Source organism: Sulfitobacter aestuariivivens (genome assembly GCF_014763045.1).
GTDB lineage: Bacteria > Pseudomonadota > Alphaproteobacteria > Rhodobacterales > Rhodobacteraceae > Sulfitobacter > Sulfitobacter aestuariivivens.
On the sequence record NZ_JACTAG010000002.1, the window covers coordinates 957,996 to 1,015,666 of the forward strand.

The 57,671-nt window shown below is 57.9% G+C and carries 53 protein-coding genes (2 of these 53 cut by a window edge); 20 read left to right on the forward strand and 33 right to left on the reverse strand.

Going from position 1 to position 57,671, the window contains the following annotated elements; translation table 11 throughout:
* The 3 genes from sauS to H9Q16_RS14495 all read left to right on the forward strand — a co-directional run.
* Positions 1-613, forward strand: the 3' portion of a protein-coding gene (sauS, locus tag H9Q16_RS14485) for an acylating sulfoacetaldehyde dehydrogenase (RefSeq protein ID WP_191076133.1). It extends 791 nt beyond the left edge of the window; the window shows 613 of its 1,404 coding nt (coding positions 792-1,404); its start codon lies beyond the left edge, outside the window; its stop codon occupies positions 611-613.
* Entirely contained in the window at positions 610-2,103 is a 1,494-nt protein-coding gene (locus H9Q16_RS14490) for an AMP-binding protein (protein WP_191076134.1), read from the forward strand. Before sauS ends, H9Q16_RS14490 begins: the two co-directional genes overlap by 4 nt.
* Positions 2,104-2,209: 106 nt before the next feature.
* The gene (locus H9Q16_RS14495) at positions 2,210-3,649 is read left to right on the forward strand and encodes a mannose-1-phosphate guanylyltransferase/mannose-6-phosphate isomerase (protein ID WP_191076135.1); all 1,440 of its coding nucleotides are present in this window, start codon (positions 2,210-2,212) and stop codon (positions 3,647-3,649) included.
* A gap of 3 nt (positions 3,650-3,652) precedes the next feature.
* On the opposite strand, the gene rfbA is transcribed toward H9Q16_RS14495, so the two are convergent.
* From rfbA to H9Q16_RS14520, 5 genes are all read right to left on the reverse strand, one after another.
* On the reverse strand, positions 3,653-4,525 hold the full coding sequence (gene rfbA, locus H9Q16_RS14500; protein ID WP_191076136.1) for a glucose-1-phosphate thymidylyltransferase RfbA: 873 nt from the start codon (positions 4,523-4,525) through the stop codon (positions 3,653-3,655).
* On the reverse strand, positions 4,522-5,373 hold the full coding sequence (rfbD, locus tag H9Q16_RS14505) for a dTDP-4-dehydrorhamnose reductase (protein ID WP_191076137.1): 852 nt from the start codon (positions 5,371-5,373) through the stop codon (positions 4,522-4,524). The genes rfbA and rfbD overlap by 4 nt, the downstream gene beginning before the upstream one ends.
* 18 nt (positions 5,374-5,391) lie before the next feature.
* Complete coding sequence (gene rfbB, locus H9Q16_RS14510) at positions 5,392-6,432, reverse strand: dTDP-glucose 4,6-dehydratase (protein ID WP_191076138.1); 1,041 nt, start codon at positions 6,430-6,432, stop codon at positions 5,392-5,394.
* Positions 6,429-6,995 (reverse strand): dTDP-4-dehydrorhamnose 3,5-epimerase, encoded by a 567-nt coding sequence (rfbC, locus tag H9Q16_RS14515; protein ID WP_191076139.1) that lies wholly within the window; start codon positions 6,993-6,995, stop codon positions 6,429-6,431. Before rfbC ends, rfbB begins: the two co-directional genes overlap by 4 nt.
* A 92-nt stretch (positions 6,996-7,087) precedes the next feature.
* Positions 7,088-8,122, reverse strand: a complete 1,035-nt coding sequence (locus tag H9Q16_RS14520; protein ID WP_191076140.1) for a DUF2793 domain-containing protein — start codon at positions 8,120-8,122, stop codon at positions 7,088-7,090.
* Between the two features lie 217 nt (positions 8,123-8,339).
* Between H9Q16_RS14520 and H9Q16_RS14525 the strand changes: the two genes are divergently transcribed.
* Positions 8,340-11,186 carry a calcium-binding protein gene (locus H9Q16_RS14525; protein WP_191076141.1) on the forward strand — a complete coding sequence of 949 codons (2,847 nt, stop codon included), beginning with the start codon at positions 8,340-8,342 and terminating at the stop codon, positions 11,184-11,186.
* Here H9Q16_RS14525 and H9Q16_RS14530 read toward each other — a convergent pair.
* Positions 11,183-12,394, reverse strand: a complete 1,212-nt coding sequence (locus H9Q16_RS14530) for a glycosyltransferase (protein WP_191076142.1) — start codon at positions 12,392-12,394, stop codon at positions 11,183-11,185. The two genes, H9Q16_RS14525 and H9Q16_RS14530, sit on opposite strands and share 4 nt — an antisense overlap.
* Positions 12,391-13,704, reverse strand: coding sequence for a glycosyltransferase (locus H9Q16_RS20870; protein WP_191076143.1), 1,314 nt, complete (start codon positions 13,702-13,704; stop codon positions 12,391-12,393). Before H9Q16_RS20870 ends, H9Q16_RS14530 begins: the two co-directional genes overlap by 4 nt.
* A 106-nt stretch (positions 13,705-13,810) precedes the next feature.
* Here H9Q16_RS20870 and H9Q16_RS14540 point away from each other — a divergent pair, with 106 nt between their 5' ends.
* Together H9Q16_RS14540 and H9Q16_RS14545 are read left to right on the forward strand one after the other, a co-directional pair.
* Positions 13,811-14,737 carry a glycosyltransferase family 2 protein gene (locus H9Q16_RS14540; RefSeq protein ID WP_191076144.1) on the forward strand — a complete coding sequence of 309 codons (927 nt, stop codon included), beginning with the start codon at positions 13,811-13,813 and terminating at the stop codon, positions 14,735-14,737.
* Positions 14,724-15,869, forward strand: coding sequence for a glycosyltransferase family 4 protein (locus H9Q16_RS14545; protein WP_191076145.1), 1,146 nt, complete (start codon positions 14,724-14,726; stop codon positions 15,867-15,869). Before H9Q16_RS14540 ends, H9Q16_RS14545 begins: the two co-directional genes overlap by 14 nt.
* Here the strand turns inward: H9Q16_RS14545 and H9Q16_RS14550 are convergent.
* Positions 15,866-16,534, reverse strand: a complete 669-nt coding sequence (locus H9Q16_RS14550; RefSeq protein ID WP_191076146.1) for an ABC transporter ATP-binding protein — start codon at positions 16,532-16,534, stop codon at positions 15,866-15,868. The two genes, H9Q16_RS14545 and H9Q16_RS14550, sit on opposite strands and share 4 nt — an antisense overlap.
* 9 nt (positions 16,535-16,543) lie before the next feature.
* Positions 16,544-17,926, reverse strand: coding sequence for a capsule biosynthesis protein (locus H9Q16_RS14555; RefSeq protein ID WP_246455757.1), 1,383 nt, complete (start codon positions 17,924-17,926; stop codon positions 16,544-16,546).
* A 92-nt stretch (positions 17,927-18,018) separates the two neighbouring features.
* On the opposite strand from H9Q16_RS14555, the gene H9Q16_RS14560 reads away from it, so the two are divergent.
* Positions 18,019-18,822 carry an ABC transporter permease gene (locus H9Q16_RS14560; protein WP_191076147.1) on the forward strand — a complete coding sequence of 268 codons (804 nt, stop codon included), beginning with the start codon at positions 18,019-18,021 and terminating at the stop codon, positions 18,820-18,822.
* Positions 18,823-18,831: 9 nt separating this feature from the next.
* On the opposite strand, the gene H9Q16_RS14565 is transcribed toward H9Q16_RS14560, so the two are convergent.
* On the reverse strand, positions 18,832-19,710 hold the full coding sequence (locus H9Q16_RS14565; RefSeq protein ID WP_343067860.1) for a sulfotransferase: 879 nt from the start codon (positions 19,708-19,710) through the stop codon (positions 18,832-18,834).
* A 148-nt stretch (positions 19,711-19,858) separates the two neighbouring features.
* Complete coding sequence (locus H9Q16_RS14570) at positions 19,859-22,240, reverse strand: pre-peptidase C-terminal domain-containing protein (protein WP_191076148.1); 2,382 nt, start codon at positions 22,238-22,240, stop codon at positions 19,859-19,861.
* A gap of 404 nt (positions 22,241-22,644) precedes the next feature.
* Between H9Q16_RS14570 and H9Q16_RS14575 the strand changes: the two genes are divergently transcribed.
* Genes H9Q16_RS14575 through H9Q16_RS14590 form a run of 4 tightly spaced genes read left to right on the forward strand, consistent with a single transcriptional unit; the run spans position 22,645 to position 28,011 of the window.
* Entirely contained in the window at positions 22,645-23,805 is a 1,161-nt protein-coding gene (locus H9Q16_RS14575) for an acyl-CoA dehydrogenase family protein (protein WP_191076149.1), read from the forward strand.
* A 51-nt stretch (positions 23,806-23,856) separates the two neighbouring features.
* Positions 23,857-25,911 (forward strand): acetate--CoA ligase family protein, encoded by a 2,055-nt coding sequence (locus tag H9Q16_RS14580; RefSeq protein WP_191076150.1) that lies wholly within the window; start codon positions 23,857-23,859, stop codon positions 25,909-25,911.
* A complete protein-coding gene (locus tag H9Q16_RS14585) occupies positions 25,904-26,689 on the forward strand; it encodes a carnitinyl-CoA dehydratase (protein WP_191076151.1) in 786 nt (261 codons plus the stop codon). The genes H9Q16_RS14580 and H9Q16_RS14585 overlap by 8 nt, the downstream gene beginning before the upstream one ends.
* Positions 26,689-28,011, forward strand: a complete 1,323-nt coding sequence (locus H9Q16_RS14590) for a cytochrome-c peroxidase (RefSeq protein WP_191076152.1) — start codon at positions 26,689-26,691, stop codon at positions 28,009-28,011. Before H9Q16_RS14585 ends, H9Q16_RS14590 begins: the two co-directional genes overlap by 1 nt.
* Here the strand turns inward: H9Q16_RS14590 and H9Q16_RS14595 are convergent.
* A complete protein-coding gene (locus tag H9Q16_RS14595) occupies positions 28,008-29,501 on the reverse strand; it encodes a CRTAC1 family protein (protein ID WP_191076153.1) in 1,494 nt (497 codons plus the stop codon). The two genes, H9Q16_RS14590 and H9Q16_RS14595, sit on opposite strands and share 4 nt — an antisense overlap.
* A complete protein-coding gene (locus H9Q16_RS14600) occupies positions 29,489-30,391 on the reverse strand; it encodes an ROK family protein (protein ID WP_343067888.1) in 903 nt (300 codons plus the stop codon). Before H9Q16_RS14600 ends, H9Q16_RS14595 begins: the two co-directional genes overlap by 13 nt.
* A 33-nt stretch (positions 30,392-30,424) precedes the next feature.
* Here H9Q16_RS14600 and H9Q16_RS20875 point away from each other — a divergent pair, with 33 nt between their 5' ends.
* The 6 genes from H9Q16_RS20875 to xylA all read left to right on the forward strand — a co-directional run bounded on the left by H9Q16_RS20875 (position 30,425) and on the right by xylA (position 36,930).
* Entirely contained in the window at positions 30,425-30,679 is a 255-nt protein-coding gene (locus tag H9Q16_RS20875) for a hypothetical protein (protein WP_343067862.1), read from the forward strand.
* A gap of 300 nt (positions 30,680-30,979) precedes the next feature.
* Positions 30,980-32,014: a D-xylose ABC transporter substrate-binding protein gene (xylF, locus tag H9Q16_RS14605; protein WP_191076155.1), complete on the forward strand. Its 1,035-nt coding sequence runs from the start codon at positions 30,980-30,982 to the stop codon at positions 32,012-32,014.
* Positions 32,015-32,142: 128 nt separating this feature from the next.
* On the forward strand, positions 32,143-33,444 hold the full coding sequence (locus H9Q16_RS14610) for a sugar ABC transporter permease (protein WP_191076156.1): 1,302 nt from the start codon (positions 32,143-32,145) through the stop codon (positions 33,442-33,444).
* Positions 33,445-34,194 (forward strand): ATP-binding cassette domain-containing protein, encoded by a 750-nt coding sequence (locus tag H9Q16_RS14615; protein ID WP_191076157.1) that lies wholly within the window; start codon positions 33,445-33,447, stop codon positions 34,192-34,194. It abuts the gene before it with no gap.
* Positions 34,191-35,627, forward strand: a complete 1,437-nt coding sequence (xylB, locus tag H9Q16_RS14620; protein WP_191076158.1) for a xylulokinase — start codon at positions 34,191-34,193, stop codon at positions 35,625-35,627. Before H9Q16_RS14615 ends, xylB begins: the two co-directional genes overlap by 4 nt.
* Before the next feature lies 1 nt (position 35,628).
* Positions 35,629-36,930 carry a xylose isomerase gene (gene xylA, locus H9Q16_RS14625; protein WP_191076159.1) on the forward strand — a complete coding sequence of 434 codons (1,302 nt, stop codon included), beginning with the start codon at positions 35,629-35,631 and terminating at the stop codon, positions 36,928-36,930.
* Positions 36,931-36,937: 7 nt separating this feature from the next.
* Here xylA and H9Q16_RS14630 read toward each other — a convergent pair whose 3' ends face one another.
* The 15 genes from H9Q16_RS14630 to H9Q16_RS14700 form a co-directional block, all read right to left on the reverse strand.
* Positions 36,938-37,642, reverse strand: a complete 705-nt coding sequence (locus H9Q16_RS14630; RefSeq protein ID WP_191076160.1) for an ABC transporter ATP-binding protein — start codon at positions 37,640-37,642, stop codon at positions 36,938-36,940.
* A complete protein-coding gene (locus H9Q16_RS14635) occupies positions 37,642-38,400 on the reverse strand; it encodes an ABC transporter ATP-binding protein (RefSeq protein ID WP_191076161.1) in 759 nt (252 codons plus the stop codon). Before H9Q16_RS14635 ends, H9Q16_RS14630 begins: the two co-directional genes overlap by 1 nt.
* A complete protein-coding gene (locus H9Q16_RS14640) occupies positions 38,370-39,314 on the reverse strand; it encodes a branched-chain amino acid ABC transporter permease (protein ID WP_191076162.1) in 945 nt (314 codons plus the stop codon). The genes H9Q16_RS14635 and H9Q16_RS14640 overlap by 31 nt, the downstream gene beginning before the upstream one ends.
* 1 nt (position 39,315) lies before the next feature.
* Positions 39,316-40,167, reverse strand: a complete 852-nt coding sequence (locus H9Q16_RS14645; protein ID WP_191076163.1) for a branched-chain amino acid ABC transporter permease — start codon at positions 40,165-40,167, stop codon at positions 39,316-39,318.
* A complete protein-coding gene (locus tag H9Q16_RS14650) occupies positions 40,164-41,429 on the reverse strand; it encodes an alkyl/aryl-sulfatase (RefSeq protein WP_191076164.1) in 1,266 nt (421 codons plus the stop codon). The genes H9Q16_RS14645 and H9Q16_RS14650 overlap by 4 nt, the downstream gene beginning before the upstream one ends.
* Before the next feature lie 87 nt (positions 41,430-41,516).
* Positions 41,517-42,737, reverse strand: coding sequence for an ABC transporter substrate-binding protein (locus H9Q16_RS14655; RefSeq protein ID WP_216859425.1), 1,221 nt, complete (start codon positions 42,735-42,737; stop codon positions 41,517-41,519).
* Positions 42,738-42,914: 177 nt separating this feature from the next.
* Positions 42,915-43,274 (reverse strand): hypothetical protein, encoded by a 360-nt coding sequence (locus H9Q16_RS14660; RefSeq protein ID WP_191076166.1) that lies wholly within the window; start codon positions 43,272-43,274, stop codon positions 42,915-42,917.
* Positions 43,275-43,485: 211 nt separating this feature from the next.
* On the reverse strand, positions 43,486-43,899 hold the full coding sequence (locus H9Q16_RS14665) for a Rid family hydrolase (protein WP_191076167.1): 414 nt from the start codon (positions 43,897-43,899) through the stop codon (positions 43,486-43,488).
* On the reverse strand, positions 43,896-45,077 hold the full coding sequence (locus H9Q16_RS14670) for a malate dehydrogenase (protein ID WP_191076168.1): 1,182 nt from the start codon (positions 45,075-45,077) through the stop codon (positions 43,896-43,898). Before H9Q16_RS14670 ends, H9Q16_RS14665 begins: the two co-directional genes overlap by 4 nt.
* Positions 45,074-45,697, reverse strand: a complete 624-nt coding sequence (locus tag H9Q16_RS14675; protein WP_191076169.1) for a BMC domain-containing protein — start codon at positions 45,695-45,697, stop codon at positions 45,074-45,076. The genes H9Q16_RS14670 and H9Q16_RS14675 overlap by 4 nt, the downstream gene beginning before the upstream one ends.
* Positions 45,698-45,803: 106 nt before the next feature.
* Complete coding sequence (locus H9Q16_RS14680; RefSeq protein WP_191076170.1) at positions 45,804-47,183, reverse strand: aldehyde dehydrogenase family protein; 1,380 nt, start codon at positions 47,181-47,183, stop codon at positions 45,804-45,806.
* Positions 47,183-48,367, reverse strand: a complete 1,185-nt coding sequence (locus tag H9Q16_RS14685) for a hypothetical protein (protein ID WP_191076171.1) — start codon at positions 48,365-48,367, stop codon at positions 47,183-47,185. Before H9Q16_RS14685 ends, H9Q16_RS14680 begins: the two co-directional genes overlap by 1 nt.
* Before the next feature lie 22 nt (positions 48,368-48,389).
* A complete protein-coding gene (locus tag H9Q16_RS14690; protein WP_191076172.1) occupies positions 48,390-48,686 on the reverse strand; it encodes a BMC domain-containing protein in 297 nt (98 codons plus the stop codon).
* Between the two features lie 32 nt (positions 48,687-48,718).
* Positions 48,719-48,988 carry a EutN/CcmL family microcompartment protein gene (locus H9Q16_RS14695; protein ID WP_191076173.1) on the reverse strand — a complete coding sequence of 90 codons (270 nt, stop codon included), beginning with the start codon at positions 48,986-48,988 and terminating at the stop codon, positions 48,719-48,721.
* Position 48,989: 1 nt separating this feature from the next.
* The gene (locus tag H9Q16_RS14700) at positions 48,990-50,282 is read right to left on the reverse strand and encodes a glutamine synthetase family protein (RefSeq protein ID WP_191076174.1); all 1,293 of its coding nucleotides are present in this window, start codon (positions 50,280-50,282) and stop codon (positions 48,990-48,992) included.
* 94 nt (positions 50,283-50,376) lie between these two features.
* Between H9Q16_RS14700 and H9Q16_RS14705 the strand changes: the two genes are divergently transcribed.
* Positions 50,377-51,519, forward strand: coding sequence for an FAD-dependent oxidoreductase (locus H9Q16_RS14705; protein WP_191076175.1), 1,143 nt, complete (start codon positions 50,377-50,379; stop codon positions 51,517-51,519).
* On the opposite strand, the gene H9Q16_RS14710 is transcribed toward H9Q16_RS14705, so the two are convergent.
* The 5 genes from H9Q16_RS14710 to H9Q16_RS14730 form a co-directional block, all read right to left on the reverse strand.
* Positions 51,508-51,843: a hypothetical protein gene (locus H9Q16_RS14710; RefSeq protein WP_191076176.1), complete on the reverse strand. Its 336-nt coding sequence runs from the start codon at positions 51,841-51,843 to the stop codon at positions 51,508-51,510. The genes H9Q16_RS14705 and H9Q16_RS14710 overlap by 12 nt on opposite strands.
* A gap of 72 nt (positions 51,844-51,915) precedes the next feature.
* On the reverse strand, positions 51,916-52,599 hold the full coding sequence (locus tag H9Q16_RS14715; RefSeq protein ID WP_191076177.1) for a glutamine amidotransferase-related protein: 684 nt from the start codon (positions 52,597-52,599) through the stop codon (positions 51,916-51,918).
* On the reverse strand, positions 52,596-54,077 hold the full coding sequence (locus H9Q16_RS14720; protein WP_246455761.1) for an FMN-binding glutamate synthase family protein: 1,482 nt from the start codon (positions 54,075-54,077) through the stop codon (positions 52,596-52,598). Before H9Q16_RS14720 ends, H9Q16_RS14715 begins: the two co-directional genes overlap by 4 nt.
* 85 nt (positions 54,078-54,162) lie before the next feature.
* The gene (locus tag H9Q16_RS14725) at positions 54,163-54,855 is read right to left on the reverse strand and encodes a GltB/FmdC/FwdC-like GXGXG domain-containing protein (protein ID WP_191076178.1); all 693 of its coding nucleotides are present in this window, start codon (positions 54,853-54,855) and stop codon (positions 54,163-54,165) included.
* Positions 54,852-55,796: a class II glutamine amidotransferase domain-containing protein gene (locus H9Q16_RS14730; protein WP_191076179.1), complete on the reverse strand. Its 945-nt coding sequence runs from the start codon at positions 55,794-55,796 to the stop codon at positions 54,852-54,854. Before H9Q16_RS14730 ends, H9Q16_RS14725 begins: the two co-directional genes overlap by 4 nt.
* Before the next feature lie 118 nt (positions 55,797-55,914).
* Between H9Q16_RS14730 and H9Q16_RS14735 the strand changes: the two genes are divergently transcribed.
* Positions 55,915-56,580 (forward strand): GntR family transcriptional regulator, encoded by a 666-nt coding sequence (locus H9Q16_RS14735; protein WP_191076180.1) that lies wholly within the window; start codon positions 55,915-55,917, stop codon positions 56,578-56,580.
* Positions 56,581-56,597: 17 nt separating this feature from the next.
* Positions 56,598-57,671 carry the 5' portion of a sulfatase family protein gene (locus tag H9Q16_RS14740; protein ID WP_191076181.1) on the forward strand. 390 nt of this gene lie beyond the right edge of the window, so 1,074 of the gene's 1,464 nt are visible here — the first part of the coding sequence; the start codon lies at positions 56,598-56,600; its stop codon lies beyond the right edge, outside the window.

The following is a 57,671-nucleotide window of genomic DNA, read 5'->3' on the forward strand; positions in this document are numbered from 1 at the left end:
ATTTCTGTCTGTTTTGGCCGAGGAGGGCGGGCAAATCGCTCCTGACGAGACGGCGATCGTGGCCAAGCTGTGGCCAGACGGACATCTGAACCGGTCGGTCATCGCACAAGACGCGGATAAGATGCTTGAGGCGCTCCACCTTGCCGACCAATTGCCTGCGGACACAAAATTTGTCGCCGTTGAGACCACAGGCATTGGTCCGGATCACCCGCTGTCTGGCGAAAAGCTAAGCCGTGTTGCAGCGCTGTATAGGGCCAAAGACTTTGACGATGCAGTTGCGATCACGGCGCGCATTCTTGATCACCAGGGTGCGGGGCATTCGGTAGGGCTGCACTCGGCCAAGGATGACCGTGCGGTCCAATTGGGTCATGCCCTGCCCACCAGCCGCGTCATCGTAAATCAAGCGCATTGTTTTGCCACGGGGGGGGCCTTTAACAACGGGATGCCGTTTTCCCTGTCGATGGGATGCGGCACCTGGGGCGGCAATTCGATGGATGACAACCTGCATTGGAGGCACTTCATGCAGACCGCCAAGATCGTGCGCGAAATTCCGGCGCGAGAGCCTGCGGTCGAGGACATTTTTGCCGACTACTGGGTTGCTGCCGGGAAATGAAGCTGCACGACGACAGACCGCCTGAAGGCACAGTGCGCGATTGGCTGAACGTCCGTGCAGACGCAGGTGGCACGGCGTTTCGGTTTCCAGTGACAGGCGAAACGCTAAGCTGGGCAGAGCTGCGCGATCATGCGGCGCGGATTGCGGCGCATTTGACCGCACAAGGGATCTCAAAGGGAGAAAGCGTTGCGTTACTGAACCCCAACGGGCGCGATGCGGTCCTGTCGGTTTACGGCGTGCTTTATGGTGGGTTTCGCGCGACGATGATCAATCTTATCGCGGGGAATGACGCGATCGCCTATGCGCTGGAGCATTCAGAGGCACGATTTGCGGTTGTCGACAACGGCGCGCGCGCGCTTTTCATGGACGTGGCGCATGGGATCACGCCGCTGGATCTGGAGGGTTCTGATCCAGCGCCCTTACACGCGATTGGCCCGGATGATGCGGCTCTGCTGATGTACACATCAGGTACCACCGGGAGGCCCAAGGGCGTCGTGCATTCACACGCAAGCCTGCTGGCTGGCGGCTGGACGACAGCCATCGCCCATGCGTTGACACCGCGCGACTGCGGGCTTTGCGTGCTGCCGATCTATCATATCAACGGGCTTTGCGTGTCGGTGATGGGTGGGTTGGTTTCGGGCGGCACGGTCGCGATGGTGCCGAAATTCTCAGCCTCGCAGTTCTGGACACAGGCCCAGGCCGCGCAGGCCACGTGGTTTTCCGTGGTGCCCACGATCATCTCGCATTTGCTGCACAGCACCGAGGACCCGACAGACGCGACCCGACGCCGCCTGCGCTTTGGGCGCTCGGCCTCGTCGCCATTGGCGCCCGACGTGCAAACCGCCTTTGAGGCACGCTTTGACGTGCCCATCGTCGAGACGATGGGCCTGACCGAAACTGCCGCGCAGATCCTGTCAAACCCCCTGCCCCCGGGCACGCGCAAGATCGGCTCTCCGGGTGTGGCATACGGAAATGAGGCCTGCATCATGTCTGCCGATCTGGAACCGCTGCCCGCTGAAAAGGAAGGCGAGATCTGCGTTCGCGGGCCCAATGTTATGCGCGAGTATTTCAAGAACCCCCAAGCAACCCTTGATACCTTCACCCCGGAAGGCTGGTTACGCACAGGCGATCTGGGACGTATCGACGCCGACGGTTATCTGTTCGTCACGGGTCGACTGAAAGAACTGATCATCAAGGGGGGTGAAAACATCGCCCCTCGCGAGATTGACGAGGCGCTTTATTCTCATGCCGATGTGATCGAGGCCGCTGCCTTTGCACGCCCCTGCGACAGCTATGGTGAACGTGTGGAAGCAGCTGTGAAGATCAAGAAGGGATCTGCGCTGACCGCACATGATCTTGTAGAAATCTGTTGCCAGAAGATCGGGGCGTTCAAGGCGCCCGACGTCGTGCATGTACTGGACGATCTGCCAAAGGGACCGTCGGGCAAGATACAACGTCTGAAAATAGCAGAATTGACACGCAACGCCTGAAAAGGGTGTCCCGAACCCACGCAGGATGCATTATGCCTCAATAGAGACGCAATTTTGTGGTTCATTAAGTTTCGTAATGAGCCACCTGCGGTAACGAGGAACACACATGTCGGCACCGGAAATCACCCCCGTTATTCTGTGTGGCGGGTCAGGCACGCGTCTTTGGCCAGTGTCGCGCAAGAGTTTCCCCAAACAGTTCATTCCGCTGATAGGCGACGGCAGCCTGTTTCAGCAGTCATCGGGACGGCTGTGGGGTAGTGGATTTACGCGGCCCCTGATCGTCACCAATTCGGATTTTCGGTTCATCGTGACGCAGCAGCTGGCCGATATGGGATTGGATCCAGGTGCGGTTCTGATCGAACCATCAGCGCGCAATACCGCACCTGCCTTGCTTGCGGCCGCATTGCATCAGGCGCAGAGCGATCCGCATGGCTTGATGCTGGCGGCCCCGTCAGATCAATACATCACCCAGGTCGATACGTTTCGCGCAAGTCTGCAGCGCGGTGTTGCGGCGGCCCAATCGGGGCAGATTGTCACCTTTGGGATACGGCCCGATCGACCTGAAACCGGGTATGGATACCTCGAACTGGATCACGATGATATTGCCGGTGCAGTGCCGCTGAAGCGTTTTGTGGAAAAGCCGGTTCTGGCTGAGGCAGAGCGCATGCTGGCAGCGGGGGGGTACCTGTGGAATGCCGGTATTTTCATGTATACCGCCCAGACCCTGATTGAGGCGTTCAAGACCCACGCACCGGAAATGCTGAGCGATGTCGAGGCTGCTGTCGCGGGTGCGCAATCCGATCTGGGCTTCCTGCGGCTTGAGCCCGAGGCCTGGGCGCGATGCGCAGATATTTCGATCGATTTCGCGATCATGGAAAAGATCAGCAATATCGCGGTGGTGCAGCACGACGGGGACTGGTCCGATCTGGGCGGCTGGATGGCCGTCCACCAGCACGCCGACGTTGACGCCGATGGCGTGGCTTTGCAGGGCGCGGCGCATGCGCTTGATTGCCAGAACACGCTGTTGCGCTCTGAAAGTGACGCGCTGCAGCTCGTGGGTCTGGGCCTGCGGAACATCGTTGCGGTTGCTATGCCAGATGCCGTTCTGGTGGCAGATCGCAGCCGGGTGGCGGAACTGGGCGATGTCGTCAAAGAAATGCGCAAGGCCAACGTGCCGCAGGCGGATACCTTTCCCAAGGATCACCGACCCTGGGGATTTTTCGAAACCCTCATTCTGGGGGGCCGGTTTCAGGTCAAGCGGATCGTTGTGAACCCCGGTGCCGCGCTGAGCCTGCAAAGCCACGTCCACCGTGCCGAACACTGGATCGTTGTTGCCGGCACCGCGAAGGTCACCATTGGCGATACTGAAAAGCTGGTGTGGGAAAACGAGTCTGTCTATGTGCCGCTGGGCGCTGTGCACCGTATGGAAAACCCCGGCAAGCTGCCGATGGAGCTGATCGAAGTGCAGACCGGCAGCTATCTGGGTGAAGATGACATCATTCGCTACGACGACGTCTATGCCCGGGGTCAGGGAGCCAAGGGCTAATCCCTATTTCAGCAAGGCTTTCAGATAGGCGCCATATTCATTCTTGGCGAACATCTCAGCACGCTCTGCCAGGTCATCGTCGCTGATCCAACCCTGATCGTGTGCGATTTCCTCAAGGCATCCGGTTTGCAGCCCTTGCCTTTTGGTCAGGGTGCGCACGAAGTTTCCCGCATCCAGCAAGCTGGCATGGGTCCCGGTGTCAAGCCAAGCATAGCCGCGCCCCATGCGTTTTACCCGCAGATTGCCCGCGGTCAGATACATCTCAAGCAAGGTCGTGATTTCCAGCTCGCCACGCGGGGACGGCGTGACCTCGCGCGCGCGTGCGGGCGCATCGGAGTCCAGAAAATAGAGGCCGGTGACCGCATAGTTCGAGGGCGGTACGTCAGGCTTTTCGATGATTTGCCGCGCCGTGCCATCCGCGTCGAAACCGACCACGCCATAGCGTTCTGGATCAGCGACATGATAGCCAAATACGGTGCCACCGCTGGTCTGCTGATCTGCCTCGGCCAAAAGTTCCGGCAGGCCGTGACCAAAGAAAATATTGTCGCCCAGCACCATTGCCGAAGGCGCGCCGGCAAGGAAGTCTTCGGCCAGCAGGTAGGCTTGGGCCAGCCCGTCAGGGTTTGGTTGGGTGATATAGGTCAGGGACACGCCCCATTGGCTGCCATCGCACAATGTGTGCCGAAACTGATCCTGATCCTGCGGTGTGGTGATCATCGCGATTTCGCGGATGCCCGCCAGCATCAGCACAGAGATCGGGTAGTAGATCATCGGCTTGTCATAGATCGGCAGCAGCTGCTTACTGACACCCATGGTGATCGGATAAAGCCGCGTGCCTGAGCCGCCTGCCAGGATGATGCCTTTGCGCTGGGTCATGAGAGCGCTCCCAAATCAGTGAGGATGTGGTTCAGACTGACCCGCCACTCCGGTCTGTCGATACCAAAGGCTGTTGTTGTGCTCGAGCAATCCATGCGTGAGTTAAGCGGGCGCGTCGCCGGGGTTGGGTAGGCCGCAGAAGCGATATCCGTCACCTGACACTCCAGCGCGGCCTGGGAAAAAATCTCGCGGGCGAAATCAGCCCAGCTGCAATCCGGTGCGCCAGAGAAATGATAGATCCCTGATTTTTCGGGTGCATCCTTCAGGGCGCATGCGATCCGGTGGCATGCCGCTGCAATATCGCGGGCGGCTGTCGGTCCGCCGATCTGATCTGCGACGATTGTAAGGGAATCCCGCTCTGCTCCGAGGCGCAACATGGTTTTGACAAAGTTGTTGCCATGAGGTGAAAAGACCCATGAGGTGCGCAGGATCGCATAAGTCCCGTCCGCCGCCTTCACCGCGCGCTCTCCCGCCAGTTTGGAGCGCCCGTAGGCACCCAACGGTCCGGTTGGATCCGATGGTTTCCAGGGTGCGTCACCGCCGCCTTCGAATACGTAGTCGGTCGAGATGTGGACAAAGGGGATGCCCAACGCGGCACAGACCTTTGCCATAGCGCCCGGTGCATCGCCGTTGATCACTGTTGCAAGAGGTTCTTCCTCTTCGGCCTTGTCCACGGCAGTGTATGCCGCCGCATTGATCACCGCGTCGGGATTGTGGTCTTCGATCAGCGCGGCACATGTATCAGGGTTCGTCAGATCAGCACTATCGCGATCCAGGCACATCGTGCCGTCCAGCGCGTTCAGTTCCTGCGCGACCTGACCATTTTTGCCAAAGACGAGAATATTCATCGGACCACGTCCCCTGCTCTAGCCCTTGACGCCAAGGCGTTCGCCAACGCCGTCACGATCCTGCAACGCGCGCCACCAGTCTTCGTTGTCGAGATACCATTGCACGGTCTTCTCAAGGCCTTCTTCAACCGTGACTGACGGTCGCCAACCAAGTTCATCGCGAATGCGGCCGGGGTCAATGGCGTACCGCAGATCATGGCCCGCGCGATCCGCGACAAAGGTGATCTGGTCTTCGTACTTCGTGTTCTTGGGGCGTTTGTCATCAAGGATCTGACAAATGGTCGTGACAAGGTCGATGTTCCGCGCCTCGTTTTCGCCGCCGATGTTGTAGCTTCGGCCCAGCGCGCCTTTTTCCAGAACCAGCAGCAAGGCATCTGCGTGATCCTCGACATAGAGCCAGTCGCGCACGTTTTCCCCTTTACCGTAAACGGGGATGTCCTTGCCCGCCAAGGCGTTCAGGATCACCACCGGAATCAGCTTTTCCGGAAAATGGTAGGGACCATAATTATTCGAACAATTGGTCAAGACCACCGGCAAGCCGTAGGTTTCGTGCCATGCCCGAACCAGATGATCACTGGCCGCTTTTGAGGCGGAATAGGGTGACCGTGGATCATATGAGGTCTCTTCGGTAAACATCCCCGTTTCACCCAAGGACCCATAAACCTCATCAGTGGAAATATGGTGAAACCGGAAGTCCGCAGGCTTGCCTTTGGCTGTCCAGTAGGCGCGCGCGGCCTCAAGCATGTTGTAGGTGCCTGTTATGTTGGTTTCGATGAAATCACCGGGGCCATCGATGGAGCGGTCGACGTGGCTTTCTGCGGCCAAATGCATGATCGCGTCGGGCTGGTGTGTATCCATCACAGCGTCGAGTGCGGCACGGTCGCGGATATCAACCTGTTCAAATGAATAAAGTGCGTTGTCCGCCACATCTGCCACGTTGGCCAGGCATCCGGCATAGGTCAGCGCATCAACATTGACGACCGCGTGACCGCGGGCCACAGCAAGGCGCACGACAGCAGAGCCGATGAAACCTGCACCGCCCGTTACAAGAATCTTCATGGCGCGCCCTCAAAAATGAAGGGGCTGTCGAAATCAGCCATCAGCGGCGCCTTGCTGTCTTTGTCCGACAGGATCGCATCGCCGCTCAGACCCCAATTGATGTCGAGGTCCGGATCGTCAAACCGCACGGCGCCATCGCAGTCAGGAGCGTAATAATCAGTACATTTGTAGATGATTTCGGTATTCGGAGCGCGCGTGGCAAAGCCGTGCAGGAAACCTGCAGGGATCAACAGTTGCAAGCCGTTCTGCGCTGTCAGCTCGTAGCCGACCCACTTGCCAAAAGTCGGGCTTCCTTTGCGGATGTCGACCGCCACATCAAAAAGCGCGCCCTGACCGCAACGCACAAGCTTGTCCTGTGCGTGGGGCGGTGACTGAAAGTGCAAGCCGCGCACCGTGCCCACCGCAGCAGACATGGAATGGTTGTCCTGAACAAAGTCCAGCTCAATGCCGTGTTCAGCCAGTGTCTTGCGGTTCCAGCTTTCAGAGAAAAACCCGCGATCATCGCCAAATCTGGCGGGTTCCAGCAGCAGGACACCGGGGAGATCGGTTTGTGTAACGCGCACGCCATCGCTCCGTGAGATTCACTTTAGTGGGCCTTACCAAGGCCCCCTCAGAATGTCACGACGCGAGTTTTAGGGGTGCACCCGCAAGCCCGTCAGGACACGATGGCGCGGTCGGTCACACGGCGCCAGCTTGTGCCGTCTGAAAATGCGGGCACGGCGCCGCCGGCCTCGTCTGAGACGTAAAGTTGTGCGCCCGCTCCGGCAGTACCTGCAGCAGGCAGGGTGGCGACGGTAAATGACGGCAGGCCAACCGGCCCAAGAAAGCTGGCGACGTAGGGTGCGTTCGCAATCTGCAACACGTCGGTCGCCGCCGTCTCGTTGCGGAGCTTGAAGGATCCGTCTGCCTTGATCTTGAACTTCCAATCCCCGCCGGACAGATCATCGGTCATCCGGAAAGCGGCGCCACCGGTCCCACCCAGATTACGGACCTGAACCGATGGCTCGACCGCATTTGCGGCGACGGTCAGCGCCTGGTCGGGCGTTGCCTGACCAATCGCGACATGCCCATTCGAGCCATCAACCAGCATCGCATTGACGAATGAACCGCCATCCGAACTCACTTTGATGGCAAAGCCGTCCGAACCTGTCGTGCCCAACTCGGCGCGGCCAGAAAACCCGGTCTGGAAGAGCAGGCTTGCCGTATCCCCGGCACCGGCCTTGTTGAGCTTGAGCTGATGCCCGCCGCCTGCGTGATTGAGCAGTGTCGCATCAGACGAGACAGCCAGACGATTTGTTGTATCTGCAGCGGTCTGGACGCCCACGAAGGGCAGGTTTTGCAAATCCGCTTGGTCCAGTGCAACCCATTCGGTGCCGTCAAAGCGGTATGTTTCGCCAGACCCGGCGATATCGGCACGCCATCCAACGGACGCCTCAAAGAGCTGCCAGGTATTGTCGACCCAGAGGGCCAGCTTGTGATCGTGCCCGGCCCATGCTCCGGTGGCGCCATTCGCGATGATATAGCGATCGCCCAAATCAGGCAGGGCGGGCGGTTCGGTCAGGGAGGCGCTGATCACGGAAAGCTGCGTGACCGCATCAAGGATCCTGAGCGCCTCGTTGTGGGTTACGTGTTTTTGGGCCTGCCCGGGCTGGATGTAAGGCAGCGACAGGGTTGGGGTTTTCTCTGGCATGCGCGGATTCCTTTGCGAGGCGTTTGGATGAACAGGTGGCGCGCAATCTGGGCCAGCAGAGTGAACCAGGGCTTAGGGAACCGCGCGCTGGAATTGGGCCGAACGCAACAGATGTCTCTTAAATTGACCATAGGGGTCATCAAAAAGCCGCATTACCATCATGCGCCGCCCATCTGCGCGCGCCACATTGCCTGCCGGAGTAATGGAGTGAGTGTTCATGGTCACCGCGGTTTTCACTGTGGAAGGATCGCTGTCGTCGAGCCCTAACGACGGATTGGTAGGTCTCGATGATCTGCATCTGGTCCACGGCGCAGGCGGGACAGTGCTGTATGCGGTGTCGCGGGGCGGCGGGTATCTTACCGGCTTTGACGTGGGCGATGCGCCGGGGCAGACCGTGGAAGGCAGCTATTGGTCGCTTGCCGCGCAGTTTCTGCAATTGGAAACGACCGATCTTGTTCTGCGCGACCATGCCACGGGTCCCCAGCTTTACATGGCCGGGCTGAACAGCGGGGGCCTGCGCGGCGTGCGCATTGATGATGATGGCGCAGGTCCGCTGATCGAAGGAAATATCGCGGCAACCTCGGCCAGCCTGAACATGGCGCTCGTGACCGAGATGGAGTTGGTCGAAGGCACCGATACCGGCATTGCAGCGTTGCGCACGGGCGGGTTGGTCAACGTGTCGTTCGGGGCGAACAACGCGCTGAACGTGACCCAAATCAACGAAGGCGCTGCGATGCAGAACGCGCGCGCAAGCGACATCGTGACCGCAACACATAACGGCCAGACCTACGCATTTGTCAGCTTTGGCAGCGAAGATACCGTCAGCATGTATCGCCAGCTTGCGAATGGTCAGATGCAACATATTGCGGACGCGCAGGCAGAGCACGGGCTTTGGGCGGACACGCCGGGTGCCCTGACCGTGGCATCAGCGGCAGACGGTGGGCTTTACGTAGTCGTCGCAGGCTCTGGCAGCGGATCACTGAGCGTGCTGGCGGTGGCAACCAATGGCAGCACAATGATCCCGGTTGATCACGTTGTGGACAGTTTGGATACCCGTTTCGCAAATGCGACCGAGGTAACAAGCGTGTCAATCAGCGGACAGGACTATGTGCTTGCCGCCGGGTCGGACGCGGGCCTAAGCCTGTTCGTTATGCTGCCGGGCGGACGCCTGCAGCACGTCGAGACATTCGAAGGGACAATTGACGCGCCACTGAACGGTATCACCGCGCTTGAGGCGATGGCGGTTCCCGGCGGTATTCGCGTCTGGGCCAGCACCGAAGCGGCACCTTTCCTGTCTGAGTTTTCCGTATCGTTGCAGAATATCGGGATCAACCGTGTCGACGGCGGCGGCAATGGCACTTTGAACGGGACCAACGGCGACGATATACTCGACGGTGGTGCCGGCCACGACAATATCAGCGGCGGCGGCGGCAGCGACATCCTGCTGGATGGTGCAGGTCTGGATACGCTGCGCGGGGGCAATGGCGCAGATACGTTCATTCTATCACGCGATGGGCAGCGGGACGTCATCCAGGATTTCCAGCATACGCTCGACCAGATTGATCTGTCCGGTTTTGGCCCGATTGGCGGGATCGGCAGCCTAAGTATCGTTTCGCGCACATGGGGCGCGGAAATACGTTTCGGCAATGAGGTGATCGAGGTGCGCAGTGCCAATGGCGCCTCGCTGTCTGCGCAGAACTTCAACGCGGAAAACCTTGTTTTAGGGGGCCGGATTGAAGTGGATCCGTCACTTTATCCTGCGCCCGGGACCTATGTACCTGAGGTCAACCCAGCGCCATTGCCCCCGGCACCCAGCCCCCCGCCCGCACCGGCGCCACAACCCCTGCCCAATCCGCAACCATCCCCCGCCCCGCAGCCACAGCCGACCCCCAGCACCACCGGCGGATCCGCCAGCAGCGGGCCGATGGACACCGAGATGCCGGGGGTAAAACCCTGGGCTCCGATGGGGCAGGCCGAACCCAATGTCAGTTTCAGCCTCGGCACCAATCCAAGCATAGGAACTGACGCGCCAAACAATATCCTCACGCTTGGCGCCAATAACCAGATCTTTGGTCGGGGCGGCAATGACACCATCCGGTCCAGCGGCGGCAACGACAGTGTCGATGGCGGCGCTGGCAGCGATATTGTTGATGGGGGCAATGGTGCCGATGTGATTTCGGGCGGGGCGGGTTTTGACACGCTTCTGGGCCGCGACGGTTTTGACACCCTTGACGGTGGCGCGGGCGCGGATCTTTTGCGCGGCGGCAACGGCAATGATCTGATGATTGGCGGTGATGGTTTCGACGTGCTGCATGGCGAGGGCGGCAATGACGTGATGTTCGGCGGTGCCATGCCAGACCGTATTTTCGGAGGTGGCGGCGACGACCGGATCGATGCAGGCAGCAACTTTGGCATTTCTGTCGACGGCGTCTGGGGTCAGGAGGGCAATGACACGATCCTGGGCAATGTTGGGTATGACATGCTGAACGGTGGGTTTGGTAACGATCTGATTTATGGCGGAGATCAGGCAGACAATCTGTATGGCAGTTGGGGGGCGGACATTCTTGTGGGCGGACAGGGTCTGGATCGCCTTTTCGGGGATCAGGGGAATGACAGGCTTTATGGCGGGACCGGCAATGATGGCCATTTCGGTGGCGCAGGCGACGACACGATCTGGGGCGGGACGGGCAATGATCGCTTTTTTGGCGAGATCGGAGATGACATCATCATCGGGGAGGAAGGTCGGGATACCATCTATGGAGGTGCCGGCTTTGATACGGTGATCGGTGGGGAAGGAAACGACCTGCTGTTCGGCAATTTCAATGCGGATCGGTTTGTATTCGCGGACAACCATGGCGACGACACGCTGGTCGATTTCGCCGCGACAAACGCGTTCGAGATGATCGATTTCACAAATCTCAGCGGATTTGACAGTTTTGCCGACGTGCTCGCGGGATCAACGCAGACAGGTGCGAACGTTCTGATCGATACCGGCGCAGACAGCTCTGTTCTGCTGATCCGGGTGAACATGGGCGATCTGGACGCAGATGATTTTCTCTTTTAAGTCAGCACTTTGCTGATCATGGCATCCAGTGCGGCAGCTTGATCATCGAAATTTGTGACCTTTTGTGGTGCTGCGGGTGACGGATGTTCCGCAAGCGCGTCTTCAATCTGGGCCTGCACCGGTGCTGCCGTGCTGCCGATGGGAATCAGCTTGTCTGCCGGAACGGTGCCGTGTTCCGTTGTGCCCCCGCTATCGGTCTGTATCAGCGCAATCCCTCTAGCCAGGGCCTCTCGCACAGCCAAGCCAAAGGTTTCTTTCCATTGCGACATGAACAAAAGGACGTCGATCTGCGCATAGTAGTCGTCCATCTGTTCCTGAGAGAACCGTGGATGGACCCCCCATTCACCGGGAAGATCATCAAATCGGTGCCCCGCCCACCATGCCCCGTCAAGGCTGCCTTCGACCACCTGCACCTTGAAATCATCCCGGTTCAGTCCGGCAAAGGCGCGTCGGATAAGGGGCCAGCCTTTCATATGAGACGGTCCCCCGACAAAGCCAAAGGTCAACCTGGGATCCGCTGCGCGCCGGGCAGCCTGCCGGGCAAAAAAATCCGGTGCCGGCTGTCGCACACCGTTTTCCCACACGACACCCTTGTCAGGTGCAAAACCTGAGCTTGCACTGAGATCACGTGCGTATTCGCTTGGATAGGTGATAATCTCTGCCAAAGGGCCCCTGCTTTGCAGATGGTCGAAGCGGGTCTTTGCTTTTTCAAAGTCCTCTACACAGCTGCGGCAGGTCTCCAGCCGGATGGGGTTCTGTCCGCAAAATGTGTTGTCCACGCGGATCATGAACTGACGGTCGCAAATCCACCAGAAATCATGCGTGCTGAGGATCGACGGCACACCGGCCTCAGCGGCGGCTTCTAAAATCCCGGTACCCATATCCTGAATGCAGTGCGCGTGTACCAGATCGGGTTTCAGCGCTTCTATCAGGTTGGTCAGTTCGCGGGTCACGCCTGGGTTTTCGTAAAGCAGGTCATATTCCCGCCCAGGCGGCACGTTGATTATATAGTTTGTGATCCCCTGCTGCTCAGACTTGATGACGGCATAGGGAGCAATATCGTGACGGCAGCACAGGGACGTCGCGGTAATGCGATAGCCGCCACGGCGCAAAAGCGACTGTGCGACCTGTTCGGCCACGATGGTTGCGCCGCCGTAGGAGAACGGAGCGAAGAAAACGTTGGCCAGCAGGATATGCCGTTCCGTCATCCTTTGACCCACTCCAGCACTTCCGACGATACGATATGTGCGGAATCCGATCCGACCCATGTTTCTTCCAGGTCGCGACTGGCCGCCTGCCCCATCTGACGGGCAAGTGCTGCGTCACGTCCCAGAGTTTCGAGCGCGGTGGCCCAGTCAGCCTTGTCACTGGCGACAAAACCGGTTTCGCCGTCTCGCACGACGTTCTTGAGGTCACCCACCGTGCCGACAATCGATGGCACCCCGACCGAGGCGGCGTCGATCACGCGCACCGCGCTTTTGCACTGATTGAAGATATCGTCGCTGAGAGGCATGACAGCGCAGTCTGCACGGGCCAAGGCCGCCGCGTACTTGGGGTAAGTCGAAAAACTGACGCTTTCGACCTGATCGACTAGCGCCTCTGGCAGATGCTTCTGGTCAAAATGGCCGATCACCAAGAGGCGTCGATTCGAATCCGCCGTGATGAATGCTGTCAGTGGTTCGATGATTTCGGCCAGATCAACTTCATGACCTTGTGACCCGCTGGCAAATGCCACACGGAAAAGACCGTCATCTGTGTCACGCGCAGCCATCGCGGCGGCACCCGTGTCGAGCGTTTCGGCATCTGCAAAGTTGCGGCGGACAAAAACGGGACGTTGGGTATAAAGCCGAGTATGTTCGGCCATTCCGGGGGTGGACACGGTCAACAGGTCGGCACCGTTCATCATGGTCAGATACTTGGGCGCTTCGCTCAAAAAGTGCGCCTTCAGGCCCGGATCAACGGCTTTCATGTTGCCATAGGTCTCGTAGGCACTGACCGAGAACAATGGGTCGTCAAGGTCATAGAGCACCGGCAATCGTAACCGCCGCGCCTCGTATCGCAACATCTCAGTTACCTGTGTCGACTGAAGGCGATACTCCATCAGATGTGTGGCCTGCTGCAAAACACGGGCAGCACGGGGGACATCCTGATAATGAGCATAGTCGAAATCGACATCTCGCGCCTGCCAGAAATCGGACAGTTGTTCGACACGGTACTTCCGGCATTGCGGCAGATTCAGGTCGCCAATCAGCCCGATCCGGCGGCGGTTCGACAAGAGGGCGGGCGCGCCCGAAATGTGGAAGGCCTGTTCGCGGGCCAGCGTTTGCCAGATGCCATGCAAGTACACTTCGTCCCGGGCGGGTCCGGGAGTTCCTGAAAATCCCAGTGCGCTGGGGGCAATGTTGCGCAACCGCATGCCGACAAAGGTCCGCGCTTTGCCGAAGGCAACTGCGGCACCTTCCTCGCGGACAGTGCTGAAAAACCGCTTTATCAGCGCCAATCTGAAAAATCGTGCCACCGACTGATGTCCTTGAGCTTTCTGCTCCGGCCCGAATAGTCTACTTCCATTCAGACTTCTATCCGATTTTGGCCGCACGATACCTCGCAGGACCCTGACAATGCCGATGCCGCAAAGCAATAAGGTGACGATCCTGATGGGGGTCTATAATGGTGCGGCCCATCTGGATGCCCAATTGCAGAGCATTGCGGCGCAGACTTATGAGAACTGGTCGTTGATTTGCAGCGACGATGGGTCGACGGATGGGACGCGCGAGATCGTCACGCGGTTTGCGCAGGATCATCGCGGCAAAGTGCTGTTAAGCGACGGGCCGCGCGCCGGGTTTTCCAGCAATTACATGCAGATGATGCGTGATCTGCCCGATGATATCGCGATGGTGGCGTTTGCGGATCAAGACGACATCTGGGAACCTGACAAGCTTGCCCGGGCGGCACAGGCGCTTGAGACAGAGGGTCACCCCACCCTTTATGCGTCCCGATGCTGGTACTGGTATCCTGAAAGCGGTGTACGCAAGCCGTCGCCAAGCCCGGCGCGTCCGGCCACATTTCGCAATGCGCTGATCGAAAATATCGCAACTGGCAACACCATCGTATTGAACCCAGCCGCTGCGCGCTTTGTTCGGGATGCCGCGCAACACACGTCTGCTGTATTTGCCCATGACTGGTGGCTTTACCTGTTGATGGCAGGCGCAGACTACCGGATCGAATTTGATACCGGCGCGCCGACACTGCTTTATCGCCAGCACGCCGAAAATTTGATCGGCGGGGGTCAAACACTGCACGAGCAGGTACAGCGCAAGCTGAAAGTCTTGCAAGGGGCACTGTCTGATCGGATCGGTCTGAACATTGAGGCTTTGCAACAGGTTGAGAACCTCTTGACCGCTCAGAACCGTGAGGTACTCGATCAATTTGCGCGGGCTCGCCAAGCCGGTTTTCTCAGGCGTCTGCAAGGCTTGAGAAAGGTGGCTCCTTATCGGCAGACAACACTGGGCACGCTTGGTTTTTGGGGAGCCGCCAGTCTTGGCCGTATCTGAACCCCTGCCCCATGTGGTTCTGGTTGGTGGTGATGGCGGCCCGTCAGGCGTGCCGCGCCACATGCTGCACCTCGCGGATGCCTATAAGGATACCGCGCGCGTTACCGTGATCAGTGACGCGAATTTTGGTGGCTTCGATCAGGTCGCAGACACAGGTGCCGAACACATCACGATCAAGGGTCTGCAAAGCAAAATGTCATTTGCACATCTTTGGGCCGGCTGGCGGGGGTTGCTTCGGTATGTCCGAAAAACCGATGCTGACCTGGTTTGGCTGCATGCCCGGATGCCTGTCCTCATGGGGCGCGCCGCGCTTGCGCTTCGCTTGTGGCGACCGGATCATCCGGTGGCAGTGACTTTTCATGGACTGCCCTTTGGGAAAGGCCATAAGCCGCGCGCCAGCCATGTTTCGCTGGTGTTGGAAAAAGCACTGCTTTCTGCGTGCCCACCGTTGGATTTGGTGTTCTTGACCCGGCCAATGGCAGAGACGATGCAAAAGGCTATGGGCAACAAACGCTGGTCAAGGCACCGCATTCATGTTCTGCCCAACGCTTCAAATCTGGGTGAGCTTCCGGACAGGACACCCGCGCCGGGCACGAATTTAGTGATGACCGGTCGCGCAGGGTGGCAAAAGAACTATGCAGCTGCCGCACGTCTTTTGGCCGCGTTGCCCTCGGAATTCACCCTTACCCTATGTGGCGCGGGCACGCAGGATGCAGCATTTCAGCAAGAAATTAGTGCCGATCTGCCAGATGACGTGAGCCAACGCCTGCGCTTTACCGGTCCTTTGAACGACGTACGGGCAGAGCTGATGTGTGCCGATGGGTATCTCTTGTGCTCACGATACGAGGGTCTGCCAATTGGCGCGCTGGAGGCTTTTGAGGCCGGACTGCCAATCGCCCTTGCACCGTTCGACGGCGCGGACGATCTGGTCTCTCGACACCCTTATGCAACACTTCTTTCGCTCACGGACATGGCCGCAGACGCGGCCAGGATCGAAACCTTGCTGCGGCGTTATCGTGCTGATGGGGATGCCGCGCGGGTGGCCATTCGTCAGGTTTGGGCCCAAAATTGGTCGCCACAGGCATTTACGTCCCGCAGCCGCAGCATTCTCGACAAGTTGCTGGGCGGCTAACCGCTCGCAGGGACAGCGAGATTATGATCGTGGTGTTCGATCGCCGCTTCAATATCGTCGTAGAAAATCAGTTCACCGTCTTCGAGAACTGCGGCCATTGTGCACAGGCGCCGCACCATGTGCGGAGAGTGCGTAACCACAATTGCCCCAGCATCCTCCATACGCTTGTCAAAAACTGCCACGCTTTTGTGCCGAAAGGCGCCGTCCCCCACAGCGGTGACTTCGTCAACAAGATAGGTGTCAAACGGGATGCCCATCGAGACACCAAAAGAAAGCCGCGACCGCATGCCCGAGGAATACGTACGGAACGGCATTCGGAAGTGCGGCCCCAGCTCAGCGAAGTCTTCTACGAAATCGACCAGCATATCAGTGTCGACGCCATATAACCGCGCCACAAAGCGCGTGTTCTGAACGCCCGTCAGATCGGGATGAAATGATCCTGAGAAACCCACAGGATATGAGATTGAACCGGTTGACCGCACCCGGCCGCGTGTGGGGCGGATCGTGCCGGCGATCAGTTTAAGCATCGTACTTTTACCCGCGCCGTTACGGCCAAGCAGTGCCACGCTCTTTCCAGTCGGAAAGGTTGCAGAAAGATCTTCACAGATGGTCTTGTAGCCGGATTTGGTCCAGAAATGTTTGGTCAGATTATCAAGCTGAATCATCTGCCAGCCTCAGCTACGGTCCCGAACGGAGTAGTACACCAGACAGATAATTGCCCAAGCAAAAAACGCAAAGAGCAACCAAAGCCCCATGATTTTGGTCCGTTGGGGGTACTCCGCTTTTTGCGCTAGCGTGGGTTTGACATGCGCGGCAAGATAACGGCTTTGCTTGCGCACCTCGGCCAAGGCGCCATCATGCGCAGCTAGAGCACCGTTATACGCCCGTTCAGCATACTCGCGGTCAACCATCAACCCTTCGAACTCTCCGACGATATCAGCAAAGGCATCGCCCTCTTCATCGTCACCCAGACCCAGTTTGCGCCGTTCCGATGCAATCCGTTCATTGATCGCTTCGATCCGTCGTTCAGATTGCGCAATGCGAGGATCACTTTCGCGGGTGGTGTCCTGCAGTAGGTCGTATTCAATCAACGCTTCGGCCAATTGCGCCTGCAGGCTTGTCAGCAGGCCCATCTGGTTCTGAGTGTCGATTGCGGGGTCCACGAGCTGGTTTCGATTGCGAAACTGGGTCAGATTTTTTCGTGCGACCTTCAATCTCTCAAGAGAGCTTTCCAGCTCTTCGCGGGTAAAGCTGATTGCGTCCTCGCGGGCCAGCTGCGACAGGCCGTTGATCATTTCGCCACATTCATCCAGCACTACCTCGGCGATGTGCAAGGCATCCTGCGGATCGAATGCGAGCACCTCGAGATCGATCAAGCCTGTCCCGCTATCATAGACAATTGAAATCTTTCGTTCCCAATGTGACTGCAGGTCTTCGATCGTCCCATCAGGGTCAAACGCAAAGATCGGGTCCTGATCCACACCCGGTTTAGACCAGATATCACGCAAATCCACACGCGCATCGACCTTTGACACCAGTTCCTGGCTGGTCAGATAGGCATACAGGATATCTGTATCCGATGAGCTTGACCCAGACAATTCGGTGATACCGCCCAGCAATTCGATAGCAGAGCTTTGCTCTTCTGTGCGGACCGAAAATGCGAGGTTCGACGCATATTGATCTGCCGCACGGGTCCACAAATAGAAGGACGCCACAGCAGCAGGAATAACAACGACGGCCAGAAAAGACAGGAATAGAAAGAAATGGCGGCGGCGTGGCCGGGCCGGTTTTGCGACCGGTTTGACGTTGCGTACCCCGGCACCACCGGGCGGGACCCTAGGTGGAGCTGGTTCGCTCAGATCTGTTCCACCAGCCGCTGGTTGACGCACCGGTGCGACCGGGCGCGCAGCTGCAGGCAGATTGGGTGTTGGCCGCTGTGCCGCAGGTGGTTTGGGCGCTGCGGGATTGGGCGCAGGGGTCGCGGGTTTAGTAGCACTGAAAGTAATGCGCCTGCGTGCATCGGGCGCATCGGGTTTGTCAGAGGTACCATCTGCCATTGTGCGCTTCTTTTCTGTTCTGTACTCTTTGGCGTCTATCCGTCACGGATACAATAGTTGCGCGGCAGTATCCAGTCAGGAGGGTGGGACAGATGTCATCGACAGAACAACCTCCGCTGCGTGAGGCACACGCGCCATTTTCAACGTTTCGCGCCATATTCGCCTTGATGTTGCGTGAGATGTCAACGACTTACGGACGATCCCCAGGCGGATACATCTGGGCGATCCTTGAGCCCGCAGCCGGGATCGCACTGCTGACGGCGATTTTTTCGGCGGGGTTTCGCACGCCACCTCTCGGAACAAGCTTTTCGTTCTTTTATGCGGGCGGCATTCTTCCGTTACTGATGTACACGGATGTATCGAACAAAGTCGGCCAGACGATCCAGTTCAACCGCGCCCTTCTGGCCTATCCGCGCATCACATTTATCGATGCGCTGTTGGCCCGGCTGTTCCTGAATTTCATGACGCAGGTGATGGTGCACACGGTTGTGTTGTCGTTCATCCTGCTGGTCCTCAAGCCGGATACCACGCTGGATTTCGTCAAAATCGGGCAGGCCTATGTGCTTTGCTTCTTGCTGGCTGCAGGTGTGGGCACCCTGAACAGCTTTCTGACGCTTGCCTACCCGGTCTGGCAGACCGCATGGGCCATCATGAACCGTCCCCTCTTTCTGATCTCATGTATCTTCTTTGTATTTGAAATCGTACCGGAGCCCTATTCCGATTACCTTTGGTACAACCCGCTGGTACATATTATCGGGCACATGAGAGATGGGTATTACCCATACTACCAACCAACGTATGTGTCGTTCGTTTACCCGGTCATGCTATCTGCGATTTTCTGCATGGCGGGGCTCTTTCTGCTGAACCGCTACCATCGCGATATTCTGGATAAATAGGGTCGGTCGTCAGACGGCGGTCCAATTGTCAGGAATGGCAAACCCTTGTGCTTCGATTTCACCATTGATGCGCCGGATATCGTCCGTGAACAGACCCGGGAAGAAGTCAGGCATGTCCACTTTCACGCTTTCTGTAAAGCGCCGGTCCATGATGGCCTGCGGGTAATTGAACGGGGGGACATCCAGGAACTCTTCGATCTGGCGCAGCATACCTCGTTGATCTGCATGGATATCTTCGTAGAAGATGACCTTGAGCATGTCCGGCTCAAGCCCGCCCTTCAAGTTCCGCAGAACCTTGCCGTACTCTGCGTTCATCCAGATATGGTTCTGGCGGACAAACTTATCGAAATCACGCGGGCCCCAGGTGTCCAGTACGTCCAGCTGGTTCGTTACCTGCAGGTGGAACTTGGCGTGGCTCCACAAGCGTTTGATCGGGTCGCGCATGGTGTAGAGGACGCGCAACGTATCACATTTGCTGGAAATTTGCGGCCATGCCTCCTGCGGCAAATGTGCGTTCAGATTGGAAAAGTCGCAGGCGTACTTTTCATGGTCGCGCATCAGGAAGAGGTTGCGATACCAAAAATCGTCCACCGGACGGTCAAGGTAATTGCAGATCCAGTGCAGGTTATGCCGCACGCTGTCGATGTTCGACTGTTCGGGGTTGATTCGCTTGAGGTATCTTTGCGCGACAGCCTGCTTACGCTGCGCTTCATTCAACTGCCCGCTATTGACGTAGCGGTGATAAAAGTAATGTATTTCCTTTTCCAGCGCGAAATGCAGCTGTGGATGGCGTGCCAGAACGGCGTAAAGCCAGGTGGTGCCTGCTTTCATTGCACCAACGCTCAGAAATAGGTTGTGAAACGTCTTGTTGGCTTGCTGTAGCTGCACGTTTTCAGTTCCATAGAAGGATTTTCCGCGTCACTAGCGGTTTGGCCCCCAAACGTAAAGGTCGGGATTTCAGACCATACCGATCTGCGAATTTGCTTTGTCCCGGGATGCTTTGAGGGCGGGACACGCGCCCCGCCCTTGCATCTCGTCAAAAGATGAAATCCGAGGCGTCCAGGTCGCTACGGTTCACGCCGTTCAGGGTGATGCTGCTTGTCCCGGTATTAATGACAGTATTGGCACCGACCTGTGTAGCGGCGGACAACGCCTGGAAGAGATTGTTGATGCTGCTCAACCCGCTGAAGTCCAGTCGTTCGAACGTATTCGTCGCCGCGAAGTCCGTGATCGTGTCATTGCCGTGATTGTTGGTGAAGACAAAGGTATCGGCGTTGAAGTTGCCTTCCAGAATATCGTTGCCCGACCCACCATTCATCGTGTCGAATCCGGCACCGCCCCAAAGCGTGTCATTACCGGCATGGCCGAACATCAGGTCGTTGCCGGTCCCGCCAAAGATCCGGTCATTGTCACCCTGACCGTACAGCCGGTCGTTGCCGCCCATGCCAAACAGCGCATCAGTGCCATCGCCGCCGTAGCCGATATCATTCCCGAACCCACCGAACAGCCGATCAAAGCCCAGATCGCCGACCATGGTGTCGTCGCCGTTGCCGCCATAAAGGTTGTCGGCCTGATGCCCGCCGTCGAGGAAATCATTTCCGATACCCCCGTCCAGAAGGTCAAAGCCCGCCTGACCATAAATCCTGTCGTTGCCCGCCTGACCGAACAACCCATCAACGGTGAACCCAGTTGAGCCGCCTCCGAGGATGAGGTCGGCACCATTGCCGCCAAAGACACGATCCGCGTTCTGGCCGGAATTGATCGTGTCGTTGCCGTCACCACCTTCTATGTTATCGGCGCCAAAGCCACCGAGAATCTGATCATTACCGGCTTGACCAAGCAGCCTGTCGGCCCCGTTGCCACCTTCGATCAGGTCGTTCCCGGCACCACCAAAGATCGTGTCAAAACCACCATAACCGACGAGGCGATTGTTGGCTGCGTTACCCACCAAGTAGTCGCTGGCGTTGTTCCCGAAAGCCTGTTCAATCACTACGCCGTTCGCAATGGTATAGCCGCCTGCAACACCGTTGACGCCGGAAATGTATCCGCCACCGCCTTCTTCCATCTGCAGTGTTGCAGCGCGCAAATCAATCCGCGCAGCACCTGCGCCCGTATGGCGGATGGCATCAAGACCGCCAGTATCCCAGATTGCAGACCAATATGTCCCCACGCCCGCACCAGTGGGCAAAAAGTAGTTGGTCGCGGTATTATTGTGCGTCGTGTTGGCCCCATAAAGCGCTTGCAATACGCCGATATCCAGCGCCATCGGCCCGGCCTCAAACCCGTAATTCACTCCAACGGTACCGGTCGGCGCGGTCCCCGGTCCGCCGGTATGATAGCCGGAATTGTAGGTCATGGCGGTATAGATGCCTTGATTGAGATTGAAATCTCCGTAGTCGTCAAAATTGGATGTCACACCGGGCATGATCGAAGAGCTTCCGCCGCCATCATGCGGATGCGCCATTCCCAGGCCATGCAGCACTTCATGAACGACTGTCACAAAACCATAGCCCCCAAGGCTTAGATCGCCACCGGCAAAGCGGTCCCAATCGTCGCCGCCGAAGACGCCTACACCACCGTATGTTGTGCCGGGGGGGTTGAAATAGCCAAGACTGTCAAATTCGTTAAGATCCAGCAGGAACTGCATATCAGCGTTTGCCGCCGTGTTCACCACATTGAAGGACAGGTTCGTCACCGCTTCGATCAGATCAAAGGCACGTTGGATCTGGCCAACTTCATAGGCATTCCAGCCCTCTGCAGTGATGCCATCAATCGTATATCCGGCGGGTGCAAAAAATACTGTGACGTTGGTGCTATCAAGCCGTGTATCCCAGGAAATGGAATCCAGCGCCGGACTGGAAAAGTTAGGGGAATCGATCCAGTTGTTCAAAGGGGGCGTGCCGCTGGCCGGATTGCTACCCCCACCTGTCACGCTAAGCGAATAATTCCCGACATTTGAGTCTGCAGAGGGATAATCATACGCCCCGGCGGAGATATAGTATGTCCCGGAAGACCCGGCAGTGAATGTCAAAAGGGAGTTCAGTCCACTGCCACCATCGTCGTTGGCGGCCACGAAAGTGCCAAAGCTGTTGTAGATGGCCAGCAACGGATCCGGCAACGTCGTACCGGTCAAAGCGACCGTAATCGTCTGGCCTGCAGTAAGCTGTATCCCGTACCAATCCTGCTCAGTCTCAGTATAGATATTACCAAAAATCGTGTCGCCCAAGGATATCGAAGACGCCGACCCTGGTGTTTGCCCAATACTGAAGCCGATACCATCGGATCCATCCGAACCTTCCAGACCACCCTGGCCAACCAGCCCATCTTCCTTGCGCGCTTCGATGCAGGCATCGCATCCGCACCCGGAGGCGTGTTCAGAGCCTGGAAGGATGCGATCGTGGGAAAATAGTGCGCTCATAAGGAAAGTCCCTTCGGATGACAGAATGGTTAAACAAGTATTTAAGTCTTACGAAACTGGATTCTGCGCTGCAAAGAAAACAGCATGATCTTGGGAAAAAACGGTTTTTCGATAAGCGTTGAGGGAAAAAAAACACATACCGTTTCCACACCGTGGACAAACCGATCGCAGCAAATTCAATTCCGGACAGAATATGTACCCCTCGAATCACCTGCAAAGGGCCAGATTTCAGGAGCTTCTGCGACGACAGGTTTGAATCCAGGGGATGCGCGGCCCCAGTCATTGGTCACACCACTTGCTCTTCAAAGATGTCTTGCCGGGTTGATGTTCCGCAGCCATAAAACGGAAAGGCATGCTCCGAGGACGGCCGCAATCGCATATGGACGAAACAAAGGAACCTGCGCATGCACTTTGGCCTTTCAGAGGAACAGGAGATGATCGTCTCCACCGTCCGCAGCTTTGTCGAGAATGAGATTTACCCCCACGAAGCGGAAGTTGAACGCACCGGTGAAGTGCCCCATGCCTTGGCGCAAAAAATCAAGGACAAGGTGCTCGAGCTCGGATTCTACGCCTGCAATTTCCCTGAAGAGGTCGGTGGTGCGGGTTTGAGCCATCTTGATTTCACGCTGGTCGAACGGGAACTTGGTCGCGGCTCAATGGCGCTGACACATTTTTTCGGACGGCCCCAAAACATTCTGATGGCGTGCAATGAGGAACAACGCGAACGCTATCTTTTGCCCGCAGTACGTGGTGAGCGGATGGATGCGCTTGCGATGACGGAACCTGATGCCGGATCCGATGTGCGCGGAATGAAATGCTCAGCCGTCAGGCAGGGAAGTGATTGGGTGGTCAATGGCTCCAAACATTTCATTTCAGGGGCGGATCACGCTGACTTTTTCATCGTTTTCATTGCCACGGGTGTGGATGAAACCCCGAAGGGCCCAAAGAAGCGGATTACGACGTTTCTTGTGGATCGGGGAACGCCGGGCTTTGAAGTGCGGGACGGCTATAGGTCGGTGTCACACCGCGGTTACAAAAACTGCATCCTTGAATTCGATGACTGCCGTCTGCCAGACGCGCAAGTCCTCGGAGAGGTCGATGGAGGGTTCGCGGTCATGAATGAATGGCTTTACGCGACCCGTCTGACGGTAGCCGCATTTTCAGTGGGGCGCGCTCGCCGGTGCTTTGACTATGCGCTGAGTTATGCGGCGGAACGCAAACAGTTCGGTCAGCATATCGGCAAGTTTCAGGGGGTCAGCTTTCAGATTGCGGACATGATCACAGATATTGACGCCTCTGACCTTTTGACCCTGAGCGCCGCGTGGCGTCTGGATCAGGACCTGCCAGCAAATCGCGAGATCGCCTCAGCCAAGGTTCATGCAACCGAAATGTTGGCAAAGGTAACCGATACAACCCTGCAAATTTATGGCGGCATGGGCCTGATGGATGATTTCCCCATTGAGCGGTTTTGGCGAGACGCGCGTGTTGAGCGCATTTGGGATGGCACTTCGGAGATTCAGCGCCACATCATTTCGCGCGATCTGCTGCGACCCTTGGGTGCGTGATGCTGGGCGCGCGCCAAAAAACCCAAAATCTCCTGGGGAGCAGTCTCTTACATGACGCGTGACATTTCCCGTCTGCTGCGCCCGCAATCGATCGCCGTTATTGGTGGTGGTGCCTGGTGCCGCGCGGTCACAGCACAGTGTCGCAAAATGGGCTTCTCTGGCAGTATCTGGCCGGTTCATCCAACAGCCGAAGAGATCGAAGGATTGCCGGTATTTGTAGATGTCAGTACTCTCCCAAAGGCACCAGATGCCGCCTTCATCGGCGTAAATCGCGAAGCCACGATTGATATCGTGCGCGCACTTTCGTCTCTTGGTGCCGGTGGGGCCGTTTGTTTCGCTTCCGGTTTCAAGGAAGCAGAGGCAGAGGATGCCAGCGGTTCCGCCATGCAGGATGCCCTGCTGACCGCAGCAGGCCAGATGCCGATACTTGGACCCAACTGTTACGGGTTCATCAACTATCTGGATGGCGCATTGCTTTGGCCAGATCAGCATGGTGGGCATCGAACACACACCGGCGTGGCATTGGTCACCCAAAGCTCCAACATGGCGATCAACTTGACCATGCAAAATCGTGCCCTACCGCTGGCTTATGTTGCGACAGCGGGCAATCAGGCACAAACCGGATTGGCAGAAATCGGAGCTGCATTGCTGGAAGATTCCCGAGTGACGGCGTTGGGCCTTCACATTGAAGGGATCGGAGATATCCGCGCGTTCGAGGCGCTCGCCGCACGCGCGCGCGCGCTGGGCAAGCGGATTGTGGCGATAAAGGTCGGCCGCTCCACACAGGCGCGGGCGGCAACGGTATCTCATACCGCTTCGCTTGCCGGTGAAGATGCCGGGGCTGAGGCGTTGTTGCAGCGTCTTGGCATCATCCGCGTTCCAGACCTGCCCACTTTTCTTGAGACGCTCAAACTGCTACATGCGGTAGGCCCGTTGCCCCATAACGGCATTGCTACAATCAGCTGTTCAGGCGGGGAAGCCAGCCTTGCCGCAGACACTGCAGTCGGGTTTGACATTCGCTTTCCACCACTGAACAAGACCCAAAAAGACAAACTGCGCAGCGCCCTTGGTCCGCGTGTCGCATTGGCCAATCCGCTGGATTACCACACGTACATTTGGCGTGACACCGTGGCCATGACACGCGCGTTTGCCGGCATGGCCGATCCCGGCATTGCAATGACACTTTTGATTGTCGATTTCCCCAGAAGCGACTTTTGCGATGCCTCTGACTGGGACTGCGCGATTGACGCCGCGATTGCGTCGGCAAATGAAACAGCGACGCGATACGGCATGGTCGCAACCTTGCCCGAACTGATGCCCGAGAAGGTGGCAAAGCGATTAATGGCGGCAGGTGTTGTCCCGTTTTCCGGCCTGACGGAGGCTCTCGCCGCCTGTTCATTCGGATCGACCCAATTGCCTGAAGTGGCCGATCCAATCTTGGTGCCAGGCCCTGAAAGTTCTTCCGAACTTATTCCCGAAGCGATAGCCAAAGCAGCCCTTGGGGGGCATGGACTTCGTGTACCGAAGTCGGCGCGCGCGATCTCTCCCGACGAGGTGGCCCATCTTGCCGACAGCACGATCGGGTATCCTTTGGTTCTTAAGGGTGAAGGTGTGGCACACAAGACAGAGGCTGGCGCTGTGAAGCTCAACATCACATCATCTGATCAAGCTTTTCAGGCTGCTCTGGCGATGAATTTGTCTGGGTATCTTGTCGAAGAGATGATTACCGGCACGGTGGCTGAACTTCTGATCGGTGTTGTGCGTGACCCCGCGCACGGTTTTTTGCTGACGCTGGGCGCGGGCGGGACGCTGACCGAGTTGATGGACGACACAGCCTCACTTTTGATCCCTGCCTCGGACGCATCGGTGCATGATGCTCTTGTGAGTCTGCGCATCGCACCTTTGCTCAGGGGGTATCGCGGCGCAGATGCTGCCGATATTGACGCTATAGTGGATGCTGTCCGCGCCGTTCAGGACTATGCCATTGCCAATGCCGAAACGCTGGCAGAAATTGAGATCAATCCGCTTGTGTGTACCGCACAGGGTGCCATTGCCGCCGATGCGCTGCTGCGCCTTTCCAAGCCAGAAGGAACCGCTGATGTCTGAAAGCCCTGTCAAAACCCGCCGCGAGGGTGCGATCCTCGAAGTCACGCTGGACCGCCCCAAGGCCAACGCGATTGATCTTCAGACCTCCCGTGTGATGGGCGAGACGTTCGCAGCTTTTCGTGACGATCCTGATCTGCGTGTCGCCATTCTGACCGGGGGCGGGGACAAGTTTTTTTGTCCCGGCTGGGATCTCAAGGCGGCGGCGGACGGGGATGCAGTGGATGGCGATTACGGCGTTGGCGGCTTTGGCGGATTGCAGGAAATGCGCGATATGAACAAACCCGTCATCGCGGCGGTGAACGGCATCTGCTGCGGCGGCGGGTTGGAGCTGGCGTTAAGTGCCGACATGATTCTGGCTGCGGATCACGCCTCATTCGCGCTGCCGGAGATCCGTTCCGGCACTGTCGCGGACGCCGCATCGGTGAAAATGCCCAAGCGCATTCCCTACCACATAGCGATGGAATTGCTGCTGACGGGCCGCTGGTTTGATGCGGATGAGGCGCATCGCTGGGGGATCGTCAATGAAATTCTGCCGAGCGATCAGCTGATGGCACGAGCATGGGAGCTGGCAAAGCTCTTGGCGTCAGGTCCGCCGCTTGTCTATGCCGCAATCAAGGAAATCGTGCGCGACGCCGAGGATTCCAAGTTTCAGGATGCCATGAACCGGATTACCAAGCGGCAGTTGCGGTCGGTCGATGTTCTTTATGCGTCCGAAGACCAGCTTGAAGGTGCGCGGGCGTTTGCCGAAAAACGCGATCCGGTCTGGAAAGGAAAGTAATGCGCTTTGCGGTCCTGATTACCGCACTGGGTTTCGCCACGGGCGCTTCCGCTCAATCACTGCCTCATCCTGTGACGGATGCGGATTATGTGCCGGTTTCGCTGGAAGAAGCCCAGTTGGGGCAGTTGCTGTTTTATGACCCCATTCTGTCGGGTAACCAAAACATCGCTTGCGCTACCTGCCATCACCCGGCCTTTGGGACATCCGACGGGGTCCCCCTGGCCCTCGGCGAAGGGGCTGTCGATTTGGGACCGGATCGGAAGATTGATCCGGATCATCTGCCTGAAAAGCGTATCCCTCGCAACGCCCCAGCGCTGTTCAACCTGGGCGCGCGTGAATTCACGGTCTTGTTCCATGACGGGCGCCTTGAGGCCGATAAGAACAGCCCAAATGGCATCCGGACCCCAATGGACGGGGATATGGTTCAGGGGTTTGACTCTATCTTGTCGGCGCAGACCATGTTCCCGGTGCTTAGCCGGGATGAAATGGCTGGCAGTCATCGAGAAAATCCAATCGGGCGGGCCGTGCGTCAGGGGGTGATCACTGGCCCAACCGGCGCCTGGGACCTGATTGCAGAACAGGTGCGGACAGTTCCTGCCTATGCAAAGATGTTCTTGGCGGTGTACCCCCACCTCAAGGACAGCGACACCATCGCGTTTACTGATGTATCGAACGCAATCGCAGCGTTCATGGCGTTTGAATGGCGCTCTGACACGGCGGTTTTCGATCAGGTGCTAAGGGGAAAGGCACATTTGCAAGGTGCGGCGCAGCGCGGGCTTGAGCTTTTCTACGGCTCTGCAAATTGTGCCGTGTGTCATGCCGGGCCTTTCCTGACCGACCACGATTTTCACGCGATGGGCGCGCCGCAGATCGGCCCCGGAAAGGCGGCCACGTTCGAGACGCATCAGCGCGATGAGGGGCGGTTTCGCGTGACGGGGGATCCTGCGGACCTTTTTGCCTTTCGCACACCGTCATTGCGCAATGTCGCGCTGACCGCACCTTATGGGCATGCAGGCGCACATGCTGACCTTGCACAGTTTCTGAAGGATCACGCTGACCCCCGACAGGGATTGCAGGGCTTTGACACCTCCAAGGTCGTGATGCCCGATTTCGACGCGAACGACTTTGCGATCATGCAAGATGCCGATGAGGTCGCAAGGATTGTGGCGGTATTGGACGCCCCAGCCATCGCGCTGACGCCAGAACAGACAAAGGACCTTGTCGCATTTCTAGAAACGTTAACGGATCCGGTGGCCATAGACGGACGGTTGGGCATTCCCAAAAGCGTGCCCAGCGGTCTTCCCGTTCCAAACCTCGACTAATCGGGCTTGTGCAAGACATGGGTCTTTCCTGCCCTGACCTCGTGGCGCGTTTTGGTTCCGTCTGGCCACGAGACATGCACATCTGCTGTGTCTGACTTGCCCAATCCAAAGTGCAGTGGCAGCGCCTGACCCCCGGCATGACCGCCACCGATCAGCACTTGTGCCGTTTGGGTTTCCGCCACCGTGTTCACCGTGACAACAGCGCCAACCGCTCGACTATTGCTGCCCGACTGTGACAATCGCAGGCCGATCCATGCACCGACCAGCGGGGTCACATTGCGATAGAGCCCCATTTTTGATCGTCGGTTCATCACCACCAGATCAAGCCGGCCATCGCCATCAAAATCAGCAAGCCCCGCCCCACGGGATCGCTTGATGCTGGCAATGCCTGCAGTTTCGCCTGCCTCCTCAAAGGTGCCGTCAGCCTGCTGCATAAGCAGGTTGTTGGGGTCTTTCGTCGCCATACCGGGCATTTGATCAACATTGCCCTTGGCAATGAAAAGGTCGACCCGTCCATCGTTGTCGACATCTGCGAATTCTGCGTGCCACCCGGTCGAGGGGCGTCCGTCACCGCCAGTGTAGGGTCGTTGTGCATAGGTGCCGATGCTATAGGGCGCGTTCTTGTACGTCCCGTCATCCTGGGCGATTTGGAGCAGTTGATCGCCCATCGACGTCAGCATTACCTCATCTCGCCCGTCCCCGGTCAGATCACGCGACGCAATGCCCATGCCCCAAAGCGATACGGTGGGCCAGCCATCTTCAGGACCTAAAAATCGTTCATCTTCGATATCCCACATCTGCTCAAAACCGCCCGAGACATAGTAATGGCGGTCGTTTGACAGGCGGAGCGTTGCCCTGCCTCTGGCGTCGCGCGCCGTGAGGATCGACAGAGCGCAATAGCCAGGTGACAGCGTTTGCGGGACGTATGACCCTTGGTCAGCCCTCAGCAGCACATTGTCGTCACAGGCCTCGAAAGGCCCATCGGGGTCTTTGCGGTCAACGTAGTTTCCGACCGCCAAGTTTGGTCTGTCCGCGTCAGTGTCCCACCACGCGGTAAACGCTGTGCTCCATTGGTCCAATTGCGGCAATCCGATCGCATCAGTTGCGTCCGTGAACGTGCAGTCGGGGCCCCCCTTAAGGAAACGATTTGCACCAACCCTGAGCACGAAGAGATCTGTGTGACCATCGCTGTCGAGGTCGATTGGATACGCGCCGGTCGTGCCCTCGATTTTAAGGACGGGCGACTGGACGAATTTGAACGCCCCTTTATTGCGGATCAGGATCGCCGGTTTGCTGCCGCCGGCTGCAAATATATCCGGCAGCGCATCGCCATCACAGTCGAGCAGGGCAACACCGCCGCCGACAAAGTGTTCCCATCCGCCGGTGTAGGTATGCGGCGGCAATCGCTCGGACAGGTCTTCGAACAGAGGCTGGGCGTTTGCTGAACCGACAAGCAGACACAAGGCAACAAGGTGTTTCACGCCGTCCATCGATCCGTGCTGAACATTTCGTCGGTAACGGCTGCCAAGGCAAGCGCGCTGGCGCCGTGTGCCCAGCTCAAATCACCGCTGTTGTGGATCTCGATCTTGCAGGGCTGGTCGCCCCTCGACAGCGTCAGAGCTTGCACGTCAGCGATGACATCACCAACAAACATGTAGTCATAGCGCATCCGTTCACCTGAGAGGATAATCAAGGCCGGATCGAACAGCTGCATCACGTTTGACAAGCCCAGCGCCAGATACCTGCCTGCGCGTTGAAAGATTGTCAGCGCTGCCGGATTGCCAAGCTTTGCCTCTTCAAAGAGCTTGTCGAGAATGCCCTTCATGCTGCTTTGCTGATATTGACCAAACCCCAGCGCGGTGGTTGCCTCGCGCGCAAGCGCATAGTCGCCCAGATAGGCCTCAAGACAGCCGCGCTGACCACAGCGGCACAATGCGCCATCGATTTGAACCTTGGTGTGGCCCAGTTCCAATCCCATGCCGAAAGACCCCCGATAGAGCCTGTTATTCAACACAAGCCCCATGCCAACGCCGTTTTCTATGGTCACAACTGCAAAATCAGACATGTCCCGCCCGGCCCCAAACCAAAGTTCGGCGAGTGTCAGCATGTTCGCGTCATTTTCCAGATAGACATCGACGCCAAAACGATCCCTGAAGGCTGTGCCGAATGGCTGGTCGCGTTCAGACAGAATTGGCGACCAGCGCACGATACCCTCACCATGGGCGATAATACCCGGCATCCCGATTCCGATGCCGTTCAGATCCGCCAGCGTGCAATCAGCCTTTTTTAGCAAACGCTTTAAGAGATGGTTCAGTTCATCAAGAACGTCGTGCACCCTTTTCGCTTTTTGCGTTGTTTCAAGCACGGCTTGCGCAATCATATTGCCAGCGAAATCAGTCAACGTCGCTGTATGATGTCGATGCGATATCTTTATGCCAGCAACACGCCCGGCATCCGGGACAATCTCCAGCGCAACGGGCGGGCGGCCCCTGCCCTGTTCTTTGGGGGCTTGCGCGACTTCCCTCAGCAATCCGTTCTGGATCAACTCGGCTGTCAGCGTGGTCGCGGAACCTGGACTGACGCCCAGCGCACGGCTGATATCGGCACGTGCGGCATGCCCATGCGCGCGAACATATTCGAAGATGCGCTGCCGGAGAGGCTTGCTTGATGCAGAATCAGCCGCCAAAAGCGGCCCACATCCAGCGCCAGGCTTTCCTTTAGAAAGGTCGAATTCTCCGTCCATAAATTCAGCACCTGAATTAAGATCACGCCGAAAATCACGCTCTCGGCTGATTCAAAGCTAGATTGGGCCGGATTTTGGCGAATTGGAAGAAAAAAGTTGCCGATTATCTCATCTAGGTGAATTTTTTATTTTGACAACTAAAATAAATACGTCAATGTAGGATAGCCGGGTGAATCGACTCGGGTCCCTTCCCTCAGGAAGGGTAGACCATTCTGGGAGGAACACATGAAAAAATTGATGATCGCGGCAGCTGTTGCTGTCGCCGGGTTTGGCACATCTCTTTGGGCGGACGGCCACGGCGTTACCGTCGGCGTGAGCTGGTCAAACTTTCAGGAAGAGCGTTGGAAGACGGATGAAGGCGCCATCAAAAGCGCGCTTGAAGCCGCAGGTGCGACATATGTTTCAGCGGATGCGCAATCATCCTCTGCCAAGCAGCTTTCCGATGTGGAAAGCCTGATTGCACAAGGCGTCGATGCCTTGATCATTCTGGCACAGGACTCCGCCGCCATCGGCCCCGCTGTCGACGCAGCCGCCGCCGAAGGCATTCCGGTTGTCGGCTATGACCGGCTGATCGAAGATTCCCGCGCCTTTTACCTGACATTCGACAACGTCGAAGTGGGCCGCATGCAGGCGCGTGCCGTGCTCGAAGCGATGCCCAAGGGTCGCTATGTCATGATCAAGGGTTCGCCAACCGATCCCAACGCGGACTTCCTGCGAGGGGGTCAGCAAGAGGTGTTGCAAGCCGCGATTGACGCAGGCGACATCACCATCGTTGACGAAGCCTACACCGACGGCTGGCTGCCCGCCAACGCCCAGCGCAACATGGAGCAGATCCTGACGGCAAACGACAACGGCGTTGATGCGGTTGTGGCGTCAAACGACGGCACCGCGGGTGGCGTTGTGGCAGCGCTGACAGCACAAGGCATGGAAGGTATCCCGGTTTCCGGTCAGGACGGCGATCATGCTGCGCTGAATCGTGTTGCCATGGGTACGCAAACCGTCTCTGTCTGGAAAGACGCGCGAGAACTGGGCAAGGCAGCTGGTGAGATTGCGGTCGCACTGGCCAAGTCTGGCGGAGACATGTCTGCCGTTGATGGCGCAGGTGAATGGGAATCTCCCGCTGGCACCAAGATGACAGCCAAATTCCTGGCACCGATGCCAATCACCAAGGATAACCTGACAGCCGTTACCGACGCTGGCTGGATTGCGCAGGACAAGCTATGCCAGGGCGTCTCTGGCGGTCCGGCACCTTGTAACTGATGGTTTCGGGGCGGCCCTTTCTGGTCGCCCCTGCCCGTCCCAGGCTTGACCCGGGACCCCTTCCCATTCTTTCGTAATACGTAACGAAGCTTCGGAGAACGTCCGCAGCGCGACAGGGGCATTCCAAAATGACCGATCAGACCACTGACACCCGACCCGGCGCCACAGCGCCCAAGCGCAGTTTTCTCAACACGCTTGAGATCGACACCCGCCTGCTTGGTATGATTGGCGCATTCATTTTGGTCGCACTGGTGTTCAACGTCCTGACGGATGGGCGTTTCCTGACCCCACGCAACATCTTCAACCTGACGATCCAGACGGCGTCAGTTGCCATCATGGCGACCGGCATGGTCTTTGTAATCGTCACCCGCCACATCGACCTCTCCGTTGGGGCTATCCTGGCCGCCTGTTCCGCACTGATGGCGATGATGCAGGTGCGCTGGCTGCCCGGAATGGGCCTGGAAATCGGTCATTGGGCCATTCCGTGGATCGCCATCACCGCAGGGATCATCCTTGGGGCCTCCATCGGTGCCTTCAACGGCGCGCTGGTAGGCTATCTGGGTATTCCGGCTTTCATCGTGACGCTGGGGGGCTTTCTGATCTGGCGCAATGTCGGCTGGTATATGACCAGCGGTCAGACAATTGGCCCGCTGGACAAGACTTTTATGACTTTTGGCGGTATCAATGGCACGCTGGGCGGACCACTCAGTTGGGCCATCGGCATCATCGCTATCATCTGCACCGTGATCCTGATTTTTAATGCGCGTCGCGTGAAGGTGGCCCATGGCTTTCCTGTGAAGCCGCTTTGGGCCGAGGTTACGATGGCCGGGATCGCCGCGGCAGCCATCGCAGGTTTCATCGCGATCCTCACGAATTACAGCGTGCCAGAACGCGTTGTTGCCCGCGACCCCTCCAGATATGGCTGCGAAGTCGCTGAGGGATGTACACCGGTTTATGGCTTGCCCATCTCGGTGCTGTTGCTGCTGGCAATTGCGGTGGCGATGACGGTAATCGCCCGACGAACCCGCTTTGGACGCTACATTTTTGCCACGGGCGGCAACCCGGACGCGGCCGAGCTTTCAGGCATCAATACCCGCATGCTGACAGTAAAAATCTTTGCTCTGATCGGCGCGCTTTGTGCCATCTCGGCCGTTGTGGCATCGGCCCGTCTGGCCAATCATTCGAATGACTTGGGTACGCTGGACGAGCTGCGCGTGATCGCAGCCGCCGTGATCGGCGGCACCGCACTGTCAGGCGGGATCGGCACGATCTATGGCGCCATCCTTGGGGCATTGATTATGCAATCACTTCAATCAGGCATGGCAATGGTAGGTGTGGACGCGCCGCTTCAAAACATCGTCGTGGGCGCTGTACTCGTTTTTGCCGTGCTGATCGACATAATCTACCGCAAGCGTTTGGGGGCTAAATAGATGACCACACCTCTTGTTGAAATGAAAGACGTCTCTATCGCTTTCGGCGGTGTGCAGGCGGTCGACAATGTCTCTATCGAACTGCACGCAGGCGAAGTTGTGGGCCTGCTGGGCCATAACGGGGCGGGCAAATCAACGCTGATCAAGATGCTTTCCGGCGCCTACAAAATGGACAGCGGTCAGATCTATATCAACGGCGATAAGGCAACGATCACGACTCCCCGCGATGCCCGGGACTACAACATCGAGACAATTTATCAGACGCTGGCGCTGGCGGATAACCTTGATGCGGCCAGCAATCTCTTTCTGGGGCGCGAGCTGACGACGGCACTTGGATTTGTCGATGACGACCGGATGGAGGCGGAAACGCGCAAAATCATGGCCCGCCTCAATCCCAACTTCAAAAAGCTGAAGGAGCCGGTCAGCGCGCTGTCAGGCGGGCAAAGGCAATCAGTCGCGATCGCCCGTGCAGTCTATTTCAACGCCAAGATCCTGATCATGGATGAGCCGACAGCGGCACTTGGGGTCCATGAAACAGCAATGGTGGCAGAGCTTATTCAGGAACTGAAAAAGCAGGGGCTGGGCATCTTCCTTATCTCACACGATACGCGCGAAATGATGGAGCTTTGCGACCGGGTTGCCGTGATGAAAAACGGCCAGATGGTCGGTACCGAGCGGGTCGAGGATGTAACCGAAGACGACATTCTGTCGATGATCATCCTTGGCAAGAACCCAAGGGAAGCCGCGTGAGCTTTATTGGTCTTGATCTGGGGACATCGTCGCTCAAGGCGATCCTGATTGATGCGGATCAAAACATGCTGGGTGAACACAGCGTCCCCCTGACCGTGCAGCGGCCGCACGATGGCTGGTCGGAACAGGATCCCGCAAGCTGGGCCGAGGCGGCCCATGAAGCGTTGCAGGCTCTGGCCGCGACATGTGATCTTGCGGAGCTGCGCGGCATCGGCCTGTCAGGCCATATGCATGGGGCAACCCTGTTGGACGAGAACGGTACCGTTCTGCGCCCGTGTATGTTGTGGAATGACACGCGTGCAGCGGTTGAAGCGGCGGACATGGACGCCGACCCCCAGTTCCGCGCCATAACGGGCAATATTGTCTTTCCCGGCTTCACCGCTCCCAAGGTGGAATGGGTTCGGCGGCATGCCCCTGATATTTTCGACCGCATCGCCAAGGTGCTGCTGCCCAAGGATTATCTACGCTACGTTCTGACAGGCACGTATCAAGCGGACATGTCCGATGCCGCTGGCACTGCATGGCTGGACACAGCCGCGCGCGAGTGGTCGGATAGCCTGCTGTCAGCTTGCCATCTGACCCGCGATCAGATGCCTGATCTAGTAGAAGGCGCTTCCCCTTCTGCCCCATTGTTGGGCTCGATCGCACAAAAGCTTGGCGTGTCAGATGTCATCGTGGCCGGGGGCGCAGGCGACAACGCTGCCGCCGCGATCGGTACGGGTGTCGTGCGCGAAGGCGAGGCATTTGTCTCACTGGGCACCTCCGGCGTGCTTTTTGCCGCAAACGATGCCTACCGCCCTGACCCCGCGACCGCAGTACACACCTTTTGCCACGCGGTACCAGAAACCTGGCACCAGATGGGCGTCATCCTTGCTGCAGCCGATGCATTGGAATGGTTGTCGCGCCTGACAGGCCAATCGGCAGCAGCACTTGTATCAGATCTTGGCGATCTAAAGGCGCCGTCGAAAACGCTGTTCCTGCCTTATCTGGGCGGCGAACGCACACCCCATAACGACGCGCAAATGCGCGGGCAGTTCTTGCATCTGCGACACGCGACAGACGCCCAAGCGGCAGCGCGCGCCGTGCTGGAGGGTGTCAGTTTTGCGTTTGCAGATTGCCAAGAGGCGCTTGTCGACACCGGGACCACCATCCAAAGCGCGCTTGTACTGGGCGGCGGATCGAAGTCCGACCATTGGGTGCGCATGTTGGCAACAACACTAGGCATCCCCTTACAGGTGCCGCATGCAGGCGACTTTGGCGCGGCCTTGGGTGTGGCCCGCCTTGGGATGATGGCGGCGACCGGCGCTGGCACCGAAGTCGCAACGCCGCCGCCCATAAAGTGCACAATTGACCCTGAGCCTGCGCTATCAAATGCCTTTGCGGATGCGCATCGTCGCTATCAGGACGCTTACAAGACACTGAAGGACCTCTGACATGACCGACTTTTTCAAGGATATCCCGGCCATCCCTTACGAGGGTCCCAATACGGAAAATGAATTCGCGTTTCGACACTACGACCCCACGGAAATGCTGAACGGCAAATCCTTGCACGACCATCTTCGGTTTGCCTGCGCCTATTGGCATTCATTTGCCTGGCCGGGCGGTGACCCCTTTGGCGGGCAGACGTTTGAACGGCCTTGGTTCGGTGACACCATGGACCTCGCGCGGATGAAAGCCGATGTGGCCTTCGAGATGTTTCGCATCCTGGGTGTTCCGTTCTTTTGCTTTCACGACGCCGATGTGCGCCCCGAAGGTGTGGATTATGCCGAGAACACGGCCCGCCTGGATGAAATCACAGATTATTTCGGGGAGCTGATGGAGGCCTCAGGCATGAAGCTGCTTTGGGGCACGGCCAATCTTTTTTCACACCGGCGCTTCATGGCGGGTGCGGCTACAAACCCTGACCCGGATGTGTTTGCCTTCTCCGCAGCGACAGTCAAAAGCTGTATGGATGCCACACAGAAACTGGGGGGCGAAAATTACGTGCTCTGGGGAGGGCGCGAAGGCTATGAGACGCTGTTGAACACCGACATGGGGCGCGAACGCGCGCAGGCCGGGGCGATGCTGCAAATGGTGGTCGATTACAAGCACAAGATCGGGTTCAAGGGGGCCATCCTGATCGAACCAAAGCCGCAGGAACCGACCAAGCACCAATATGATTACGATGTGGCGACGGTCTATGGTTTCCTCAAGGACTTTGGACTTGAAGGCGAAGTGAAGGTCAACATCGAGCAGGGGCATGCGATCCTGGCCGGGCATAGCTTTGAACATGAATTGGCTCTGGCGCGCGAATTAGGAATTTTTGGGTCCATCGACATGAACCGCAACGATTACCAGTCCGGTTGGGACACGGATCAGTTCCCCAACAACGTGCCTGAAATGGCGTTGGCCTATTACGAAATACTAAAGGCAGGCGGTTTCACCACGGGCGGGACCAACTTTGACGCCAAACTGCGCCGTCAGTCGCTTGATCCCGAGGACCTGATCCTTGCACATGTCGGGGGCATGGACGCCTGTGCCGCAGGTCTTAAGGCCGCTGCACGGATGCTACAGGATGGCGCGCTAGAGCAGGCTCGCACCGATCGATACGCTGGTTGGGACACGCCCGAAGCGAAGGGAATGATGACCTCAGACCTTGAATCGATCACGGACCGCGTCCTGGCCGACGGGATCAATCCACAGCCACGCTCTGGCAGACAAGAGCGGTTGGAGAACCTGGTCAACCGCTACCTTTAAGCCGCAATCACGCCCCGAAATAGCTTTTGGCAAGCTGGTCATCCTTAGCCAGTTCCACTGCGGTGCCTTCTGCAGTGACATGGCCACCTTCAAGCACATAAAGACGACTGGCGAGGGAGAGGGCAAAATTGGCGTTCTGTTCGGTCACGATGACCGTCAGACCCATCTCGGCGCTCAGGCGGCGCAACACTTCGGCGATCTCAACGCAGACTTTGGGTGCCAGCCCGATGGTTGGCTCATCCACCAACAGAATCCGCGGCGACGTCATCAGCGCGCGGCCCAGCGACACCATCTGCCGCTCTCCGCCCGATTGGGTCGAGGTTTCCTGCCCTTCCCTTTCGGCCAGTCGCGGGAACAATCTGTGCACCGCATCCATGTTCTTGTCGATGTCTTCGCGGGCGGTGTATGCCCCGACCAACAGGTTGTCGCGCACTGTCATGTGCGGGAACAGGTTAAAGCGTTCGGGGGCGTACCCCACTCCGCGCCGCACCATGTCACCGGGTTTAGCACCCGTGACGTCCTGTCCTTCCATGCGGATGGTGCCTGTATTTTTCACCAGACCCATGATGCTGTCCAGCAAGGTCGATTTGCCTGCACCGTTGGCACCGACGATGGCAATCGTCTCTCCCGGTTCGACGCGCAAACTGACATTACGCAGGGCCTGCGCCTTGCCGTAAAATGCGCTGAGGTTCTCGATTTCGATCATCGACATCACGCCACTCCCAGATATGAGGCGCGCACTGCCTCGTCCGCCAAGACATCTGCAAAAGCGCCCTGCGCCAGCAAGGTACCGCGTTCGATAGCTATGGCGCGGTCAACCAGCGGTTCCATCGCTGGCAAATCATGGCTTACCATCAGAAACGTAAAACCACGATGCCGCAGGTCCTGAATGACTTCAGCGATCATTGCGATTTCACCAGTGGTCAGCCCCGCAAAGACTTCATCCAGCAGCAGCACTTTGGCCCCTGTGGCCAGCGTACGGGCGAATTCGAGCTTGCGCAGATCCCCCATTGAAAGTTCAGATGCCGGGCGGTCAAGATCCTGTCTGGTGAACCCCACCGACAGCGCCAATTCGTCTTCGCGGTCCCGGTCAGCAGCGCCGAAGATCATCGCGCGCAGGGAATCCGGCATCAACCCCACGCGGATGTTCTCGCGCACATCGAGGTCCGAGAAGGGGCGTGGCACCTGATAGGTTCGGCTGACCCCACGGGCAATCCGCTGCGCTGTCGACAGCGACGAAATCTCCTCTCCGAAAAGTGCAATTGACCCCGATGTTTGCCGCAACTCACCCATGACTTGGGAAAAGACCGTGGTTTTGCCCGCCCCGTTGGGACCGATCAGGCCCAGCGATTCCCCTTCGGCCAGATCAAAGCTGAGGTCATTGGTGGCGACCAACCCACCGAACCTTTTGACCAGATTGCGGACTTCCAATGCCATCGTCATGACCGCGCGCCCCGCAGCCGTGTCCATGCGCCTTCGACAATCGCCATGATCCCCCGTGGTTGGTACATGTAGATGACCAGTGCGATCAGCCCGTAGACAAAAAAGCGTTCCTGCCCAGGCAGATAGGGCCGCAACCATTCCAGCAGGAAGACCATGAAGAACGCGCCAATGATGGGCCCGACGATGGTGCCTGCCCCGCCGATCAGAACCGCGACGATGATCTGGAACAGCACGTTGATGTCAAAGAAGGCCCGCGGTGTGATGGTTCCAAGGTAATGTGCGTAAAACGCGCCGGCCATCCCGGCCACACCGGCCGAAACAAGAAACGCGAAGCTTTTGAGGCGCGTTGTCGACAAGCCGGAACCGCGCACGCTTTCTTCGTTCATGCCGATCGCCCACAACGCCGTACCCACCCGCGTGCGCATCAAAAGCCACGCCATCAAGGCGACGGCCAGCATCAGCCCAACGGCAAGGTAGTATCCATTTTCCGCCCCGCGCGTCAGTGCAGGCAGGCGTGAAATGCCTCGTGTACCACCAGTCAGATCCGGGCGGACAACCGGAACCAGCTGGTACATCAGCTCCATCACAGCCAACGTGACCAAGGCAAAATAACTGCCCTTGATCCGCAGCGCAGGCAGCAGCACGATCAGGCCACCGGCCATGGTGACCAGCACCGCAATCGGGATCGATGCTTCGACAGGGAAACCATAGCGACGCGTGAGAATGCCGGTGGTATAGGCCCCGATTCCGATCAGAAACGGATGTCCGAACGAGATATAGCCGGTACGACCTGACAAAATGTCCCAGGAAATCGCGAACATCGCCAGATAGCAGGCAAAGATCATCGTGCGCAGCGTACCCTTGCCGACCAGCTCTGGCATCAGGAACATGCCAGCGATGAACAGACCCCAAAGGATAAAGTGGTGCGGACGGAGGTTCATCTTAGTGTTCCTCTCGCCCAAAGAGACCCTGGGGTCGCATGATCAAGACCCCGATGATCAACACCATCGTAAAGACGCCGCGCAGTTCCGGGGCCAGCACGGCCACCACCGTGATTTCAAGAAAACCTATGATATGGGCCACAATCAGCGTTCCGATGATCGAGCCGATCCCTCCGACAATCACGATAGCCACCGATATGATGACCGGCGCCACCCACATTGACGGCGAAAGTTGTGTATAGCTGGCAAAGAATACGCCACCTGCTGCACCCAATCCGCCGGAAATCGCCCAGGTGATCATGTTGATCCGGTCGGGATCGACGCCAGATATCGCCGCACCCTTTTCGTCCATCGATACCGCCTGCATCGCGCGGCCAGTGTGTGTGCCGCGCACAAATGCGTAGAGCGCCAGAATAATCACCCAACTCATGATCGTGGCCGCAAGGATGTTATAAGTGACTTGCGCCCCCGCGACAGTCACAACGCCGGGGATGAGCGGCAAAAGTATTTTCGAAGCGTCGCCAAAAGCCAGCACCATGGCCGACTGCATGATCACCGCAAGGATCAGTGTCGAAATTTCGACCGCGACTGGATCCCCTTTGAGGGGCTTCACGATCAATCGGTGTTTGAGCAAACCCATCAGCGCTCCGACCGCCACCGCCCCGCCAAAGCCCACGATTTTTGGCATGCCAAGCTGCTGGGAAAGCCAGAAATAGATGTAACCGCCCACCATGATATATGCGCCATAGGCAAGGTTCAGGGTGCGTCCTATGGAAAAGATCAACATGAAACCCATTGCAATAAGCGCATAGAGACCGCTGAGCAGCATTCCCTGAATTATGATCTGCATCATGCGAGGCTCTCTTCGATGTCCTTGGCGGCTACCAGATAGTAGTTGCGCGCTGTGGCGTTGATCTGTTCATCGGCCAGTTGCCGCATGGCTGCCGCTTTGCGCCTTACAGGTGCCGCTGCATCGGGTTTCAGACAGCTCAGGCGATCACAGAGCTCAAGCGCCCATTGCGGATCATCTGATTGTTCTGCTGCCTGCAAAACGGCATCCCATCCCCCTGCCAGCGCAACAAAGCGCGCCGCCTCATCGCAGGCCGGCAGGCGACCAAGGTTCGTGGGATTGCCATCAAACCAACCGACAGTTCCCGAAGCGTAGGCGCGAATGGACCAATCAAGCCGGCCGTAGAATTCACTCAACCATGGCTTGTCGCGTAATTTTTCGGGCAGACGCGCCTCTTCGACGATTTTATCGGGTGTCTTGCCCGCATTCAGACCATCACGGGTGACATCAATGACATATCGGATCAGATCACGGTAATCGGTGACGCGCGCGATGATCTTCTCACGTCCTATAAGAGGCTGCGAATGGCCGGGCGCCAGGGTGTCAGGGGCGAGTGCAAGAATTTGGTCAAGGCTGTCGGCCCAGCTGTCAAAGTCCCGATAACCAGAGCCCCGGATGGGATAGAGGTTCGGAAACGCGTGATAATAGTTATCGCCTGAAATCAGCAGCCGGAGATCCTCAAGCCAGACCATAATGTGATCGGGTGTTTCGCCCGGTGCATGAATCGCCTCGACTGAACGTCCGGCAAGATCAATGCGGCTTCGAGGCGCCTCGATGAGGCTATTGGGTGGCAGATGTCCTGCACCCATACCTTTGACCGGGCGATCGCCGGGGCCAAGGCCAAGGTTCACGCGCTCATCTGGAAACGACAGACCAAAGCCAAATTGCATCTGGGTGCGTGCAAGGATGGCCTGCGCGGGGCCCCGCGCACCGCCGACGATGTCAGAGGAAAATCCGTGCCAGGCGATAATCTCGGGATTGCCATTCTCAGCGAAGACCGATGCGCCAGAAATGTGGTCGCGGTGACTATGCGTGTACAGAATCTGTGTGATTGGTTTGGAAGTGCGCTGGCGCAATTCGTGCAAAATGTTTTCGGCCGCCGCAGTGGATTCAGTGGTGTCGACAATCGCCACACCCTCTGGTCCCTCGATTGCGTAGACATTCGAGGCTGCAAAACCCACAAAGCCCCAGATCCCTGTCGCCAGCGAATGCACCGATTTTTCAAACTCGGCGGAGTGAGCGACAAGCGCCGGATGTGCGGGCATGAGGGTGGTCCTGCGGAACGACTCAAAGGAAGGCGGCTCTTGGCCGCCAAGGCCAGGGGGCAGACACGCCGCCCCCTGAAATGTTGGTTACTTGACCCAGCTGGGCACTTCGAACTCTGTCGTGGCGTATTCGGGTGGATAGACCACGCCCACGTCACCGTTCTCTTTCCATTGGACCACAACCATCGAAGGCTGCGCATCTTCATAAGGCGCAGTCAGGTCAAAGCGCGCATTGTGCGGATAGGTCCGGCCGGTGACTTCTTCGACCTCGTCATCACCCCAAAAGGCGTACCGCAGCCACAGCTTGCCATCTTTCTCAAGAGTGATGTCCTGCTTCTTCATCGCAGCTGACCATGCTTTGACATCGCCAAAGCCACCGGCTTCCTCCGCGGCGGCCATTGCCTGCTTGAGACCCCAATAGGCGTTGAAACCGTTGAAGTGAGGGATCTTGGGGCGCGTGTCGTATTTGGCCTGATAGTCATCAACGAACTTCTGACTCGCCGGGTCCAGTTCAAATCCTACGGACGGGATCGGAGACAGGGTTGAGATACTGCCACCGGCACCGCCTGTGTCTTCCCAGTATTCCAGACCAAGCGCGGATACGTTCACGCCTGTCATCGCCATGGGCACCTGCAGCTTAACATATTGGGATGAGATCACCTGGCTGTTCACCGAAGACACCTGATAGATGAAATCCGCACCCGATGCCTGAGCTTTGGAAAAGATCGGCGCGAAGTCGACGGTGCCGATATCGTATGTGATGATTTCCTTCACTTCGATCCCCGCAACAGGGCCAAGGGCATCGGTCACCAGCCCGGTAATCGCCTCACCAAAGGCTGTGTCCTCAGCCAGAATGACAACGCTTTCCCACCCCATCTGAGCCTTCAGGACATCCGCGCCAAAGTTGATGTAAAGGGTCGCCAGCGCCTCGTCCGAGGCGATGTTCATGAAATAAGGCGCCATCGTTTCGGGATCTTCGATCACCATGTCGATGATGCCGATATAAGACGTCCATGTGTCCAGCGTCGGGATCTGGTATTCCTGCATCCGAGGCAACCAACCCAAAGAGACGTCATCGATCGAACCGGAAATGACAAAATCTACTTCCTCGGTTTCGGCCAGATACTCGTAGGCTTTGACGCCCTCGGTGACGTCTTCCCCAGTGTCCGCACTTACGAGCGTGATCTGCTCACCGTTCATACCACCTGCCGCGTTCAGCTCTTCGATGGCCATCTCGGCACCGCGCAGGGTGGAAAGGCCGGTGTCGGAGCTCAGCGAGCCGATAAAGCCCACTTTGATGTCAGCCATCGCTGTCGTCGCCAACAGCGACGCTGCTAGCCCGGTTACAATACCGCATTTGAAAGTCATTTTATTCTCCCAGTTGAGTGTTGCCCCGTTATAGCGAGGTCATTTTGTATCCTGTATACAGTACACAGAAACGCCTTCGGATCAACGGTTTTTTCCCGGCTACCCGCTGGCCGCGTATCAAAGAGGCGTCAGAGCAGTGATCGCGCGGCAGCAGGTTTCGTCAAACATGAAAACCTGATCTGGGTTCAACATCTGGGGTACATGATCAAGATACCATTGTGCTGCTGCTTCATCACGCAACGCCAAAAGCCCCAGCACATCGCGCGCGCCAACAGAATACCCACGCCGTTCCGTCACATCCGGACCAGAAGGCGCGGATTTGAGCAACCGCGAAAGGGGGTCCAACCGCGTACCGGCAGCGCGTGTCGGCATGGATACCGGTGCACCCTGTTGGGCCTGAAATTGCACACCAACCCAGGCGTCGCGTACCCAGCTTGGCGATTCTCCGTCAGGAGTTTTGACGACTTCGAATAACATGGAAAGAGTTTACAGGCGGAATGCGCGGATCGCGAAGCGATTTTTCTGCGTCCAGAATCTTGCGTTCCTGGGTATCTATCAGGTTTGTTCTCACGGCCTCAAAACCATCATACATGATCCATCATGACGGGGGTGCCATCCAATGGCGCCAGCGCTCGCCAACCTGTACCCGGCGCACACGCTCATGGTGTCTCACAACTGCACACCCGCGCTAGACCTTCAGGTCAATGCCGCCATCTTCTTCGTGGATCAACGCGTCCACGTCGATCTCGACCACTAATCCGGGCTGGGTCAGGCCAGCGGTCACCGCCGTCAGGACCGGATCAATGCCCTTGAACACCTCGCCATGGGCAAGAATAAAACCGCCCGCATGCTCCATATCTGTCAAATAGACCCGTACCCGGGCAACATGGCGCATCTCTGCACCAACCTCTGCAAGGAACTCCTTGATACGACCCAGGATGTACCGTGTCTGAGCATAAGCGTCGTCGGGCGCATGAATGCGGCCCGTCGGCTCAAGTGCGGTCGTGCCCGCAGTCCAGACAAACGGCCCGATCCTTTTGGCGCGTGCATAGCTGCCGATCTCTTCGAAACGTCCATTGGCTTTGTGGATTTGCGTCGTCATAGACCTAACCGAGTGCGGATCGCCTCTGCCGCATCCTGCAATGCGGTCGTTTCTGCACCCGTCAAACGCAGTTCTTCCACTTTGATCAAACCGCCATCGCCCAGATGGGTAGGGACCCCGACAACCACGCCGTCAATCCCGTACTCACCTTTCAGCATCACGCTGACCGGAACAGCGCCCGTGCGCGCACCACGCATATGATCGATCAATTCGATGGTCGCATGTGCAGGCGCAATTGTGGCAGATCCCATTTTCTTGAGCGCAACGACCTGACCGCCTCCTGTGATGGCGTCCGTGACACATGCGTCTATCTGTGCCGGGTCCAGAAAGACATCCAACGGGCGCCCCTTGATCGTCGCCCGGGACGGGATCGGGGCCATCTCTTCTCCATGGCTCCCAAGCGTCATGGCCTCTACATCCGCAGGATCAACACCCGCCGCCCGGGCCAGTGCATGGCGGAAACGGCTAGAATCCAATGTGCCGGCCATTCCCAGAACGCGTTCCCTAGGGAACCCGGTCGCGCGCAGCATCTCGACAGTCATCTCGTCAAGCGGATTGGTCACGACAATAACCACAGCATTCGGTGCCTCGGATCGAATCGCTTCGCCGGCTTGGCGAATGACACGCGCATTTACGTCGATCAGGTCAGCACGAGTCATCCCCGGACTGCGGGCGCGGCCTGCGGTGGCAACAATTACTTCAGCACCAGCCACCATATCCAGCGTTTCACCACCGACGCACCGACAACCAGCGCCGGTAATGCCCGTTGCATGATTGAGATCCAGAGCCGCCGCGGCGGCCATGCCAGGCGCAATATCAATCAAGGCTATTTCTGCGGCCATATCCGCCATGGCGGCCAGATGCGCAATGTTGCCCCCTACACCGCCCGCTCCGATCAACGCCAGCTTTGCTAACCGTCGCGCGGTGCGCGGCTTGCGGGACGGTGCTTGCCACTTCGGTGCGCGCCGATAAAGCACCCGACGCATTGCTGTGTTACCATCAGTGCGCACGGGGGCGGGCATCTCAACGGGGCCTTCAACCAGCTTCAGCCCCAGCCGTTCGGCAGAATCGCGCGCCAATGCAGTGACGATATCTCCAGGCATGACCTCGACAATCAGCCGCCCGCGACGGCGCGCATCCTCAATCGCGTCACTACCGATAACGCGCCCCACGGTCATGCGGGCTGACCATCCACAGCTTCGATAGCGGTGACCGCCGCTTCCATCGCGGCCTGAACCGAATTTTCCGTCCCGGATATGAACAAGCGCCCAAAGCGCCCGACGGCGCGGACCTCGACCATGTCAATTTCAGCTGCTTTCTCGGCCTCGTTCGCCGCGATTGAGATATAGGCCGCAGGCGTGCATTCGATGATCCCCAACGTCTGCCCGGGGACCAACAGAGATCCCTTGCGCCACTTATTCAAAAGCTGCGCCTGATAAGGCTCCACGCTGGTGATAATCTGCGTATTTGTGATCGATGGCTTTATCCGGTCCGACATCGACGCCCCCAGTTCGGACAGCATCGCATCCCGGGCGGCAGAAACCTCTGCATTGGACGGGGATCGCAAGATGAAGAACCCAAACTCGCGTTCGACCATCTGTGTTGTCGCCTCAACGCTGGACGCCTTCAGCGCCCGATCGATCAATGAGAAAACCCCATTTCCAGGCGCAAACTCCCCGATCAGCACCGTATCGCCTGACAAAGGCACGGACCCTTGTACCGTGGCACCATTATAGGCTGCAAATTTCGGCTGCAAATTGTCAATCTGCATAAGCGCACGGATAGCAATCTTACTCATTTGTCTGCCCTTTTCGACTTCATCTTCTGGCAAGAAACATCCCGGGTGGGGTCTGGGGATGGCTGGCCCACCCAAGCCGGTCGGACACGCGCCAGCAGTCCGAACCTCATGCCCCATACTCTGCATAAATATCCCGCCACGGGCGGCTTTCATACGCGACACGCTTTATGTTGATCAGATGCAATGCCGTAACATTGTCCGAAGTAATCGACCCCGACCACGTTCCAGTGCCCAACATAAAGGACGGCTCAAGATCGGTCGAATACCCCATCCCTCCCATGATCGCAGGCGTGTTGACCAGCACACGGCCCGTGGGAACAGTGGCAAACTGGGCCACGACTTCAGGGTCATCGCAATGCAGAACCGATGAATGCCCCCAGCCTTCGAACCGTGCAATGCGCTGCGACAACTCCAGACCGTGATCTGAATCCTTGGCGGTGTAAAAGGCAAGCACCGGATTAAGCTTTTCGGCCGACAACGGTCTTTCCCAGCCAATCTCTGTCTCTTCAGACACCAGACACCGCGTGCGAGGCGGAATGGAAAAGTCAGCCGCATCAGCCAGCGCTTGCGGACTTTGGCCGACGCGTTCCGGGTTCATGGCCTGCTTGCCTGTAAAGATCACTGACGCAAGTCGATCCGCCTCTGCAGGGGTGCAGAAATAGGCCCCTTTCAGCTTCATCTCATGGCGCAGATCACGCGCGACCTCTGGGTCGGCGATCACGGCCTGTTCCGAAACACAGGCGGTGCCATAGTCAAAACACTTGGAGGTGACGATCATCTCCGCCACTTCGGCCAGATCCTGCTTTTTGGATTTATGCACATAGCACGGCACATTACCTGCGCCGACAGCCAGCGTCGGCTTGCCGCTGGAATAGGCCGCCTTGACCATCGCGGGCCCACCGGTGGCCATCACTACAGATGTCCGGCGATGCTTCATCAACTCTGCCGTGCCTTGGATTGTCACCTGATCCATGCACTGGATCAGCCCCTTGGGCGCACCCATCTGTTCCGCGACCCGCGCCATGATGGTGACCGTTTCCATGCCGCATTTGACGCCGCGCGGATGTGGCGCGCAGACAATCGCGTTGCCGGCCTTCACGGCGGAAAGCACCTTGTAGATGATAGTGGATGTGGGGTTCGTGACCGGGATCAATGCCGCAACCACACCCATAGGTTCCCCAAAAGCCGCAACTTTGGTCGCATCATCGCGCCATAGCATGCCCAACGTCGTCACATCGCGCAGCCAATCCGCAACAGACAAAGCATTAAACAGGTTCTTCACCCGCTTGTCGGGCACATTGCCATAGCCAGTTTCATCAACGGCCAGCTGACCCAGCCGTTCTGCTTCCGGCTCAATCGCGCGGGCCATTGCATCAACAATGGAATCTACGTGGGCCGGATCCGTTCCCAGAAATTGCTGGTACGCTTCAAACGCCCGCTCAGCCATGCGGCGCGCCGCGGCGATGGATTGAAGATCTGGGTCCATCACCGGCCTCCTGCCGTCAGCGCATCGAAGGTTCGGCGTGCGTCGTCAAGGTTGCGGGCGGTGATACCCATTGTGTCCAACCGGCGACCGGACGCGGCCACATCAGCATCCAGAATGGCTCCTGCAATCGCCATCAATGCGCGGGTCTGTGGCACGTCGACGTCGGTCAGTTCAGCGGCTGAAGCAAGAGGGACGAGTGATCCGATCACACCGTCCCGCAACATCGCGCGCGCCGTATCCCGATCCGGGATCGGACGGGCGCCTTCGCCCCGGGTGGCCCCGGCGAACGCCGCAATCCAATGACCTGTTTCGGGCAATCCGCGCACCCCAAAGGCTCGTGCGACGGCCCGCCGTTCATCTGCCAGGGTCTCAATCAACCGCATTTGATCCGCACCGATAAGTGCCGCAAACGTCTTGTTCTCGGGCAAGGGTGTGCCGCCCATGGGTACCGAAACACCCCCCGAGGCCAGTCCGGCCCCCCCCATCACCAGCGCGGGGATTTCCACAGCGGCGGACAGGTCGAAAAAGCCAGAAGCCAGAACAGATTCTCTTGCTTCTAGATTTGGCAGGATGCTTTGCAGGCGCCCGATTGCATCGCCGCGTCCCTGCGGCAACGTTGCCGCAGCCATCGCGCCGGCCTCGGACAGATGCAGGGTCGCCCCTTCGGCGCGATACCAGAACGGAAGACCTTGCGCTTCAACAAGGGTTACGTCGGCTGTGCATCCACCCAGCCGCAGCATCCAGGCAGCTTCGACAGCGCCAAGCGATCGCGCAGGTGCGAGAACAAGGATCTGGCCATCTGACAGGTGATCGGCGAGTACCATGGCGTAGGTTCGCTGCTTGTGAATAGGCCCGGTCAAAAAGACCACCTCGGCGTCTTGTACGGCTGCGTCCAGTTCGGCCGTCAGCACGATTGAACTAGCGCCACGGTCCACGTGATAGCTGCCGATCGGCCCCGCATCGCGCAGTGCTATCCCCGAAGATGCGCGCATCAACTCCAATTCACGCCCATAGGCCGAGAAGAGCGTGACATCGCACCCCGCCGCAAGCGACAGCGCCGCAATCAGCCGCGCGTCCGCACCGCCCCCCAGTACCGCCACCCGGGAGAGTGGTGGGGTCTGAGCGACGGTGTCAGAGCGGCGGCGGGTAGCCGCGCGCGCGAAATCTTCGAAATCGGCGGGCATCAGCGGTCCTCGGGTTAGGCGGTTAAGTGCTCAAGCCCTCAAGGATCGCTTCGAGCTCGTCATGGGGCCGGGCGATCACGTGCACCGAAACGACTTCGCCAACCTTGTTGGCTGCTGTGGCACCGGCATCGGTGGACGCCTTCACCGCGCCCACTTCGCCGCGCACAAGTGTGGTCACAAGACCACCGCCTGCTTTTGTCTGACCAACGATTGTGACGCTGGCGGCCTTGACCATCGCGTCTGCCGCTTCGATTGCGCCGACAAGGCCACGTGTTTCGATCATTCCAAGGGCCATCTGGCCAGGTGCTGGGGTTGCCATTATTTTCGTTCCTTTGATTACTGTTCAGAAGTTCACTTGCTCACGGTCACGCGGTCGACCACCGCGATAACCGCCATATCCACCGGGGCCGATGACAGGCCCTGCGCCATCCGGGCCGCAGACCCTTGTGTCAGCAACACGCCATCACCGACGCCCGCGCCACAGGTATCAGCCGCCACACAAGACGGCGTGATAACCTTGTTTTGTGCGTCGATCACATCAACCACCAAAAGCTTAAGACCCGTAAGTCGCTCAGCCTTAGCCGTTGCAGTCAGCGTACCTTTGACGAGGCCAATCTGCATGTTAGAGCGTCCTCAGATAGCGATCTGTTTCGACCTGCGTGACTTGTTCTTCAAAAAAGCCAACCTCGCGTTCGGCCATTTGGAGATACAGCTCCCACATGGTCTCGCCCATGACGTCCTTGAGCCACTCTGACCCGCGTGCCTTTTCGATTGCATCCGGGGACGATGTCGGGATCGGCTCTCCGTGGAAATCTTCATAGGCATTGCCCATGGTTGGCTCTGTTGGCTCCATCCCCTGCTCAATGCCGTCAAGACCAGCAGCCAGATCGGTTGCCATTAACAGGTAAGGATTTGCATCTGCGCCTGCGTCCCGCTTTTCCACCCGAACGGCGGAGTCGGAGCCCTCAATCACACGCAGACCAACAGTCCGGTTGTCATAGCCCCAGGACGTGTTGATGGGACAGAACGTATAGGGCTGTCGACGGCGCATTCCGTTAGGCGTCGGGGCACCGCAAATGGCTGCCTCTGCCATCCGCTTTTGCAGACCAGCAGTAAAGTTCTTGCCAAGCGCGTTCAGCTTGCCACCATCTGCAAAGGCGTTCTTGCCGTCTTTCCAAAGCGAATAGTGTACATGGAAGCCATTGCCTGACTGTTCAAAGAACGGTTTGGGCATGAATGTCGCCAAGTATCCGTGGGCGATGCCCAACTGGCGCACAAGGCTTTTGAAGAGGATGACGCGGTCGGCCGATAGCAGCGCGTCGTCATAACGGATGTTCACCTCGACCTGACCGGCGGCGTATTCGGGATTGGATTGCTCAATCGGGATGCCGCATTCGTTAATCTGGCGGCGGATCGGGCCCACGATGTGTTCCATCCGCGCGGCACGGCCGAGGCCATATACCTGAATGCCCTGATCGCGCGGCTGCCCCGTTTCGGGATCCAGCAGATAGAATTCAAGCTCTGCGCCGGTGGATACGTCAAATCCCATCTCTTTGGCGCGCTCAACCTGCCGGATCAAAACGTTGCGCGGATCGATTGGCACCGGTTTGTGGTCCATCCCCTCAGCGCGGGCAAAGGAGACGGCGACGCCCTCTTCCCATGGCACGGCCACAGGCGTGGTCATCGGAAACATGTGCATGTCCGGATACCCGTTGTCGAAGTTGACATAGGGAGTGTCCCAGACATCGCAGTTGCTATCGATGGCCAGCATGGCAGCGCTCAGCGCATTGCCCTGTTTGCAGATCGTGTCCCAATGCGATGCCGGAATGCGCTTGCCCCGCATGATCCCGTTGAGGTCACCCAGGCCCAGAATAACGGTATGGGTCCCTTCCGGCAGGCTGAAATCAGCAGTCATCTCGTCCCTCTCCCTGTCAGAGAATCTGATTGTGTTTATTCGTATTCTGTATACAGTATCCATGGATGCACTGACTCGGCAAGGAAAAACTGACATGGCGCGAAATTCCTGCATCGTGGTTGGCGCCGGTATTGCGGGCGTGATGACTGCCCTGCATCTGCAGCGGCGCGGCGAACAGGTCACCCTGATCGACCGATGGGAGCCTGGACATGCGCGTGCCGCTTCTTCTGACCACAATCGGGTCATCCGGGCGATCTCTGGACGGGACGAATTCTATACCCGCTGGGCGCGCCAGTCCCGTGCCATGTGGTTAGAGCTTCAAGCCGAGTCTGGCCAAAACCTGATGTATGAATGTGGCGCGCTGATCCTCGCAACCGAAGGCCATTGCGATTGGGAAGACGCGACCTCAGATACTTTCGACAAGGTCGGTGTGCCGTACTACCGCTTTTCACCCGAAGAAGTTCGCGCCCGATTTCCACAGTTCAAGGTCGATGAGATCAAATACGCGCTTTACGAACCCGAAGCCGGACTGCTGATGGCACACCGCTGCGTCATCACGGGTCTGGATCTTTTCAAGCGGGCAGGTGGCATCGTCAAACGCGGGACCGTAACGACCGATGCGCGCGAACGGCCCATGCTGGATGGCAAACCCCTGCAGGCGGATGTGATTGTCATCTGCCCCGGTGCCTGGATGGCCGAGATGTTTCCGCGCACGATCAAGCCAATCAGCGCGATCATGGGCATCAATGTGCTTTACACCTCGACCCCCGACGGATCGGACCAGTTTGATATGGCAAACATGCCCTGCTGGATCGACCATGGACAGGGCAGCTTTGGCATCCCGTCTTCAGAAGGGTCAGGTGTAAAAGCGGCAGTGGTGATTCCGAATACACCCATCGACATCAACAATGACGAACGGCTGATCGAAAAGGCATCCCTTTCCAAGACGCGCCAATACATCCGTCACCGCCTGCCCGGTCTGGTGGGCGAACGTGTGGTGGATTCAAAGTTCAATCAGGTCATCCTGACGCCCGATACGCACTTTATTGTGGACTGGCATCCGGAACATGAAAACGTGCTTCTGGCAGGCGGATGTTCCGGTCATCTGTTTAAACACGGACCGGTATTCGGTGATTTCACGGCAGGTGTGGCGCTAAAGGAATATGGCACCGCCGATCGCTTCAAGATCGCGGGTCGCAAAAAGCTGAGCCCAAAGGAAAGCCCCTCAGGTCGCTGACATATCCGCATAGACAGACGCGTTGGGACACAGGCTGGTGTCCATCTCCACACCCAAATCAATCGCGTTCTGACAGACCTTGGTGTTGATGCAATGCCCGCAGGTCTTGGCCAGTTCCAACGCCAGACCGTGGTCTGCATCAATCATCTGCGGGGTCACACCAAAACGGGCCGCCAGTACCTCCATCCGTTCTCGCGCGCCAGCCTTGCTTGTCGTCAGACGTGTGAAATCATGCCGGGTCAAACCCATGTCTGACAGTTCCATATCTGTGGGCGCGCGTTCGCGGCCTGAAAAGAAGTCTCTGAAAAAGCTACCTACACACATCTGAATTCCCTCCCGGATTCGGAAAACAGGATCAGGATAGAGGTGTTGCTGGATGTCTGTCTTTGATTCAGATCATGTATAGGCACGAAAAAACGATGCGGCCTGCTGCGCGAAAAGATCAGCAGACACGTCGCTTGCGTCGAATTCCGCGACGGCCTTGTCGGTGTCATAGTCCGACAAGACGTCCCCTTTGCTACGGCGCAGGAAGGTAGAGACGTAGTCCGGCGTATATTCAGGGTGGAACTGCACCGACATCGCCGGAAAATCGTACGCAAGCGCCGCTACCGGGCAATAATCAGCACTGCCAATGACATGCGCGTCGGGCGGGACCTTTGTTACCTGATCCTGATGCCAGACATGGCCCGTGACGGTCTTTCCTTCGATGTCAAAGGCACGCACGCCAATCTCAGGGGCACCGACCTTTTCGGCTTTGCCCCCAAAAACATCCGCCATGATCTGGTGACCAAAACACACACCAAAAATCGGCTTTCCTGCTGACTTTGTTTCGATCAGCCAGTTCCGCAGCGGCTGCATCCAGGGCGTATCATCATAGACGCCCTTGTCAGAGCCCGACAGAACGTAACCGTCGTAGTCCTCTGGACCGGGCAGCGGATCGCCCTCGACGATGTCGATCAATGTGAATTCCGCTTCGGGCAGGTCGCGCCCGGCCCATGTCGCCAGCAAGGCGCCAAACTTCTCCTGGTCGTGCTGGTACTCTGGCAACCAGACACACAGATCAAGAACCGCGATTTTCACCAGTCAAACGCGCGGTCGATGCCCGCCATTTTGACCCCGGTGAACGCTGATGCCTGAAAGCTAAGCGCGCGCATGTCTTCGGTTTCGAGGTTATGGACCGATGATTTTCCGCAGGCCTTGGCCAGCGCGGTGATTTCCATTGTCATTGCGGTCAGATATCGAGCGATACGTTCTGCCCCGGCCGTTGGGTCCATGCGTTTTTCCAGATCCGGGTCTTGCGTCGCAATGCCGACCGGGCAGCGGCCCGTATGGCAATGGTGACACGCCCCCGGCGAGGTCCCAAGGGCCGAGTAGTCTTCCAGATACCGCGGAGAGTTGCAGCCCAGGGCAATCATCGACGCATTGCCGATCATCACCGCATCCGCGCCCAGCGCCAGACACTTGGCCGCATCCACCCCGGAACGGATTCCGCCCGCCGCGACAAGGGATACCTTGCCGGTCATGCCGCAGTCATCCAGCGCCTCGCGCGCCGCACGAATGGCAGACATGGTGGGAATGCCCGTATGATTGAGTAGCAATTCGGGCGACGCGCCGGTACCGCCTTCGGCCCCGTCTACAACCACCACATCTGCGCCCGCTTTGGCGGCAACTGCCACATCAAAACGCGGGCGTGTGGCACCCATCTTGATAAAGATCGGCACTTGATAGTTGGTAGCAATCCGCAACTCTTCGATCTTGACGCTCAAATCATCTGCGCCCAGAAAATCCGGGTGGCGAATGGTGGAACGTTGATCGACACCCTCTGGAAGCGTGCGCATTTTCGACACCCGGGGGCTGACTTTCATACCCAGCAGCAGCCCACCGGTGCCCGGTTTCGCCCCCTGCCCCACGACAATTTCAAGCGCATCCGCACGGCGTAGGTGATCCAAATCAACCCCATAGCGTGCCGGCGACATCTGGTACAATAGGCGCGAAGAGGCTGAACGTTCTTCTTCCAGCATCCCTCCTTCTCCCGTGCAGGTCATCGTCCCGACCTTGGAGGCACCGTGACCAAGCGACGCCTTGGCAGATGCTGACAATGCACCGAAAGACATCGATGCAATATAGATCGGAATATCAAGCTCAAGTGGCTTTTCGACGAGACCACGCCCGCCGCCGAGAATTGTCTTTGTCTCGCACTTTTCGCGATATCCCTCTAGCGGCAGACGGGTCATCGTTGCCGGCACGAATGTCAGATCATCGAATGTCGGTAGTTGCTTGTTGAAGGTGTTGTAGCCACGCACCTGATACCGGCCCAGCTGGGCAAGGGCATGAACCTCGGAAATCGCCTCGGGCGTCCAGCGTGTCGATCCGCCCTCGTCATAAGAGGACGGCACACCGGCAGGCCGCCCTTCAACCGCGCCGGCATCCCGAAAACGAATCTCGTCTTCGGAGGCCATCTCAAACGGATACTCATAGGGTGCCGCTTCTTTGGCGTGATCCATATCACCGCCGTGGACAACACCTGCCCGTCCTGTGGATGCGTCTTCGTTTGCCATTGTTTTCTTCCCTTCCGTGATGGTGGGCAAAGGACCCACCCGACGGGTTTTTCAAGTGAGGTGGGCACCCTGCCCACCAGGCGTGTCAAATCATCAACCAGGCGCTGGCATCGCGGGCTTCGAAGTACCAAAGGCGCTGTCCTGAAATCATCTTGCGCCAATCCCGGGAATTATCGACCAGCCCCAGCGGCTCAAGAATCTGATCGACCTCTGCAACTTCTTCGGCCGTCGGTTCGACCACGTTCACATCGACGCCGACACTTTCGACTGGCCCCGCAACCCAGACTTCGCCTTCCCACAATGCGTCAGCGCAGCTTTCGCCCGCCCCACCCAATGCGATGATCTTGCCTGAGTGCGCCATGAATCCTGATTGATAGCCGATGGTCCCCTCGACCACGATATTGCCGCCCTTCATTGCAACACCGCAACGGGGCCCGGCATCACCTTTGACATGAATCGTTCCGCCGATCATTGCAGCACCCGCAGACATGCCCGCGCGACCGTTGACGGTAATGTGGCCCTTGGCCATGCCTTCACCCAATGCCCAGCCGCAATTACGTTCCACCGTGATGGTTGAACCCGTATTCAGCCCACCGCAGAAATACCCGACCGACCCTTCAAACGTGATATCGGCCCCATCTGGCAGACCGACACCCAGGTTATGACGGCTAAGGGTATCGATCACGCGAATGGGCTGACCTGTCTTGCAGGCTTCCTGAATTTCTTCGTTGATTTCACGAATATGGCGTTTGCCAACCTCAATGACGATCTCGCTCATGCAGCCATGCTCCGGTTGCCGACGCCCCAGATGCCAAAGAGGCTGGGACCGTCATGATTGATCACATCGCTTTCATCCACAAATACCCGACGCACCGCTTGCTCTTCGGTCGCGGCAGCCAACTCTCCGGCCTGTTCGATGACCACCAGTGGTTTCATGGCGAACCGATCCTTGGCAAAGCCGATCCCGTCCGGCGTCGCGATCATGAAGGTAAAGACACCGTCAATCGATGTGATCGACTTTTTCAGCGCCTGTTCCATCGTCAGACCCTGCTTCATCTGGTCAGATACCCAGACCGCAATCAGCTCTGAATCGTTTTCGGTCAGAAAGCGGTATCCCTGCCGCCGCAGCCGGTCGCGTTGCGTGAAATAGTCGGTGATCTGACCATTGTGCACGATGGCAACGTCAGAGAACGGGCGCGCCCAAAATGGGTGAGACGCGTTGGGCAGGACGGAAGATTCAGTCGCCAACCGCGCATGACCCAGTCCATGAGTGCCGATCATATCGTGCACCTTGTGCTTTTCGCTGACCTGTTCGGCTCCGCCGATATCCTTGATGATCTCTAGGGAACGACCGCAAGATTGCACTTCGATCCGACCGGAAAGCTCATCGGCATCAGATACCCACTGTTGCAGATCTCTTGGGTCACTGATTTCCATGCGAAAGCAATAATGTCTGGCCGCGTCCTGCACAATCTGGGGATCAGACATTAAGTCGCTGCCATGTTCTTTCAACGTGGCGCGGAATAACTCCAGATCGCTGTCCATCTGTGCCTTGTCAAATCCCATGCCGCGCAGCACATACCCCTGATCCATCGGGGTGCCATAGACTGCGAACCCCGTGCTATCCGCGCCGCGGTGTTCTTGGGCGTCCATCAATGCGACTAGGTCTCGACCCACTTGGCCGGGGGCGTTCAGAATGCGTCCTGCGATACCACACATGGGCCGACTCTCCTCCTGTTTCGGTATACTGTATACAGTATTCAGAGCAGATCAAGAGCCTCATTGCATCCACTGTTTTTTTGTATACAGTGTTCTGAATACTGGATTTGAGGCACCAATGGCCCTGCGTAGCATTACAACACAACGGCGTCGACTGGCGGATGAAGTCTACGATCAATTGGTCAACGCGATCATGTCTCGCGAGATCGGCCCGGACGACCGATTGGTTCAGGAAAAGCTCGCCGCAGAACTGGACATCAGCCGCACTCCGGTTCGCGAGGCGCTGCTACGGCTTGAAAAAGAAGGCGTGCTGCATCTGGCGAACTCCGGTGGCTTTCGACTTGCGAAGATTAGCGAAGAAGAAACGTTGGAGCTGTATCAGGCCCGCGCCGCTATCGAAGGACAGGCCGCGCGGATACTGGCGGCCCGAAATGATCCTGCCGAGATGAAGCAATTGCGTGCGACAATCCGCGAGAACGAAAAGCTGTCGAATCCTTCGACCCAAGACTACTTTGCCGCCAATCGGTCGATACATCGTGCGTTCATGGAGATGGCGGGCAACAGGTTCCTTCTTGAGATGTTCGACATGATCTGGGGGCGCGCGATGGCATTCCACCTTTTCGCAGCAATTGAAAACACGGATATCGCGAAATCTCTTGGTAATCACATGGCCTTGGTGGATGCGCTTGAAACCGGGGACCGGGCAACCGCGCTGGAAGTTTTTACCGCGCATATTCAGGACGGATTTGAACTCCATCTTGATGGGATCAGACGGACCCCCTGACGGATCGGAATACGCCGATGACAAAGCCGAACGTCATCCTGATCATGACAGACAACCAGCAGGCAGCAACGCTGGGCTGCTATGGCAATTCTGAAATTCACACCCCCAATCTCGACGAGCTGGCCAGTGGCGGGATCAGATTTGACCGCGCGTTTTGCGCCAACGCCTTTTGCTCCCCTTGCCGCGCCTCAACCCTGACCGGGATGATGCCGTCACAACACGGGGTTCACAGCTGGATCGACGATCGCACATCAGGCGATTGGCCGGATGGATGGCACGCGTTGGCGGGGCTGCGAACACTCCCCAAAGAGATGCAGAACCTTGGTTACCGGACCGGATTGTTCGGCAAGTACCATTTGGGAGAGACCACGACACCCGGTTCCGGCTGGAACGACTTTGTCACAATGGAGCATGGCCACGTCCGGTCATTCTACGATAACAGGATCATCGATAACGGTGAAACGTACCTACAGCCTGGTCACGCGGTGGACTTTTTTACGGACAAGGCGCTTACCTTTATGGCGCAACAGGCCGCCCCCTTCTTTGCCTTTCTGCCCTTTCCCGCGCCATATGGTCATTGGCCCGCCTGCAATGATGGGATGCGCAACCGTTATTCAGACAGGTACGACAATTGTCCGATGGCATCGGTTCCCCGGCAAGGGCTATCGGCCGAGGCAATCGCGCACTTTAGACGGGTGGACAAAGGTTCTGGGGGCGGGCTTGACTACTCGATGCTGTTGCTTGCGCCAAACCACTTACCCGGATTGCGGAACTACTATGCCCAGATCAGCCTGATAGACGAGGCCGTAGGCCGGATCGCAGCGGCGCATCCGGATGCGCTGATCATCTTCACCGCAGACCATGGGCTTTCCTTGGGCCATCACGGGTTTTGGGGTCATGGCGCCGCAACCTGGCCATCCAATCTGCACTTGGCGGCTCATTCGATCCCGATGATCATGCATCACCCCGGCGCAATCCCATCCGCGACAAGCGACGCCCTGATGTCGAACACGGATCTCTTCGCGACCATCCTTGAAATCGGTGGCGGAGAAGCAGATAGCACATTGCCAAGCCGATCCTTTGCGGGTCAC

What these genes read in the sequence shown, in the direction of transcription:
- H9Q16_RS14490 (WP_191076134.1), top strand. Translation starts at nt 610, where the DNA reads ATGAAGCTGCACGACGACAGACCGCCTGAAGGCACAGTGCGCGATTGG.
- H9Q16_RS14495 (WP_191076135.1), top strand. Translation starts at nt 2,210, where the DNA reads ATGTCGGCACCGGAAATCACCCCCGTTATTCTGTGTGGCGGGTCAGGC.
- rfbA (WP_191076136.1), bottom strand. Translation starts at nt 4,525, where the DNA reads ATGACCCAGCGCAAAGGCATCATCCTGGCAGGCGGCTCAGGCACGCGG.
- rfbD (WP_191076137.1), bottom strand. Translation starts at nt 5,373, where the DNA reads ATGAATATTCTCGTCTTTGGCAAAAATGGTCAGGTCGCGCAGGAACTG.
- rfbB (WP_191076138.1), bottom strand. Translation starts at nt 6,432, where the DNA reads ATGAAGATTCTTGTAACGGGCGGTGCAGGTTTCATCGGCTCTGCTGTC.
- H9Q16_RS14520 (WP_191076140.1), bottom strand. Translation starts at nt 8,122, where the DNA reads ATGCCAGAGAAAACCCCAACCCTGTCGCTGCCTTACATCCAGCCCGGG.
- H9Q16_RS14525 (WP_191076141.1), top strand. Translation starts at nt 8,340, where the DNA reads ATGGTCACCGCGGTTTTCACTGTGGAAGGATCGCTGTCGTCGAGCCCT.
- H9Q16_RS14530 (WP_191076142.1), bottom strand. Translation starts at nt 12,394, where the DNA reads ATGACGGAACGGCATATCCTGCTGGCCAACGTTTTCTTCGCTCCGTTC.
- H9Q16_RS14540 (WP_191076144.1), top strand. Translation starts at nt 13,811, where the DNA reads ATGCCGCAAAGCAATAAGGTGACGATCCTGATGGGGGTCTATAATGGT.
- H9Q16_RS14550 (WP_191076146.1), bottom strand. Translation starts at nt 16,534, where the DNA reads ATGATTCAGCTTGATAATCTGACCAAACATTTCTGGACCAAATCCGGC.
- H9Q16_RS14555 (WP_246455757.1), bottom strand. Translation starts at nt 17,926, where the DNA reads ATGGCAGATGGTACCTCTGACAAACCCGATGCGCCCGATGCACGCAGG.
- H9Q16_RS14560 (WP_191076147.1), top strand. Translation starts at nt 18,019, where the DNA reads ATGTCATCGACAGAACAACCTCCGCTGCGTGAGGCACACGCGCCATTT.
- H9Q16_RS14570 (WP_191076148.1), bottom strand. Translation starts at nt 22,240, where the DNA reads ATGAGCGCACTATTTTCCCACGATCGCATCCTTCCAGGCTCTGAACAC.
- H9Q16_RS14575 (WP_191076149.1), top strand. Translation starts at nt 22,645, where the DNA reads ATGCACTTTGGCCTTTCAGAGGAACAGGAGATGATCGTCTCCACCGTC.
- H9Q16_RS14580 (WP_191076150.1), top strand. Translation starts at nt 23,857, where the DNA reads ATGACGCGTGACATTTCCCGTCTGCTGCGCCCGCAATCGATCGCCGTT.
- H9Q16_RS14585 (WP_191076151.1), top strand. Translation starts at nt 25,904, where the DNA reads ATGTCTGAAAGCCCTGTCAAAACCCGCCGCGAGGGTGCGATCCTCGAA.
- H9Q16_RS14590 (WP_191076152.1), top strand. Translation starts at nt 26,689, where the DNA reads ATGCGCTTTGCGGTCCTGATTACCGCACTGGGTTTCGCCACGGGCGCT.
- H9Q16_RS14595 (WP_191076153.1), bottom strand. Translation starts at nt 29,501, where the DNA reads ATGGACGGCGTGAAACACCTTGTTGCCTTGTGTCTGCTTGTCGGTTCA.
- H9Q16_RS14600 (WP_343067888.1), bottom strand. Translation starts at nt 30,391, where the DNA reads ATGATTGCGCAAGCCGTGCTTGAAACAACGCAAAAAGCGAAAAGGGTG.
- H9Q16_RS20875 (WP_343067862.1), top strand. Translation starts at nt 30,425, where the DNA reads ATGTCGATGCGATATCTTTATGCCAGCAACACGCCCGGCATCCGGGAC.
- xylF (WP_191076155.1), top strand. Translation starts at nt 30,980, where the DNA reads ATGAAAAAATTGATGATCGCGGCAGCTGTTGCTGTCGCCGGGTTTGGC.
- H9Q16_RS14610 (WP_191076156.1), top strand. Translation starts at nt 32,143, where the DNA reads ATGACCGATCAGACCACTGACACCCGACCCGGCGCCACAGCGCCCAAG.
- H9Q16_RS14615 (WP_191076157.1), top strand. Translation starts at nt 33,445, where the DNA reads ATGACCACACCTCTTGTTGAAATGAAAGACGTCTCTATCGCTTTCGGC.
- xylA (WP_191076159.1), top strand. Translation starts at nt 35,629, where the DNA reads ATGACCGACTTTTTCAAGGATATCCCGGCCATCCCTTACGAGGGTCCC.
- H9Q16_RS14630 (WP_191076160.1), bottom strand. Translation starts at nt 37,642, where the DNA reads ATGTCGATGATCGAAATCGAGAACCTCAGCGCATTTTACGGCAAGGCG.
- H9Q16_RS14635 (WP_191076161.1), bottom strand. Translation starts at nt 38,400, where the DNA reads ATGGACACGGCTGCGGGGCGCGCGGTCATGACGATGGCATTGGAAGTC.
- H9Q16_RS14640 (WP_191076162.1), bottom strand. Translation starts at nt 39,314, where the DNA reads ATGAACCTCCGTCCGCACCACTTTATCCTTTGGGGTCTGTTCATCGCT.
- H9Q16_RS14645 (WP_191076163.1), bottom strand. Translation starts at nt 40,167, where the DNA reads ATGATGCAGATCATAATTCAGGGAATGCTGCTCAGCGGTCTCTATGCG.
- H9Q16_RS14650 (WP_191076164.1), bottom strand. Translation starts at nt 41,429, where the DNA reads ATGCCCGCACATCCGGCGCTTGTCGCTCACTCCGCCGAGTTTGAAAAA.
- H9Q16_RS14655 (WP_216859425.1), bottom strand. Translation starts at nt 42,737, where the DNA reads ATGGCTGACATCAAAGTGGGCTTTATCGGCTCGCTGAGCTCCGACACC.
- H9Q16_RS14660 (WP_191076166.1), bottom strand. Translation starts at nt 43,274, where the DNA reads ATGTTATTCGAAGTCGTCAAAACTCCTGACGGAGAATCGCCAAGCTGG.
- H9Q16_RS14665 (WP_191076167.1), bottom strand. Translation starts at nt 43,899, where the DNA reads ATGACGACGCAAATCCACAAAGCCAATGGACGTTTCGAAGAGATCGGC.
- H9Q16_RS14670 (WP_191076168.1), bottom strand. Translation starts at nt 45,077, where the DNA reads ATGACCGTGGGGCGCGTTATCGGTAGTGACGCGATTGAGGATGCGCGC.
- H9Q16_RS14675 (WP_191076169.1), bottom strand. Translation starts at nt 45,697, where the DNA reads ATGAGTAAGATTGCTATCCGTGCGCTTATGCAGATTGACAATTTGCAG.
- H9Q16_RS14680 (WP_191076170.1), bottom strand. Translation starts at nt 47,183, where the DNA reads ATGGACCCAGATCTTCAATCCATCGCCGCGGCGCGCCGCATGGCTGAG.
- H9Q16_RS14685 (WP_191076171.1), bottom strand. Translation starts at nt 48,367, where the DNA reads ATGCCCGCCGATTTCGAAGATTTCGCGCGCGCGGCTACCCGCCGCCGC.
- H9Q16_RS14690 (WP_191076172.1), bottom strand. Translation starts at nt 48,686, where the DNA reads ATGGCAACCCCAGCACCTGGCCAGATGGCCCTTGGAATGATCGAAACA.
- H9Q16_RS14695 (WP_191076173.1), bottom strand. Translation starts at nt 48,988, where the DNA reads ATGCAGATTGGCCTCGTCAAAGGTACGCTGACTGCAACGGCTAAGGCT.
- H9Q16_RS14700 (WP_191076174.1), bottom strand. Translation starts at nt 50,282, where the DNA reads ATGACTGCTGATTTCAGCCTGCCGGAAGGGACCCATACCGTTATTCTG.
- H9Q16_RS14705 (WP_191076175.1), top strand. Translation starts at nt 50,377, where the DNA reads ATGGCGCGAAATTCCTGCATCGTGGTTGGCGCCGGTATTGCGGGCGTG.
- H9Q16_RS14710 (WP_191076176.1), bottom strand. Translation starts at nt 51,843, where the DNA reads ATGTGTGTAGGTAGCTTTTTCAGAGACTTCTTTTCAGGCCGCGAACGC.
- H9Q16_RS14720 (WP_246455761.1), bottom strand. Translation starts at nt 54,077, where the DNA reads ATGGCAAACGAAGACGCATCCACAGGACGGGCAGGTGTTGTCCACGGC.
- H9Q16_RS14725 (WP_191076178.1), bottom strand. Translation starts at nt 54,855, where the DNA reads ATGAGCGAGATCGTCATTGAGGTTGGCAAACGCCATATTCGTGAAATC.
- H9Q16_RS14730 (WP_191076179.1), bottom strand. Translation starts at nt 55,796, where the DNA reads ATGTGTGGTATCGCAGGACGCATTCTGAACGCCCCCGGCCAAGTGGGT.
- H9Q16_RS14735 (WP_191076180.1), top strand. Translation starts at nt 55,915, where the DNA reads ATGGCCCTGCGTAGCATTACAACACAACGGCGTCGACTGGCGGATGAA.